Below are 56,691 nucleotides of genomic sequence, written 5' to 3' on the forward strand. Positions count from 1 at the left end.
TGATGGAAGAATTATCGTGCAGAACGCTGACTCGACTTAATCAGACCTTCCTTAATCCCTGGTGCAACTCTTCCGGGAACTACTTAGCCGCCGTTGAGTGGGGTGCCAAGACCCTTGACAGCCTTCAAGGGGAACTCGCTCCAACTGGCCAAGTGCAACCCGCAGACGCCACCGAACATCCGCTCCCCGACCAAACTGCGGGAATCTGGTTCACCGACCCACCCTATTACTTCGCTGTGCCGTATGCAGATCTGTCTGATTTCTTCTTTGTGTGGCTGAAGCGAGTCCTGCCCGGCCACCCTCTGTTTGGCAGTACCCTCTACGAGTCCCACGGTGGACTCACACCCAAGGAGCAGGAGCTTTGCGAGATGGCTCGTTGGGACTCTGTTCGATATGGACACAAGGATCATCAATTCTACGAAGACGGTATGGCCGAGGCGTTCGCCGAGGGGCGTCGCATACTGCGCGAGGACGGCGTGGGCTCGGTGGTCTTCGCCCACAAGACTACGGAGGGATGGGAGGCGCTGCTTTCGGGAATGATCCGCGGCGGCTGGACAGTCACCGGATCGTGGCCCATCGCCACCGAAATGGGGTCGCGCCTGCGCGCCCGGGACTCCGCCGCCTTGGCCACGAGCGTTCACCTGATTTGCCGTCCTCGCCCGGATGATGCTCCCGTCGGCGACTGGGCTTCGGTCCTTCAGGAGCTTCCTGTACGCGTGGCCGCATGGATGAAACGGCTTCAGCAGGAAGGCATCCGTGGGGCCGATCTGGTGTTCGCTTGTGTTGGGCCAGCGCTCGAGGTGTTCAGCCGCTATCGCGCCGTCGAAACCGCCGAGGGGCGCGAGGTCGGCTTACCCGAGTACTTGGAGAGAGTCTGGCAGGTCGTGGGGCGCGCCGCGCTCGAGCAGGTGCTCGGCACGGCCGACGCGGGCACGCTCGAAGAGGATGCGCGGCTCACCGCCCTGTTTCTGTGGACTCATCAGAGCACAGAAGTTGCTGAAGGGGCACCGACCAAGGAGGATCCGGCGGCCGTCAAGGCGGCGAAAGGACTCAGCCTTCCCTACGACGTGGTTCGCCGGTTCTCGCAACCCATGGGCATCGAACTCGACCGATGGACGGGTCGCATCATCGGCCAAAAGAAGGGTGTCGTGCGCCTGCTGCCCGTGTCGGAGCGGGCCGATGAGTTGTTCGGCCGGGACGGCGCGGACGCGGCGGCTGACTGGTTGGAGAGGGATCCGCGGGCGGACCTGCAACCGGCTCTTTTCCCCGATTGGGAGACGACGCCGACACCGATCGTACGCCGGCGGCTCGGGGCAAGATCGATCCTTGATCCCGACGACACGCTGCAGGGACCCGACGCGACGACGCTCGACCGCGTCCATGCGAGTATGCTCCTCCAGGCAAGCGGTCACGCGAACGTGCTCAGGAAGCTGATCGCGGCCGAACAGGAGCGGGGACCCGATTTCCTGCGACTGGCCAACGCGCTTTCTGCTCTCTACCCCCGCTGGAGCCGGGAGAAGCGCCTTCTGGATGCCATGATATTGGCCGTCCCGCGTTGACATTCCGGAGACGGGTCGTCGAGCTTACTGGCAGGCCACCGGAAATGCTGTCGCCCGAACCGCAGCGCTGAAGCCGTCTGCCTGGGGTTGGGGTACGGACAAGCGCGAGCCATGAGGACAGTCGACATGGAACCTTGGTACAGAGTGGCGACGTTGCGCTGGGAGGTACGGGAAGGCCGCTCCTTCAGTCCGGACCAATTCGCCATCGCGCTCGAACAGGTGGTCGCCGGAACCGCGCCACCCGACTACAGCGACCCGGCGCAGTTCTTCGCGCGCACATGCTTCACGCGGGCGCTGAGGGAGCACGTTGGCATGGCGCTGCGCCGACTCTCGGGCAAGACGGAGAACACGGCACCGGTCCTCACCCTCATCACTCAGTTCGGAGGCGGGAAGACTCACACCCTGACCTCCCTCTATCACCTCGCCAGCACGGGCGAGGCGGCCTCCGAGTTCCAAGGCGTGGGGAGTCTCCTCGAAGGGGAGGGGCTTGCAGCCGTGCCTTCGGCGCGGGTCGGCGTGTTCGTCGGCAACGCGTGGGACCCGGCCGAGGGCCGGGAGACGCCATGGATCGACTTGGCTCGCCAGGTGGCGGGCGAGCCCGGCGTCGCGGCGCTCGGGACCGCAACACGGACCACGCCCCCCGGGACCGCGACGCTGGGCAAGGTGTTCGCCGCCGCAGAAGCGCCCGTTCTGCTCCTGTTCGACGAGGTTCTCAACTTCGTGAACCGCCACCGCAGCATGGCCGATAGCTTTCACGCATTCATCCAGAACCTCACCGTCGCCGTCACCGGGACCACCCGCGCGGCCGCAGTCATCAGCCTGCCGCGCAGCCAAGTCGAAATGACCGACTGGGACCAGCAATGGCAGGAAAAGATCCAGAAGGTCGTCGGCCGGGTCGCTCGCGACCTCATCGCGAACGACGAGGCGGAGATCAGCGAGGTCGTCCGGCGGCGGCTCTTCGAGGATCTCGGCGGAGCTCGGCTCCGCAGGAGGGTGGCCAACACCTATGCAAACTGGTGTTTCGAGCGCACTGCGCGACTCCCGCGCGAATGGCTGGCCGTGGACACGGCGACGACCGAGGCGAAGGCCCGGGAGTTCCTGCGCACCCGGTTCGAGGCCTGCTATCCATTTCACCCGGCGACGCTCTCGGTGTTTCAGCGGAAATGGCGAGCGCTGCCGCAGTTTCAGCAGACTCGGGGCGCGCTCGCGATGCTCGCCCAGTGGGTATCGTGGGCCGCTCGCGAACACTTTCGAAAAGCGCGCACGGAGCCGTTGATCACGCTGGGATCCGCGCCGGTTCATGTGCCGGAGTTCCGCGCAGTGGTGCTGGGCCAGTTGGGGGAGCCGCGCCTCGACGCGGCCATCGAGGCCGACTTGGCCGGACAACAGGCTCACGCTCGCGCGCTGGACGCGGACGCCAGGGGTGCCCTGCGCGACATCCATCGCCGCACCGGCACGGCCATCCTCTTCGAGTCGTCCGGCGGTCAGGTGGACAAGGTTGCGCACCTGCCCGAATTGCGGTTCGCGCTCGGCGAGCCCGAGATCGACACGACGACCGTCGACAACGCGGCGGCCGCCTTGGAGGCGGCCGGGTTCTTCGTCCGTAGCGTGGGGACGGACGGATACCGCATCCACCACCAAGCCACCCTGAGGAAGGTGGTCAGCGACCGCCGCGCCTCGCTGGACGAGGAGACCGAGGTCAAACCAGCCATCCGCAAGCTCGTCGAAGCGGAATTCGCGCGGGGAGCCACGCTGCCCCTCGTCCCTTTCCCCGCCACCACAATGGACATTCCGGACACGCCGCGCCTCTCGCTCGTGGTGTGCGATCCGGAGACGGAGTGGACGGTCGGCGGGATCGCGGCCGAGCGGATCGCCAAGTGGACCAGAAAGCGCGGCACGGATCGGCTCCATCCCGCTTCTCTCGTATGGTGCGTCAGAAAACCCGGACGGCAGCTGCTCGACAAGGTCGAGCTTTGGCTGGCATGGCAGCGAGTCGCCGACGAAGTGGCGCAGGGTGTCCTGGGCGCGGACTTCGACCGCACGGACCGTGCCGGGGTGAGTGCCCGGGTCAGGGATTCCGAGGGGGCCGCCAGAGACGAGGTCTGGGCGAGTTACCGCTTCGTCGTCCTGTCGGACAATAACGCGGAGACCGGCCTCAAGGTCATCGACCTGGGCGCGGGCCATTCCAGCGGGAGCCAGACTCTTTGCGGCCGCATAACGAGCGCCATGAAGGCCGAGGCGCTTCTCAACGAGTCGGTGGGGGCCGGCTACATCGACCGGCACTGGCCGCCCGCGTTCGCCGACTCCGGGGCTTGGCCGCTCAGAAGTCTGCGCCAGAGCTTCCTTGACGGTTCGCTGACGCGGCTGAGCGATCCCGAGAAGGTCCTTCGACGGCAGATCGCCGCCCTCGTGGCCGCCGGCGAGTTCGGTTTGGCGTCCAGTGCCCGGCCCGATGGAGGTTACGGACGGTTCTGGTATGCGGAGCCGATCCGGCAGGAGGAAGTCGCGTTCGATCCGGAGGTCTTTCTCCTGACCAAGAGGAAGTCCGATGCCCTGAGAACCCCTCCCGAACCGGAGCCGTCTTCTCCCGAGCCGCCGACGTCCAGCCAGGCGGGGGCTGAACCCGAGCCGGATCCGGAACCTCCGACCACCGGCGAGGAGTCGAGAGCGATCCTCCAGGTCCTCGGCACGATCCCCGCCGAAGTCTGGAATCGGCTCGGAGTCAGGATTCTGCCCAAGCTCCGGGCCTTGGACGACCTCCGTGTCGGCATTGAACTGTCGGCGACCGTCAACTCCAAGAGGGTCCAGAGTCTCGAGTCCGAACTGATTCAGGCCCTCCGGGATCTGGATCTGGGGGAGCGGGTTCGCATCGTCACGCGAGACGTCCGTTCTTTGCGCTCAACGTCCGCAGGCGATTCCTCAGGCTGATTGGCAATCCAAGGCTTGGCCTGTCTCCACGGCGGTGTCTTCACGCAGGCGCTGGTGTACTCGAAGCTCAGGGTTTCCTTCTCCTGAACGGGAGGGGTTCGCACGGGTGGGCGCACCGGGGACAGGGTTTTCGGTGGCCCTGATAGCCGCAGTGCGCACAGCACCAGGTGCGCCGGCGTCGAGGCGCCTCGGCCGCTCGCTTTGCCGCCTGTCGCAGGTTACCGTTGTGCTCCCCCATGCGACGCATTCTCTCACGACAGCCTGGAATTCTCCCTTCCTCAATCTTCGCAGGAGCCTTCCCGCAGGGAATCCTTGATTGAATCGGATACATCGTCCAGTTAAGTCCAGTATGGTTCATAAGTGTTTGTATTAGATTGACTTATCACTAGGTCAGACGTCCGAACTTGTCCCATACCGATCCGCTTCATCCCCTTGTATCCACCATATTGTGGTAGGTATAGTGGTATGTATGACACTTACAAAACGAACTCCGAAACGCAAGCCGCGCGGCCGGCATCCCCTCAACGCCCTGACGCCGGCCCTTGTCCGAAACGTGAACCAGGCCGGACGCTATTGCGACGGCCACGGACTCTATCTCGACGTCCGGCCCACGGGCAGCCGTGGCTGGATTCAGCGCATCACCATCCGGGGCCGCCGAACCGAACTCGGGCTCGGCGGATTCCCCCTCGTCTCGCTCAAGGAAGCCCGTGAGAAGGCCTTCGCGAACCGGAAGCTGGCCCGAGAGGGGGGCGACCCCCGGGCCGAGAAGCGGCGGGCCGAGTCGATGCCCACTTTCGCCGACGCCGCCCGGACGGTCTGGAAGCAGTTGCGGCCGGGCTGGCGCTCCCCCCTGCATGCGCAGCTCTGGCTGGGAAGCCTGGAGCGCCACGTCCTGCCTCATATCGGGAAGATGCCGATTGCGGAGGTGACGAGCGCCGACCTGATCGGCATCCTCGCTCCGATCTGGCACGAGAAGGCCTCCACCGCCCGCAAGCTGCGCCAGCGCATCCGCGCGGTCCTGGAGTGGGCCGTGGCGATGGATCTTCGGCCCGACAACCCCTGTGACCGGATCGGTCCGGTGCTCGGCTCGCAGGGAAACGCCGTGCGTCACATGCGGGCATTGCCTCACGGTGAAGTAGCGTCCGCACTCCGGACGGTGCGGGCGTCGAAGGCGCGGCCGTTGTTGAAGCTGATGTTCGAGTTCCTGGTCCTGACGGCGACACGCTCCGGCGAGGTCCGTGGGGCCGCGTGGAAGGAGATCGACCAGGAGGAAGGAGTGTGGACCATCCCGGCCGCACGGACGAAGGGGAATCGGGAGCATCGGGTCCCCTTGGCCCAACGAGCGTTGGAGATCCTGGAGGAGGCGCAGGCGCTCGGTGGCGGCCGCCCGCTCGTTTTTCCGAGGGTGGGTGGAAAGCCCATCGGGAATACGGCCATGTCGGAACTGCTGCGGGGGTTGAAGATCGCGGCGGTGCCGCACGGGTTCCGGTCGAGCTTTCGCGACTGGGTGGCGGAGGAGACGGATCATCCGCGCGAGGTGGCGGAGGCGGCGTTGGCGCACAAGGTCCGCAACCCGATCGAGGCGGCCTACCGGCGCACGGACCTGTTCGAGCGCCGGCGTCGCCTCATGGACGACTGGGCGAGCTATCTGGCCGGCGAGAGTCGGTAACCGGTATCTGATCGGCTCCGTTGATCCGCCGTGATCGTCCCACCGGCAGTTTTCGCGATCTGGCGTTCGAGCCGGCTTCCGGGAGGTCGATCTTGACCGCTGAAAAGTGGGGTTCGGTGTCGATCCGGGAGTGTAAGTGAGACAACGGGGGCGACTTACATCAGGGGAGTGATTTCACTTACACGCGCGAGTTCCCCGATCTCCTTGCCCCTCTTGCGGTTACGGCCCCATTTCCGGCCACCGGGTGGCCGCACGGGGAAAGTGGAGGTGGACGGGAGCGACCCCCCCCTTTTTCCTGCCCGGTGCGGGCGCGGGGGTGTGGCGCAACTTACACTTGCGCAACACCCCCTGGGGGGGTCGCTCCCTTCCAAAATATCCCTTGGCGGGAAGGCCAGAAATGACACCCGTGACGGGCCTGATGGGCCGCATGAAGTCTCCGGCATCCACGAGCAACGGCTGGAGGCCCTCAGGAAGCAGGCGGTGGAGAGGCTCCGCGCCCGCCGCGCTGACCGCTGTCCGGACTGCGGCTATCGGAACGTCCAGAGAGACTGTCCCCGCTGCGGTGAAGCCTGCGAGACTGCGACTCGGCCACCCTTATGAACTTCCGGCAAACCGATGCCGGATGACGGGAGTTCCTGGTCGGGCCGGGCGAGCAACATTGCGAGCGTGGCGGAGAGATCAACGAGAGCCTTTGGCGTTGGATGGAGTCGCGCCCTTGTACCTAGTGTGGACGTGACGCTGGTATCGTGGCCCGCCTCAGTGACCGTTGCCAGCACGCATTGCGGACGCCGCGCCATCGGGAACAGACCGAAAAAAAGAATTGAGCCCGGGCCTCACAAGGCACCGATACTTGCCCACAACCGAACCTCACCCGGAATAGGTGACCGAAGGTGATCTCGGCGAGAAGACTCCCGCCAAGCTGCTGAACTTTTGGAGAGGCTTGACTCTGTAGCGCGTAACCTTAGCCAAGCTCGCCCTGTGTCAGCTCAAGCCAACGTGTCACTGCCTCCGGCGTGGCCTCGACGCCAATCAGCCGGTCACGGATCGAGGTGACGGCTTCGTGTGCGGCAATCGGTTTGGGCGGCTGGCTCCAGAAGAGGACCTGCTCGACGAAGTCGGACCAACTCTCGAAAACGGTCAGGCCGACGCCAAGGTCATCGGCCCATTCTGTCAGCGTAGCCTGCTCCAACGACTCTTGGCGAATGCACACAATGACTAACGCCGCTTCCCGTGCGCCCATTTGGATGCATTTTCGGACAAAGATACGGACATCGGACGCCGTCACCGGCTTGTCCCGGACCTCGATCGCCTTCTCGATGTCGGTAGTATCGGAATCCATTAGCACGCAGACATCGCCCGGATGCTTCCGGCTGGGGTCGTTGACTCGACCGGTCTCTACCCGGTCGGGGCCAGCGAACAGATCCATCAGACCAGCGACTACGGCCTGGGCGCGTCGTCCACCCTCCGAATCTTGCTCGACGAATTCCCGGATTACTTCGGCCAACCGATCTGGAGTGATCTCGAACTCGCCCTCCTGCCACGTGTAATGAGGTTGGTAGCGGCGGCGCACAGCAACGAAGGCCCGGAGGGCGGCCCGCGCTTCCGCCTCGTCCTCGAGATCGTTCAGCTTCCGCACCAGCCGAACCGTGTATTCGAACGCTGCACGGGCGCGCGGATGTACCGGCGTACCGTCATCCAGTCGCGACATTCGAAAGTACGGTTGGTTGTTTAGCGGCTCGCGGCCAGTCACGCCGATGTGGAAGCCCAGCTCCGCAGCTAGCGGAACGAGAACGCTATGGCAGAGGCTGCGTGCGGAAAACGCGTTCGGATTCCCAGGCGCATGGGTCGGCTTGATGGCGAACAAGTCGGCGCGACGATCAACCGCCTTCGCGAGCATGGCTGTTCCCAGAAAGGCGATGTGCGTGTTGGACTTGGCCTCCGCGCAGAGTTGCGAGAGGTGCTCGACTCGATCCGTCCACGCCGAGACGGCGTGAGCCGCATCAGGCTGATCCGCTACGTCATGGCGCGAAGACTGCGGGACGCCCAGTTGGGAAGCTCCAGAGGGGAGGACCTGACGCGGTGGAGCGACCGAGTCACGCAGCGCCTGGGCGGCGAGTTCTCTGTCAATCCGCATCGTGGGTGTCCTCATCGGAGGCGCGCAGTTCGAGAAGATCGCCGGGCGCGCAGCCTAACGCGATGCAGAGTTTCTCGATCGTACTGAGGCGGGTGTTGTAGGTCCTGCGGGCGGCGATAGACTCGACCGTAGTCTTTGCGAGCCCGGTGCGAGCAGCAAGAAGCTCATAGGTCATGCGCTCGCCGGTCCGGCGCTGATGCTCCTCCATTGCCTTCCGAAGCCGTACCCGTAGCAAGAGACTCTCCGCAGCCCGTGGTTGTATTGACAATACAAGTATCTTTGGATAGCTTTCACTCGTTCGTAATATACTAGACCAACTCGCCAGAAAACACCGATAGGAGGCGGCCTCGTGGGACGGCGGCTAACAGCGATCAGCCTGTACACCGGTGCCGGCGGCCTTGATTTTGGTTTCGAGGCGGCCGGCTTCGACACGAGGGTGGCCGTGGAGATGGATCCAGCTTCCTGTCGCACGGTGCGGCTCAACAGACCGCAGTGGGGACTTCTCGAAGGAGACATCCACGGGATCGCATCGGCGGCGATTCTGGAAAAGGCCGATCTGGGGGCGGGAGAGGCAGATGTACTGATCGGTGGCCCCCCCTGCCAGCCCTTTTCGAAGTCGTCCTACTGGGTAAATGGAGACGCGGGCCGACTCGAAGATCCCCGTGCAGATACCCTTTCGGCGTACCTGCGGGTTCTGCGGGACACGCGACCGAAGGCGTTTCTCCTAGAGAACGTGTACGGCTTGGTCTACAAAGGGAAGGACGAAGGGCTACGGCATCTGATCGAAGGCTTCGAGCGCATCAACCGCGAGACTGGGACTAACTACGTAGTTAGTTGGAGAATGCTCAACGCGGCGCACTATGGCGTACCGCAACGCCGCGAGCGAGTCTTCTTGATTGGGAGTCGCGATGGGGTGGAGTTCCGTTTCCCGGAGCCCACTCACATGGAAGCGGGGGAGAATAGGCTATTCGACCACCGCGAGCCGTACCGGACCGCTTGGGATGCGATCGGGGACTTGATCGATCAGCCGGGCGAGCCTGCGCTTACGGTTGGCGGCAAGTGGGCGGACCTACTGCCCACCATTCCCGAGGGGAAGAACTATCTTTGGCACACGAATCGAGGCGGCGGATCACAACTGTTCGGTTGGCGAACCCGTTACTGGAGCTTCCTCCTCAAGCTCGCCAAGAGTCTGCCGTCTTGGACGATTCAGGCACACCCGGGCTCGTCCATCGGTCCATTCCATTGGCGCAACCGCAAGCTCTCAGTCGAGGAAATGTGCCGTCTCCAGACCTTCCCCGCCTTGGAGTTTGAGTGCAGCCGCACGGTCGCGCAAAGGATGTTGGGCAACGCTGTCCCTTCACTCCTCGCCGAAGTGCTAGCTAGGGAGATCCGGCGTCAGCTACTGGGAGACCAGAACGATCCCGGCCCCCTTCGGCTCATACCTCCGGTTCGGACGCCTGTACCCGACCCCGACCCGACTATGGAGTTGCCCCAGAAGTACCGCACGCTGATCGGATCGTATCCGGATCATCCTGGCTAGGGGGTTCGGAGGTAGGCCAATCCGGGACGGGTTGTTTGACAGCGCTGCCGACATCGAATCGAGCCCGGGCGGGCGATCCCCTGAGCAGCTCCGACCTGCCGGACTGATCCTACCGAAGTGTTGGTAGCACTGGCCGATCGGCCGCCGCAAGAAGATCAAGTGCCCCCGACCAGAATCAGCGGCTTGGACCCTCGGAGGTATGAAATTGACAAGCTCACGAAGGATCAGGAGAATGGTCAGTAATTTGGCGTCGGGTTGCTGACTCCTCAACGATTGCCATTCGTTGTCTTCCACAGGATCTTGTTCACGCATTAGGCTCTCATCCGACACAGGATGATTTCACGGTCCCCGCTGAAGCTTCACCCTAGTCGGGGTTGGCTTAAACTCATCGTTCGCTCTTAATGCGATTGACAGCAGGCGTGTCTTGACCGTTTCTTCGGCCCCCAATAAATCCGCGAGGTGGTCAAGCGCCAGACCATAGGCGCACCAGAGGCGGCCCCACCACACTGCGAATCTCAAGTAAACTCCCGGATTATCCTCTTCCTTATCCGAGAACCCTCCGTTGGAGAGCGGCATTAACAAACCGAGAGGGGTCGGGTGGTCGTACTCGGACAGCCCGTTCTTAGTCTCGACATCCCACCAGATGCGATCCGCGTCGAGTCGGAACTCGTCTGGTAGATCCCTCCAGATGGAATGCATCTGTCTGTAGGCTGCCTTGAGGTCAACCGCCATTAAGTGCAGACCCTCCGTGGCAACCGGGCACTTTGTGGCCGCCACTGTGTGGAGGCATACCTTCCGCAGCCGGAAGATCCAGTCGGGTTCGTCCGGATCGACCTTCCGTCCCGAGGGGTCGATTTCCATGTGGACCTGGACTAGTTCTCGGCATAGATCACGGTGCTCTTTGCACAGGCAGCGTTGTTCATTAGCAGGTTCAAGTGTTTCCATCCTGCTTTCCCGTCCTGGTGTCGCTGATAGCAACTTCGACCACCTTTGATGACTCGTGTATCTCCTTTAATTGAGTCTCCGACTGTTCTATCAACTGACTATTCTGTGCTCCCTCCACCGGGATAAAGGACGCAGCTGAGTTCATGACCGACACTTGTCTCGCCAAGTAGTCCATCATGCACAGGAACACAACCGCATCTTCCGTCCTATTGAAGGTCATGACGCCTCCCAGTCGTGACCTTCCCTTCAAATCCGCTTTCCTGCCGTGGGTGAAGTAGTCGCTCAAGTAACCATATGACTCCCGCCCGCCCATGAGAGAAGACACCTTGTCCGATTGTGTCAGACGTTTCCCTTTCCGCCTCATTGGTTCGGGGGCGCCAACGGACGCGGCTGCGGATGCCTCCGCCTGCAGTTCGATTTCACGCAACTCTTGGGAGGCAATTTGGCCCCTGGTTACCCGACTGAGCGTCTGGAAATGGTCTGAATTGATCCGGTCCGCGACGTTCTCGGCGAACCTACGACCACGGCGCGTTCGCAGGTCAGGTCTGGCGGTTCTGCTGTAAGCGTGGAATACGATTTGCCCCGCGCATTCGAGAACCGGTCTCATTTGAACCGCCAGCGAATGCAGATTCCCGGACTCTTTGGCCCGGAGGACTGCGGACGTGTGTATCCGGGCCTTGCGGAGTAACAGCGGGACCACGACCCGGTCCATCGCGGTCGGGTCGGCGGCTCGTGAACGGGCCTCGGACATACCTCCTGGGAAATTGAGATACCGTTCGAGGTCACGGGTTGTCACGATCGCCTTCCGAAGCCGTTCGGCCATGTCTATACGTGAACGGGAAATGCCGACACTCAAGGTCTCGTTCATGGCGTTGGACTAGGATCTTGTCTCTGAAACGAGGGAGAACCGGAATGGTGAGGATAGCAGATCCCGAAGACGGTGCCCAAGTCCTACGCAGAACACCATCAGACCCATTTGCAGTCCTCCGTTCGCCTTCGTGTCAGGCAATCTTCTTCCAGAAATGCGGAGTGTGCTGAAAGGGACGCGGGCCGATTCGACGGCTATGGCAGCGTCAGGGCCTCGCTGAGACCGGCCATCGAGTGGCGACCAGGGGCGGAAGATCGCGACGCTGGCGTGGAGATCGACGACGACATTCGCGACGCTCTCGTGGCGGGCGACACGCTTGCCGGGGAGCTCATTTTGACGGGTACAGAGCGCCCCACCGTGTCGATCCGGGAGTGTAAGGGAGACAACGGGGGCAACTTACATCATGGGAGTCTGCCAACTTACACACGCGATTTCCCCGATCTCTTTGTCGCTCATGCTGTTACGGCCATGTTTTCGGCTCCGCCGTGCCCGCACGGGGAAATCGGAGGTGGACGGTAGCGCCCCCCCTTTTTCCTGCCCGGTGCGGGCGCGGGGTTGTTGCGCCATTCACATTTGCGCCACACCCCCTGGGGGGGCGCTCCCGTCGAAATTATCCCTGACGGGAAGGCCGCTGCGAAGAATCCGGAAGACCTGTTAGGGCTCTGCAAGGCGTCCGTTCACGACACGTGGTGCGTGATCCAGGGATGACCACAGGCGACACGTGCCAATGGGGTCCGCTGGTGCAGGTGGATTTTCGGCGTCCTCTTGGACGAGGACCTGGCCCGAACCCCGGACGGCCTGAACTCGGAGCGTGAGGTGGAGGTCGGCGACGGGGTCCGCTCCAGGTCCTGAGCGGCGATGCGGCCGGTCCGGGTGGTGGTGGTCCGGCCGTCGAGAGCCGCCTCCACGTCGTGGCGGCACCGGAGCAGGCGCCGGACGAGGCGCGGGGCGCGGTTTCTCCGGCAACCCGGAACGGATGACGGACCGGGGGAACCGATCCCCCCAGACCCCCCAGTGGCGCGAGAACCCCGGGCGGTTCACCTTGCCGCCAGTGAACCGGGCGCTCCTGTTCGTCGCGCGTCCCATGAGAATGGGACCCTCGCGCGGTCTCGTCGGGCTTCCAGCCGGAAGTGAGACGTCGGCTCGTTCCGAAAGTCCTGGCCATACGGACCCGGTCGGCTCCGAATGGATGCCTCCGATTTCCGGGGCGCGCAGGCTCTTGAAACCTGGGAGTCGAGGCGAGAAACTCGTTCCTGGAGTCCACGGACCTCCAATAGTCAAAGACTACCGAACGTTAACGTTTTCAATGGATTACCGGGTTCTTCGCCGAATCGGTAAAGTGGTTGACTCCCCATGTCTGACGTGCTGAACAGGCAACAAACAGGCAGCCGAGTAGGCTCCTGAAAGCGACGCGCCCTTTTCCCCTTCCGTTGCCTGGCTCAGAGATACCGTGAATTCAGTCTGTCGATCATTCGTCAATAGGGCGTGGATGGCTTTGGAGAACCTACTTGAAGACTTGTCCGAGGCCAACACTCGCCAAAACGTGGCCCGAACGCCATCAGGCATACTAATGTGTCCTGATATACTTTTTTGATGGGCATTCTGATCAGACGGTTTTTGTTGCCAATTTCCCTAACCATCCTTCTGATCTCCTGCACGGACCACGAGGGAGTGGAACTCCAGGAGGAGCGCCGTGGCCCGGCTCAAACACTTTTTGAAAACGGAATGGAATTCCTAGCCAAGAAGCACTTCATCAAGGCGCGCCTTTCCTTCCAGACGCTCATCAGCACCCATCCAGAGAGCGAATACACTCCGGCCTCGTTCCTTTCCATCGCCGACTCCTATTACGAGGAAGGGGGCAAGGAGAACCTGCTGCAAGCGGGTGCTCAATACAAGGACTTCATCATATTCTATCCCACCCACGAAAGCGCCGACCACGCCCAGATGCGGATCGCCGCCATCAACTACCGGCTCGGGAAACCTTATGAGCGGGACCCCACCTACATCCGCAAGGCGGAGGTCGAACTGAAGAAGTTTCTGGACGAGTTCCCGGACAGCGAGTTGGCGCCGACAGCGGAAGAGTTTCTCAGGCAAATTCGTGAGAATCTCTCCAAGTGCCCAGGTCCGCAAGAAGGGACAAATACCCAATAAAGTTCTTTGGCAAGAAAGTGCCGAACTCCGAGCCCCCCTGTGCCCCAGACCTGTAGCCACGTTCACGGGGAAAGCAAGGGCTCTCGACTCCTACGGCGGGGTGACGGCCGCCTTGAAGCGGACGGTCGAATTGAAACCAACGGCAGAAGGTCGCTCCTTCCAGGTCGTGATCGACGGTGAACGCACTTAGCAATCGCGAGGGCCGATGGAGGCTCGTTTCGGCGGTGCGAAAAGGGGGTCTCGCGCCCGATCCGGGATGTGAATGGGAAAAAGGGGGTGGATTCACAAAAAGTGGTCCCGATGACTCACAAAACCGCTTTCCCCGATCTTTTTTCCTTTCAGGCAGTTACGGACCCATTTCCGGCCACAGGGTGGCCGCACGGGGAAAACGGAGGTGGACGGGAGCGACCCCCCCTTTTTGCTGCCCGGTGCGGGCGCGGGGGTGTTGCGCCATTCACATTTGCGCAACACCCCCTGGGGGGTCGCTCCCGTCGCAATTATCCTGGCGGAAGGCCATGAAAAGACACCCGTGACGGGCAAGATGGGTCGCATGAGCGCCCCTGATATCCACATGGAACGGCTGGAGACTCTCAGGAGACAGGCAGTCGGGAGGCTGCGCGCCCGCCGCGCTTAACTCTGTCCGGGCTGTGGCTATCGGAGCTTCCAGAGAGGTTTTCCCCGCTACGGTGAAACCTGCGAGACTGCGACTCGGCCACCCTCATGAAATCCGGGCGAACCGGTGCCGGATGCCGGGTGTTCCGAGTTGGGCCGGGCGAGAGATGTTGCCCCTGCTGCGAATGTTGCGGTCCGGCTGTGCACCAGATCCTGTCCCGCTGACGGATTCCCCCCTGAGGGTTTGTATCCCGCCGGATAGGTTCTGCCGGGAGTGGTTCCCGGCAGAAAATCACTCATGGTAGTGATCGAGGAAGGGGCGCCGGGTGATCCGGTTCCCCTTCCTCGTCTCCGACCGGTCCTCCCGGAAAAGTCCACTTCCGACTCCAGATTGACTTCTCACTTGCGGAGCCGGAACCGAACCTTGACATCCCGAACCGATGCCCAATATAAGACAACGGCTAGTACCTCAGGGGGAACTTCCAAGCTGTGATCAAACAGGACATTGTGTCACGCGTCTCCGAAAAGGTGGGATTGACCAAGGCGAGGTCCGAAGAGGCCGTCGAGACCGTGCTGGAGGTGTTGAAGCGCGCCCTGAAGCATGGGGAACGCATTGAGTTGCGGGGCTTCGGAGTCTTTCTGGTCAAGCCGCGGAAGAGTGGCATCGGCCGCAACCCCAGGACGGGAGCCGTGGTCCCCATTCCTCCCGGCAAGACCGTTCGCTTCAAACCCGGGAAAGAAATCCGCTCCGGCTGACCTCCCTGCCTCCGGACGAGTCCTCCGTCAGTGACGGATGCGGACAAACCTCCCCAGTGGGTGTCCATCCGAATCACCTGCCCGAATTCCTGCTCGCTTAAGTACGACGAGCGGGATCTGAAGCTGCGCAAAATGCTGGAAGGTGCCGGTATCGAACTCAAGGAATCGTTCGGGAACAGCTAAGAAATGAGGCTGGGCTCGACCGCTGAAAGAAGGCATTTCGTGGCGGTCGGGGGGCGCACATGAGACAACGGGGGGCATGTGCACCATGAGGGCTCTTCGACGTGCACGGCGACTTTTCTCTAACCTGCTGTCCCCGTTCGGGTTACGCATCGCCTCGCGGCTCGGCGGTGCCACAAGGGGAAAGTGGAGGTGGACGGGAGCGACCCCCCCTTTTTGCCTCCCGGATCGGCAATGCGGGGCAGGCTGATGTGCATGGCCGTGCCATCGCCTGGAGGGTCGCTCCCGTCTCATCTATCCCTGTCGGGAAGGCCACGAATGACACCCGTGACCGGCAAGATGGGACGCATGAACGTCCCCGACATCCACGAAGAACGGCTGGAGACCCTCAGGAGATGGACTCTGGACCGGCTCCGGAGGTGGAGCGCCTAAACCGGCTCCACCTTTGTACTCCCAAGCTTGACCAGTGAGCGGATTAGAGCTAGTAGGTACTTATGCTCTTGGTAGACCAAGTCGAGATACTGCGGAAGAATCTTGTGAAACTCCAGAAACAAGAATTTGCGTTGCCGCTGATGGGGAGTACGGTAGCCACGCGGCAGACCTACTACGTCAAGTACCTTGTACTCCCGGCCCGAGATATTGCGACGACTATCGCGAAAGCCGACCCCGGTGGCAACAAACTCCCCACACGTCTGCGTGGGTGGAGCGTGGAAGTGACCGACGAGTGGCGTAATCGTCAGAGAATACATTTGAAGAAGCTACTCGGTATGGTTATTCACACCTACTATTTGAGCATCGGAAATGGTGACCTGGATGTTTCCAATGATCTAGGGCGTAGGGTGATTGTTCCCTACAGCGATTTTCTCCATTCAGTCGAACGTCTCGTGTTGCCCCCTGAAGATATCTGGTTGGTAGTTTGTGGCTTGGCCGAAGAACAGATCAAGACTCGCAATTCAAGAACGGCTCTGCAGGCATCCACGCCCGGGGCAGGGGATCTATCGCATTGCCTGTACACAATCAAGAATTGGCCGACCCTCCAAGAGATTATCTGGAACACATTTTTCGCCGGTCAGAGCACGACTGTGGGACCTGATTGCCAGACGGCGAACGAATCACCCTTTATCCAACGCGGGTCTCTTGTGGGTAACACCGTGATGTGGCGTGTCGGCTGGCGAAGAAATGATACCTACTCCGCGTCATGGATAGATGTCTCAAGACTGATACGGCAAATCCAAGATTATTTTATGCACAGACCTCGTGTTTAGTTCGAGTCCAAGGGCAATCGCCCTACCTTCCAGTTCAAACCCACTTTCTCATTGGCGCCTCCTCTTCCTCAAATTTCCAGACTGAGACTTTGGTCGCGGGGTCCTGAGTTCGAAACGCTTGACGGCCGATCGGACGATCTCCTTGATGTCGTCGGCTTTGCGAAGGGTGGAGGGTTTAAGCTGGATCTGCGCGGTACTGTCGGGATGAACCCGGGGGTGCTCGGAGAACCGTATGGGCACCCAATCGCCCGTGTCTAGAGAGAGTCTGTCATGATGAGTCCGATCCCGGCTCGCTGCCCCGTGGAGGGAGCGGAGCGACCGGAATGGGGTCGCGATCAGACCCTGACATTTTCGATGCCCATTGACAGGCGCTTCGTCAGGTGTTCGTCCCCCATAGAGCGCGAGGCCGCAGGCCCGGCTCAGGAAGTCAACCCACACGGCTTGACCGAACGGTTACGTCCATTCACGTCCACGAAAGGCCGCGGACATCCGTTTCATATCGGTGGAAAGAATGGGGGGAAGACCGGATCCGGACAATACATAACTCGTTTATGGTGAGTGGTTTACGGAAATTAGAGAAACAGTCCGCAGGGATCAATGAGAAGGGAGCGACCCCCCCAGGGGGTGTGGCGCAGATGTAAGTTGCGCCACGCCCCCGCGCCCGCACCGGGCAGGAAAAAGGGGGGGTCGCTCCCTTCCACCTCCGCTTTCCCCGTGCGGGCGTGGTGAAACCGGGAATGTGGCCGTAACGGCATGAGCGCCAAAGAGATCGGGGAAATCGGAGGTGTAAGTCAAAAGGCTTCCGGGATGGAACTCGGGTCCATTGTCTCCCTTACACTCCCGGATCGGCACCGTACCCCACTTTTCAGCGGTCAAGATCAGCCTCCAGCGAACGCGTTGCCCGCCACGAGGAATAGCCGTCGCTGACCACGCCGAACGAGCGATCCTTCGCCCCTGGTGGCAACTCCATTGGCCGATTCAGCGTGGATGTTATGCTGCCAGAGGAGTCGAGTTGGCCCGCGTTCCGTATCCGCACCCTGCATCTCAAGAGGATGGATGTCTGACAAGAAGATCAACGGAGGTATGGATCGAGTGGCCTTGGCCGTCCGACAGGTCTAAGAGGAGGGTGTGGCCCTGCTCCGGGAAGCCCACGTTCTTCATGTTGCCACTGGTACAACAGGTGATCCCACTCGTCTCCGTTATCGATCCGGATCGCACCGGGAAGGTCAGTTGCCGGGTTGGGTTGGCGTCAGAAATTCTGCCAAGTCAATCTGGATCAGATTCACGGACAGCGTTCGTCCGGCGGCCAGTTTTATTCTTCCACCGCTCTGGGCTCCTTTAGCCAGTGATTTTCTGCTCAAGACGTTCTCCCCACCGCTGCAACGCTCGGCTCATTTCCGGTAGCTTTTCCCACCGGTTGTACACGGCTGTCATGTGCCGGAACGGCCACGAGTGGTTCAGAATCCGGGCGATTGTGACATCGTCGGTGCCGAGCTTGCTCAAATTGGTTGCACAGGTCCGCCGCAAGTCGTGGGGTCGAAAATGGAATCCTGTTTTTTTCTGAATGCGTTGGCTCATCTTTTGGAGCCAGCGGATGTGTCCACCTCTGGGGGACGCGAAGACAAATTCCGAGTCACCAGTCAAGGGGTGTAGGCCCTGGATGATGGCCAGAGCCTGAGACGATAAGGGCACCTTGTGTTCGCGCTTGTTCTTGGTTTCTGTGGCTGGAATGGTCCAGATGTTCTCGTCGTCCAAGTCCCGCCACCGCATCGCTTTCGTTTCCCCGGGTCTCTGCCCCATCAACAAGATGAGCCGATAGATGGAGGCGGTCGGTTCCATTCGGTTCTCCAGATCTTTCCAAAGCGCCCGGATTTCATGGTCGCTCAGAACACGGTCACGACTCCTTTCCCTGGCCGGCAACGCGACGTGGGTGCAGGGATTGGCAAATGTCTCCGGAACCAGCGCCTTCCTCAACGCGAAATTGAAGATCGTGGAGGTCAGTGCCTTGACCCGGTTGGCCATGACCGGAGCCTGACGATTGAATTGGATGTCGTCCAGAAGACGAATGACATCGGAGCGTGTGATGGTTCGAAACTTCCTTCGGCCCCAAACCGGCAGCAGGTAGGTGTTCAAGATGCGCGTGTCTTCCTTGATGCTGGCCGGTTTCTTGTTGGGTCGGGCGTGCCTCTCCAGATACAACTCGGCCAACTCCTCGAATGTACCGGCTTGGCGTTCTTGCCGGCGTTCTTCCGCCGGGTCTTCTCCTCGCTGGACCGCACCCAGCAATTTGAAGGCCTGGGACCTGGCCTGTGCCAGAGAAAGTGCCGGGTAGACACCAAGCTTCATCCGTCTTCGTCGGCCGTCGGTTCGATAGAGAAACGTGAAGGTTTTTCGCCCGCTCTTCATGACCCGCACTCCGAAAGAGCCGGGGAAGGACTGATCCCAGAATTCCTGGACGGTTTGTTCCGTCTTCAGGTTCTTCAGCAGCCTGTCGGTCAGTCTTGCGGTGGGCATTTCGCCGTCCTTTCTTTGGAACCCGTCTCATTTTGGTTCCATATGGGTTCCACCCCGCTCAGGATTTAGCGGGATGTCCTTAGACGGAATGATACAACGTTAGACTGAAAAGTTCAATGATATCAGTTATTTGATAGACTACCTGAGATCCGATTAGATCCTGTGGAACGATGAAAATAACTGTCTCTTAATCAGTAGGTTCGGGGTTCGATTCCCTGGCGGCTCACCACTTTTCCGGTTGCCGACTCTTGCGAACCCCGGCTGTGCATGAGCAGTCAATCTCGATAGCAGCGTCAAGGGCCGTCTCATGCCTGAGCCAGATACAACTCTGACACGGCGCGACCTGCTCCGATCCGCCGCCCCCGCCCTGTTGGCGCTTGCCTCCTCCCCTCGGCCCGAATTGGCGGGTGCCGGACGCAAACTGCCCCCGGTGAGAGCCATCACGCGCGGTCCCAGGCATCACTGGTTCGGGTACTACGACAAACTGGAGTTCGACCCCGCCGGACGCTTCGTGCTGGGGATGGAAGTCGATTTCGAACACCGCTCGCCCACGCCCGCCGACGTGATCCGGATCGGCATGGTCGACCTTCAGGACGGCGATCGGTGGATCGAGCTGGGAGAGAGCCGCGCCTGGTGCTGGCAGCAGGGCTGCATGCTCCAGTGGCGGCCCGGCTCCAGGACCGAAGTCCTCTGGAACGATCGCCAGCGGGACCGCTTCGTGTGCCGCATCCTGGATATCGAGACGCGCCAACTGCGAACCGTTCCTCATCCGGTCTATACGGTCAGCCCGGACGGGCGCTGGGCCGTGACACCCGACTTTCGCCGCGTCAGCGACATGCGGCCCGCCTATGGCTATCCCGGTCCGGAGGACCCCTACCGCAATGTCGGGGCGCCCGAGGACTCAGGTATCTTCCGTGTCGACCTGGACACCGGACGCCGGGAACTGCTGGTCTCGGTGGATCAAGTCGTCAGGATCCCGATGCCGGGCGTCGATCTGGCCAGGGCCAAGAGCTACTTCAACCACCTTTTGATCAGTCCCGACGGCGCCCGTTTCATATTTCTTCACCGCTGGGGATTCCCCAAGTTCGTCGGCGCCACGAGAATGTTCACCGCCGGCCGCGACGGCTCGGATCTCCGGATCGTCGACGCCTCCGGCCTGACGTCGCACTTCATCTGGAGGGACCCGGAGTCGATCCTTGCCTGGACCCGGCCCGAATCAAGGCCGTGGGGGTTCTATCTTTTCGAAGACGCGACGGGAGGCGCGGTCGAGACGGTGGGAGAGGGCGTCATGACCGGCAACGGGCACTGCACCTATCTGCCGGGAGGCGAGTGGATCCTGAACGACACCTATCCGGACGCGCAAAGGATGCAGCACGTGTATCTGTACCACGTGGCCACGCGCAGGCGGGTCCCGCTGGGCCGGTTCTATTCGCCGCCGGAGTACGTCCGCGAGGGACGAGTGGACACGCATCCGCGTTTCAGCCCCGACGGGAGCAAGATCGTCATCGACTCGCCTCATACCGGCGAGGGCCGGCAGATGCACCTGATCGACGTCGGAGAGATCGTCAACGGCTAGGCGGCCGGGTCTTCATTCGTCGCCCGCTTCAGCCTGGGCGAGCCGGTCGGCTTCCTCCTCCATCAACTCGGCCAGCTCGACCCAGTTGCGGCTGTAGAAGGCCGAGTGCTGCAGCTCCAGGTAGAGGTTCAGGATGCGGTCCAGCGCCTGGGCCTTCTTTTCCAGGAGTTCTCTTTCACGATCGGCGGCCATAGCGTCGGGGCTCCTTGCGGGTGCCCCTTCATTGTTTCACGATCGCCACGGCGTTTGCCGAGGGCTGTTAGAATGTGTGCCGCCTTGGCAGCCCGTCTTGAACGGGGCGTCGGCATTGGATCATGAACGTCCGCACGGAACTGGAAGAGATCAGCCCGGTCAAGAAGAAGTTGCGGGTCGAAGTGCCGGTGGAAACGGTGCTCGCCGAGTTCAACCGGGTGGCCACGACCTATCGGAGGCACTCCAGGATCGCCGGGTTCCGTCCCGGAAAGGCTCCGGTGGCGCTGGTCAAACGGCGGTATCGGAAGGACATCCGCCAGGAGGTCCTGCGAAAGTTGATCCCCGAGTCCTACGACCAGTCCATCCGGGAAAGGAAAATCCGGCCCCTCGGCCAGTTGCAACTGGAACAAGTGGAGCTGAACGAGGGGGAGCCTCTGGTGTACGAGGCTTTGGTGGAGACCCTGCCCGAATTCCGGATTCCGGATTACAGGGGGTTGGAAGTTCGTCTGGAGAAGAAGGCTCCGGACGAGGAATCGGTGCACCAGGAGTTGGAGCAGCTCCGGGACCGGCATGCGCCCCTGATTTCGGCGCCGGACCGGGACACGGTCCGCGATGGGGACTACGCCGTGGTGGATCTATTGGGCAGGTACGTTCCCGGCGAAGATGAGGCCATTCGGCAGGAGAACACGACCATTCGCGTGGGAGACGAGCGCACCCAGCGCGATTTCAATCAGGCCCTGCTGGGAATGGAAGCCGGTGAGGAGAAGACCTTCGTCGTGGACTACCCCCAAGACTATCCGGAGGAGAAGCTGGCCGGCCGCCGGGTCCGCTTCAACCTGCAACTCAACGACATCAAGGTCAAGGACCTGCCGGACCTGAACGACGAATTCGCCAAGGATCTGGGAGACTTCGACGATCTGGATCAACTCAAGGAGCAGATTCGGCAAGGACTCGCGAGCCAATGGCAACAGGCACGAAATTCCAGCATCCGGCGCCAACTGGTTCAGAGACTTTCCGAAGTCTGCCCCTTTCAGGTGCCGGATGTCCTGGTGGAAGACCGGATCGACAACAAGATTCGCGACGTGGCCTACAATTTGGCCCGGCAGGGAGTGGATCCCTCCAAGTCGAATCTGGACTGGAATCGCATCCGCGACGACCTTCGCCACGACGCCGAGCAGGAGGCCCGGGCGGCCTTGATCCTTTCGGAGATCGCGGCGAATGAGAATCTGGAGGTCGAGCCGGCAGAGTTCGAGGCGGAACTCAGGGAGACGGCGGATGCCCTGAACCAGCCGCTGGAGAAGATTCGGCAGAGGTTCCACGACCGGGAGTCGAAAGCGGATCTGGAGACTCGAATCCTCCGCCGCAAGGCACTGGAGCTGCTGGTTGAGCACTCGGCGGTCAGCGAAGCATGAGGAGCGCAGAGCGAACAATTGCGGTTTCCCCCGCGGGGCGGGTCCGGACGGACGTCCTGACCGCTTTTCTCACGAGGTGACGCGACGGCCCCGGACGCGGGCAGCGACGAGAGGAGATCCAGGATGCCTTTGATCCCCATGGTGGTCGAGCAGAGCAATCGCGGCGAGCGCGCCTACGACATCTATTCCCGTCTCTTGAAGGACAACATCATCTTCGTCGGCACGCCCATCGATGACAACGTGGCCAACCTGGTCACCGCCCAACTGCTCTTCCTGGAAGCCGAGGGACCCGACAAGGATATCTCCCTCTACATCAATTCCCCGGGAGGCTCGATTACTGCGGGTCTGGCCATTTACGACACCATGCAGTTCGTCAAGAACGATGTGACCACCATCTGCATCGGGCAGGCGGCGTCCATGGCGGCGTTGCTGCTGGCCGCCGGCGCCCCGGGCAAGCGGTTCGCTCTGCCGCACAGCCGGATCCTGATCCACCAGCCCACCATGTCGGGGCTGTCGGGTCAGGCGACCGACATCGACATCCATGCCCGGGAGATCCTGAGAATGCGGGATACCACCAACCGGATCCTGGCCAAGCACACCAAACAGACCCTGCGCCGGATCGCCAAGGACGTGGACCGGGACTTCATCATGGCGACTCCGGAAGCCAAGGAGTATGGTATTATCGACATGACCATCGAGAAGCACACTTGACGGACATCGGTCATCCCAGACAGCTTTGACAATCGTTCGCCGGGACCCACCCCTCCGGCCGGTGTTCCCGGGTGCTCGTGGTCAACAGGGGAGTTCAAGTGAAGAAGAATGTGGAAAACATTTTCCAGTGCTCGTTCTGTAACAAGAGCCAAAAACACGTCAAGAAGCTGATCGCAGGTCCGTCAGTCTTCATTTGCGACGAGTGTGTCGACATCTGCAACGAGATCATCGCCGATGAACTGACCGCAGAGGCGGCATCGATCAAGGAGAACCTGCCCAAGCCGGTGGAGATCAAGGAGTTCCTGGACCAGTACGTCGTAGGTCAGGAGATCCCCAAGAAGAAGTTGGCCGTGGCCGTCTACAATCATTACAAGCGGATCAAATTGGGCAGGCGGCGGCGCCAGAACGTGGAGCTTTCCAAGAGCAACGTGCTGCTCATCGGTCCCACCGGGACCGGCAAGACGCTCCTGGCGCAGACGCTGGCCCGCATGCTTTCGGTTCCCTTCGCCATTGTCGACGCCACCACGCTCACCGAGGCCGGCTACGTGGGGGAGGATGTGGAGAACATCCTTCTTCGCCTGCTGCAGGCCGCCGGGGGAGACCGGGAGCGTTGCATGCAGGGGATCATCTACATCGACGAGATCGACAAGATCTCCCGCAAGGATGAGAACCCCTCCATTACGCGGGACGTGTCGGGCGAGGGAGTCCAACAGGCCCTGCTCAAGATATTGGAAGGGACCGTGGCCAACGTTCCTCCTCAGGGAGGCCGCAAACACCCTCACCAGGAATTCGTTCAGGTGGACACCACGAACATTCTGTTTCTCTGCGGAGGCGCCTTCGTCGGTCTCGAGAAGTTGATTCGAAGCCGTCTGGGCCGGAGCGGCATGGGGTTCCGGTCCTCGCTCGGCGACAATCGGTGGAAGAAGGAAGGCGCTGCTGAAGTCCTGAACCAGAATCTGCCTGAGGACCTGATCAAATTCGGCCTGATTCCCGAGTTCGTGGGACGCCTCCCCATCGTCTGTACGCTGCACGATCTGGACCGCGACGCGTTGGTCGAGATCCTGACCCGGCCCAGCAACGCCCTGGTGAAGCAATATCAGAGAATGTTCGAGTTCGAGGGCGTCTCTCTGAGGTTCACCGAAGGCTCGCTGCGGGCCATTGCGGGCCTGGCATTGAAGAGCAAGATCGGAGCCCGCGGCTTGCGGTTGGTAGTAGAGGATCTTATGTTGGACCTCATGTACGAACTCCCCTCCAACAAGACGACGGAGGAGTTGGTGGTGACCAAGGAGATGGTGGAGAATCGCGAAATGGTGTTTCGGGTTCTCGAGAAGGCGGGATAGTGGATTGGAAAAGGATTTCTTTCGCCGGCCCTGCCGGTTCGGCCGGCCGCAAGCCGGCTGTTGAAACGAATCCTGCAGTGCTGCATCTTACAATGAGAAGCGGCCGTACCTTTTAGCTTGCGACACGATACGAATATGGCGGAAATCCAAGACAGGCGCACCGCGAGTTACCCCATGGTTCCCATTCGCGACGTCGTCGTCTTCCCGGCGATGATGGTCCCATTCGTGATCGGGCGGGATTCCTCGGTGAAGGCGTTGGAAGTGGCGTTGAAGGCGGACAAGAAGATCTACCTGGCCACCCAGAAGGACGCGTCCCAGGACAGTCCGTCCTCCGCGGACATCTACGAGGTCGGAACCGTTTCCAACATCGTCCAGAGCCTCAAGCTTCCCGACGGAAACATCAAAGTGCTGGTGGAAGGGGTCCAGCGCGCACGGACCGTTCGCGTGTCCGGCGCCTCGGGTTATTTTCGGGCCGAGGTCGAAGTGGAGCCGGTTCCGGTGGTCTCCCGCGCCAAGATGAGCCTGCTCACAAAGCGCCTGAACCTGCTGTTCGAGGAATTCGCCAAGCTGAATCCCAACGTCAGCTACGAGACCATCGTGCAGTCGACTCGGAAGACCACGCCCGAGCGGCTCGCGGACACGGTCGCCGCCAACCTTCCCATCGTGGTCGAGGACAAGCAGGTTCTGCTGGAGATCGTGGACCCGGCGGAACGGATGACGAAGATCTGCGAGTCCATCGAGATCGAGATCGAGAAGATCAAGATGGACCGGTCGGTACAGGGCCGCGTGCGCCGGCAGATGGAGAAGGCGCAGCGGGAGTACTACCTGAACGAGAAGGTCAAGGCCATTCAGGAGGAGTTGGGGCGCGGGGACAAGGACGAGCTGGAGGAACTGAAGAAGAAGATCGAAGAAGCCTCCATGCCCAAGGACGCCAAAGAGAAGGCGATGAACGAGATCCGGCGGCTTCAGCACATGCCGCCCATGAGCGCCGAGAGCACGGTCAGCCGGACCTATGTCGAGTGGCTCGTCGCCATGCCGTGGAAGAAGCGGAGCCGTGAGATCCGCGAGATCTCGCGGGCCGAGAAAGTGCTCGAAGCGGACCATTACGGTCTGGAAAAGGTCAAGCAGCGGATCCTGGAATATCTCGCCGTCCGGCAGCTCTCCCGCAAGAGATCCAACGGGTCGATACTCTGTTTCATCGGCCCGCCCGGCGTGGGAAAGACCTCCTTGGGCCGGTCCATCGCGCGGGCGACGGGAAGGAAATTCGTCCGCCTCTCGCTGGGCGGAGTCCGTGACGAAGCGGAGATTCGCGGGCACCGGCGAACCTACATCGGAGCTCTGCCCGGACAGATCATCCAGATGATGAAGAAGGCGGGCACCCGGAATCCCCTGTTGCTTCTGGACGAGATCGACAAGATGAGCATGGACTTCCGGGGCGACCCGTCAGCCGCCCTCATGGAGGTCCTGGACCCGGAGCACAACAACAGCTTCGTGGACCACTACCTGGATACGGAATACGATCTCTCCGACGTCCTCTTCATCTGCACCGGAAACGTTCGTCACAGCATTCCCAGACCGTTGCAGGATCGCATGGAGATCATCGAGATTTCCGGTTACACGGAATGGGAGAAGCTCAAGATCGGCCGCCAGTACCTGTTGCCCAAGCAGTTGGATCGGAACGGCCTGAAAAGGAGGCCGCTCCGGTTTGAAGATGACGCGATCCTGGAGCTGATTCGCTTCTACACTCGCGAATCCGGGGTTCGCAACCTGGAACGGGAGATCGGAAGCATCTGCCGCAAGGTGGCGCACAAGGTGGTTTTATCCCGGAAGAAGATCAAACTGGAGGATCAGGTCTTCGACATTTCTCCCGGCACGGTCCGGAATTACCTGGGTCCTCACAAATACCGCAACCAACTGGCGGCGGAATCGAATGAAGTCGGACTGGCCACAGGTCTCGCCTGGACCGAAGTGGGTGGCGAAGTGCTCCTGACCGAGGCCACCACCATGCAGGGCAAGGGCGATCTGCTCTTGACCGGAAAGCTGGGCGAGGTCATGCAGGAATCGGCGAAAGCGGCCCTTTCCTTTATTCGTTCCCGAAGTTCGGACTACAGCCTGCTCAAGGATTTTCACAAGATTCTGGACATGCATGTCCATGTGCCTGAAGGAGCCATCCCCAAGGACGGCCCTTCGGCCGGCATCACCATGGCCACCACCATCGTCTCCGCCCTGACGGGAATCGCGGTGCGCCGCGACGTGGCCATGACCGGGGAGATCACCCTGCGGGGCAAGGTGCTTCCCATCGGCGGCGTCAAGGAGAAGATTCTTGCGGCTCACCGGGCCGGGATCGAAACCGTCATTCTGGCCAAAGACAATAAGAAGGATCTGAAGGAGATCCCTGACACTGTTCTGGACAAGGTTAAGATTGTCCTCGTCGATACCATGGACGAGGTTCTTGACATCGCACTTGAAACGCCCATCAATCGAAAGAGCCGGCAGCAGCGGGACGAATACATGAACGAACCGCAGCCGCCTCAATTGGAGGGGGGAAACCAAGCCGGCGTCCACTGAGAGGACGTGCTTGTTCCAGCGAGTCCATCCGGAAGACTACCATCAGGTTTGAGATTTTCAGTCTCTGGGGAGTGATCACCCTCTGAGACTGCCGGCCATCCCGCCACAGACGGCTGGTGTGAAAGATTCCGTGGCGATCAATTTGGAAAGGCCATCGAAAAATGTCTGAAGCAAGTACGTCCACCTTTCGGGAGACCGGCAAGCCCCTCAATATTCAGGAATTGAAGGAGCTGACCATCAACGCTCTCAATCAGATCGCCAAGCGCCTGGCCATTTCCGGAGCCGCCGGGATGCGCAAGCAGGAGTTGATCTTCCAGATTCTGAAGGCCCAAACGGAGCGCAGCGGACTGATTTTCTCGGAAGGAGTTCTGGAGACGCTTCCCGACGGGTTCGGTTTCCTGCGGGCGCCCGAGTACAACTATCTGCCCGGTCCCGACGACATTTACGTCTCCCCGTCGCAGATCCGGCGCTTCGACCTCCGCACCGGCGATACCGTCTCCGGACAGGTCCGGCCGCCCAAGGAGGGAGAACGCTACTTCGCCCTGATCAAGGTGGAGGCCATCAATTTCGAGCACCCGGACGTGGCTCGCGACCGAACCTTCTTCGAGAATCTGACACCCATCTATCCTGACGAGCGCGTCAATCAGGAAACGAACCAAGGCAACCTGACGGGACGGGTCATGGACCTGCTCACACCCATCGGCAAGGGTCAGCGGGGTTTGATCGTTTCTCCGCCCCGGGCCGGCAAGACCATGATCCTGCAGAGCATCGCGCATTCCATCGCCCTCAACCACACGGAGATCATCCTGATCGTCCTCCTCATCGACGAGCGCCCGGAAGAAGTGACCGACATGCAGCGCTCGGTGCGAGGCGAGGTGATCAGCTCCACCTTCGACGAGCCGGCCTCCCGCCACATCCAGGTTGCCGAAATGGTTTTGGAGAAGGCCAAGAGGCTGGTGGAGCATGGCAAGGACGTGGTGATCCTGCTGGATTCCATCACCCGTCTGGCCCGGGCCTACAATTCCGTGGTCCCGCCCTCCGGCAAGGTCCTGTCGGGTGGCGTGGACTCCAACGCGCTGCAGCGGCCCAAGCGTTTCTTCGGGGCGGCCAGGAACATCGAGGAAGGCGGGAGCCTCACCATTATCGCCACTGCCCTGATCGATACCGGCAGCCGGATGGACGACGTCATCTTCGAGGAATTCAAGGGAACCGGAAACATGGAGCTGGGATTGGACCGGCGCCTGGTCGACAAGCGGATCTTCCCCTCCATAGACATCAACCGGTCCGGCACCCGCAAGGAAGAGCTCCTGCTGAAGCGCGAAGATCTGAATCGAGTCTGGATCTTGCGCAAGGTCCTCAATCCCCTCTCCGTCACCGAGTCCATGGAACTCCTGCTGGACAAGCTGAGCAAGACTCGCGACAACGCCACCTTCCTCCGCTCCATGTCGGGAGGGTAGGGGCTCCCCTGCGAAGCGGCAGCGGAAAACGGGGAGCGCCCAGCCAATTTCGAGTTGACTGCCGGGCGCCGACTCTGTATCTTCACTGTAGGCAATTTGGACATGGCGATTTTCAGTTTTCTCCGATACGGCTGGCGCTTCTAGCACAAATCGTTATCGGAGAACTGTCCATCGTCAAAGGGCCAAGATAGAGATCAGAAGAGAGGCCGTGGAGATAGTTCTCCACGGCCTCTCTTTTTTTGGACGAAGTCTCTGAACCATGCTTTACACCAAGGCCTTTTGGGCCGACCTTCTGAACCCCGTCACTGCCTTTCTCAACCTGGGGTCCTCTGCCCGGAGAGGGTTTCTCCTGGAGTCCGTCGAGGGAGGGGAGAACATCGGACGGTACTCCTTCCTGGGAGTGGACCCCTACCAGGTCTTCGAAGGGAAATTCGAGGGATTCCGCCGCCAGTTTCCTTCGCTGAGGGAGACGGCCGATCCGGACCTGCCTCCCTTCACCGGAGGCGCCATCGGGATCTTCGCCTACGAGATGGTCCGGGAGCTGGAGCGTCTGCCCAACCTGATCCGGCAGGGTGGGCACCTGGACCCGGCCACCACGGTGCTCATGGATTTCTACGCCACGGTCGTGGCTTTCGACCACGTCAAGCACCAGATCATCATCATGTCCCACGAGAGCCGGGACCGGGTCCGGGAGCTGGAGCACCGGCTTCGACGCACTCCGCCCGCAGTTTCACTCATCGATCCCGACCAGGCGCTCCCTGCGCTGACCTGCGCCCGCTCCAACTTCCGGAAAGAGGATTTCTGCGCGGCGGTGGAAACCTCCAAGGAGTACATTCGGGCCGGCGACATCTTCCAGGTGGTCCTGTCCCAGCGCTTCGAGGCGGACTATCCGGGAGACCCCTTCAACGTCTACCGGGCTCTTCGCTACGTCAATCCCTCGCCGTACCTGTTCTACCTCAGGATGGGAGACCTGCATCTGGCCGGTTCCTCTCCCGAGATGCTGGTCCGGGTGCAGGGACGGGACCTGGAATACCGTCCCATTGCCGGCACCCGGCGCCGGGGCCGGAACCCGGAGGAGGAGAAGTTCTTCGAAGAGGAGCTGCTGGGGGACGAGAAGGAACGGGCGGAGCACCTGATGCTGGTGGACCTGGGCCGGAACGATCTGGGACGGGTCAGCACCTACGGATCTGTCCATGTGTCCGACCTGATGTTCCTGGAGAAGTACTCCCACGTGATGCACATCACCAGTTCGCTCCGGGGCCGGCTGCGCCCCGAGCTGGACCGCTTCGACGCCCTGGCCGCCTGTTTTCCCGCGGGAACCGTGACCGGGGCTCCCAAGGTCAGGGCCATGGAGATCATCGAGGAGCTGGAGCCGTGCCGGCGAGGGGTCTACGCCGGAGCCGTCGGCTATCTGGACTTCGCGGGAAATCTGGACTCCTGCATCGGAATCAGAACCATCGCCATCAAGAACGGCAAGGCCTATCTTCAGGCAGGCGCCGGCATCGTCGCCGATTCGGTCCCGGAACTCGAGCACAAGGAGTGCCGCAACAAGGCGCGTGCCCTGTTTCGGGCTCTGGAATTGGCCTCGGCTCTGGAACCGCGAACCTCCGCCCACTCGACAGGTGTCCAATCATGAACGTCTTCATGATCGACAATTACGACAGCTTCACCTACAACCTGGTCCAGTACCTGGGAGAGTTGGGGTGCGACCTGGAGGTCTACCGCAACGACCGGATCACGACGGACGAGATTCTGGACCGGGCGCCCCAGCGGCTGGTGATCTCACCGGGTCCGGGAACGCCCGAAGACGCCGGAATCTCCATCGAGGCGATCCGCCGGTTGGCGGGCCGGGTGCCGGTTCTGGGAGTCTGCCTCGGACACCAGGCCATCGCATCGGCCTATGGAGGCCTGGTGATCCGGGCGCCGGAGCTGATGCACGGGAAAACCTCCACGATCCATCATCAGGGGGACAGCATCCTCTCCGGCATTCCCAATCCCTTCGAAGCCACCCGGTATCATTCCCTGGTGGTCAGCCCGGACCATCTTCCCGAATGCCTGGTCGTGAACGCCTGGACCGAGAACGGGCTCATCATGGGATTGAGGCATCGGGAACATGATATCTTCGGCGTTCAATTCCATCCCGAATCGGTGCTGACCGACCCGGGCAAGGCCATCCTGGAGAACTTCCTATGTTGCAAGAGCTGACCCGAGAGTTGGAGGCGTCCCGGGACCTCCCGCAGGAGTCGGCCGCCCAAGCCCTGGAGCTGATCCTGGCGGAAGGAACGCCGGACCGGGAGATCATGGCTTTCCTGAGCGCGTTGTATTCCAAGGGAGAGACCCCCGCGGAGATCGCCGGCTTCGCCCGGATCATGAGGCGGCACGCCGTGAGGCTGCAGTGCCGGCACGACAGATTCATCGACACGGCCGGAACCGGAGGAGGAGCCGACACCTTCAACGTCTCCACCGCCGCGGCGTTCGTCATCGCCGGGGCCGGGCTTGCAGTGGCCAAGCACGGCAACCGCGCCGCCACTTCCCGGAGCGGCAGCGCGGACGCCCTTCAGGCGCTGGGGGTTCAGGTCGCCCGCTCCGCCGAGGTTGCCCGGCAGAGCCTCGACGAGGTGGGGATCGCCTTTCTCTTCGCTCCCCTGTTCCATCCGTCCATGAAGAGAGTGGTGGAGGTCCGGCGGCAGTTGCCGCATCGCACCATCTTCAACCTGTTGGGTCCCCTCACGAATCCGGCGGGCGCCCCGTACCAGATCATCGGCGTCTGGGCGCCGGAACTGACTCGGAAACTGGGACAGGCCCTGGCCGCGCTGGGCTGCAGGCGGGCCTGGGTGGTCCACAGCCGCGACGGGTTGGACGAGCTCTCCACTGCGGCTCCGAGTTGGGTGACCGAGGTGGAGGGGAACCGGGACCGCAGCTTCGAATTCGACCCGGCGGAATACGGGTTCGCCCCTTGGGATCCTCGGGCCGTCGCCGGCGGCAGTCCGGAAGACAACGCCCGGCTGATCCGGAGAATCCTCGAAGGGGAGCGCCAGGGCCCGGCGCGGGACCTGGTGGTCTTGAACGCGGCGGCGGCCCTTCGCCTGGCGGGAGAGGCGGATTTCCGAGTCGCCTTGGATCGCGCGGGCGAATCCATCGACTCGGGAAGGGCGGTCCGGAAACTGGACCGGTTGGTCGAAGCCTATGCTGGATAGGATCCTGGCCCGGAAGAAACAGGATCTGGAGGAGGCTCAGGCCAGGGTTCCCCTGGCCGGGTTGCTGGAGGCCGATCCGGGTCCGGCCGCCCCTTCCTTCGAGGCGGCGCTGACCCGGCCTCAAGTCAACGTCATCGCCGAGATCAAGTACCAGAGTCCCAGCCGGGGGGCTTTCACCTGCCGGCGGCCTCCCCAAGAGATCGGACAGCTTTACCGGGACAACGGAGCGGCGGCCATCTCGGTCCTGACGGAAAGGCATTACTTCCACGGCGACCTGGAATTCATCCGCACCGTCCGGGATCAGGAGACGGGATTGCCCCTGTTGCGGAAGGACTTCATCTTCGACGCCTACCAACTGGCGGAAGCGCGGGCGCACGGCGCGTCGGCCTATCTGTTGATCGCCGCGTGCCTCTTGCCGGAACGGCTCAAGGAACTGATTCGGGACGGGCACGACTTCCGGCTCGACGCGCTGGTGGAGGTCCACGATGCGTTCGAGCTGGAGACGGCGGTGGAGAGCGGGGCCCGCATCATCGGGGTCAACAACCGGGACCTGAGGACCTTCAACGTGGACCTGAACACCTCCTTCCAACTGGCCCGGCTGCTGGAGGGGGAGACCGGGTTCGTGCTGGTGTCCGAGTCGGGAATCCGGGAACATGTCCAACTGCTCGAGCTGCGCGATGCCGGATTCCATGCCTTCCTGGTCGGCTCGCTGCTGATGGACTCCGACGACCCCGGGGCCGGACTGAGGGAATTGCTGCAAACCGGCGCGGCCCGGGAGCCGGAGGAAGAGCTGCGCGGGAGCCTCCGGAGATGATCATCAAGGTGTGTGGAATCACCCGCCGCCGCGACGCGTTGGATTCGGTCCGGTACGGGGCCAATGCCCTGGGTTTCAACTTCTACCCGCCGAGCCCGCGCTACCTGGAGCCGGACCAGGCTCAAGCCCTGGCCGATGAGCTTCCGCCGGAGGTTTTTCCGGTGGCCATCGCAGTGGCAAGGCACGGCGAGGACTCGTGGATGCGGCTTCCCTTCGACGTCATCCAGTTGCACGGGGTCGAGGACCCCTGCCAGGTTCCCGATACGGACAAGCGCGTCTGGATCGCCACCAGTCCCGCCGGCGCCCGGCGCTTCCCCGGGCACGAAGTCATCATCGACACTTCCTGGGGCACCGGAACGCTCGCCGACTGGAACGCGCTGGAATCGCTGAATCGTCCGTTTCTTCTCTCCGGCGGCCTGACGCCTCAGAATCTGGGTGAAGCCCTGGTTCGTCTCGAGCCACTGGGTGTGGACGTCTGTTCCGGCGTGGAGAGTGCTCCGGGAATCAAGGACCGGGACAAATTGAGGGCCTTTCTGAAGGTGGCTCGGGAGCACGCCGCCCAAATCGGAGACGACAAGCAATGAGTCTGCAAAACGCATCAGCTTTCAACGAACGGTGGCCGGATGAGGGAGGGCACTTCGGCGCCTACGGCGGGAAGTTCGTTCCCGAGACCCTCATGTCCCCCCTGGAGGAACTGGACCGGGCCTACGAGGAGGCCCTGGCCGATCCCGGGTTCGGCCGGGAGCTGGAACGGCTGGCCAGCCACTACGTGGGACGGCCCACGCCCCTGACCCTGGCTCCGCGCCTCTCCGAGCGGGTGGGAGCCCGCGTCTACCTGAAGCGGGAGGACCTCTGCCACACCGGGGCCCACAAGATCAACAATGCCCTGGGACAGGCACTGCTGGCCCGGCGCATGGGCAAGAGCCGCATCATCGCCGAAACCGGCGCCGGCCAGCATGGCGTGGCCACGGCCACGGTCTGCGCCCTGATGGGGATGGAATGCGAGATCTACATGGGCACCGAAGACATGCGCCGGCAGGCGCTCAACGTCTTTCGCATGGAGCTTCTGGGCGCCAAGGTCACGCCGGTGGATGCCGGGAGCCGGACCCTGAAGGATGCCATCAACGAGGCCATGCGCGACTGGGTCACCCAGGTGGAGCACACCCACTATCTCCTGGGATCGGTGTTGGGAGCCCATCCCTATCCGGCCATGGTCCGGGATTTCCAGTCGGTCATCGGACGCGAGGCGAGGCGCCAGGTTCTGGAGTTGGAAGGGAGGCTCCCCGACCTGCTGATTGCGTGCGTCGGCGGAGGCAGCAACTCCATCGGACTTTTCTACGAGTTTCTGGGCGAGCCGAATGTGCGGATGATCGGGGTCGAAGCCGGGGGCCGGAGCTACCGGCTGGGAGATCATGCGGCGCGTTTCCAGGGCGGATCCAAGGGGGTGCTTCATGGCACCTTCAGCTACGTCCTGCAAGACGACAACGGTCAGGTCTCCCACACCCACAGCGTCTCCGCGGGTCTCGACTACCCTTCGGTGGGACCGGAGCATGCCCTGCTGCGCGACTCGGGAAGAGTCGAGTACACGTCGGCGGATGACAACGAGGCCCTGGAAGCGTTTCACCTCCTGAGCCGGCTGGAAGGGATCATGCCGGCATTGGAATCGTCGCACGCTGTGGCGGAGTGCCTCCGGCACCAGGGCAGCGGTGAGCTGATCGTCGTCAATCTTTCCGGCCGTGGAGACAAGGATGTCGAGACTGTCCGAGATCTTCTCGAATAACCCGAAGTGCTTCGTCCCCTTCGTGACGGCGGGGCACCCGGATCTGGAAGCAACCGAGCGGATCGTTGTCGAACTGGTGGAGGCCGGTTCCCATATCGTGGAGATCGGAATCCCGTTCTCCGACCCCATCGCGGACGGGCCGGTGATCCAGACCTCCTCTTTCCGTGCTCTCAGGCACGGTTACGGCATTGCAGACTACATCGAGCTGGTTCGGAGGCTGCGGGCCAGGGTGGACGCCGGCCTGGTATTCATGACCTACATGAACCCGGTCTGGAGCTACGGCCCGGGACGGTTGGCGCGCGAAGCCGTCGAGGCCGGCCTGGACGGCATCATCATCTCGGACCTGACCCCCGAGGAGCACAACCGGTTCCGGAAGCTGGGCGACCCCGGGAACTGCGTCCGGGGACTCGACATCATCTTCCTGGCGGCGCCGACGTCGTCGGACGAGCGGCTCGAGAAGGTGAGCCGGGCCAGCGGGGGCTTCGTCTATCTCGTTGCCCGAACCGGCGTCACCGGAAAGAGGTCCGACGTCGAGTCGCAGGTGCCGGCGACCATCCGCCGGCTGCGCAAGTACTCCTCCCTTCCCATCGCCGTGGGATTCGGGATCACTTCGGCGCAGGACGTCCGGCGGGTCTGGCGGTACGCCGACGCCGCGGTGATCGGAACCGCCCTGGTCCGGTTCGTGGACGAGCACCGGCATACGGCCGACCTGCCCCGGCAAGTCGGCCGCTTCGCCCGGGATCACTTGATTCCGGGATAATTCTGGGGTATTGTGTCCGTCTACGTTCAAAGGACGGCTATGGCGAGTCTGCGGAGCTTCTATTACTTTTTTAGAAACGGCTGAGGTCGGCCTGCCATTGCAGGCGACCTTGAAGCCGTGGGCAACCCAGAAGCCCACGGTTTTTTTTTGCCCGGTGAATCCGAAAAGGGGCATCGAGAGTGACTGACATCGACCACTGGCGCAGCGAAATCGACCGGATCGATCTCCAATTGGTGGAGCTGCTCGACCGCCGCAGCCGGTGCGCGATCGAAATCGTCAAGCTCAAGCACAAGTCGAACTTGGGTGTCTATGACCCGGAACGCGAGAAAGAGGTCATTCGGCTGGTTCAGGAGGCCGCGCGCGGGCCCTTGTCCAAAGCCGCCATCAAGCGTCTGTTCGAAAGGATCATCGACGAATCCCGACGGGTGGAGCGGGAGCACCGCAACAGCGGTTAGGTCCGAGGTGAACCGAGAGAAAGGAATCCATCATGGTCATCGTCATGGAACACAACGCAACTTCGGAACAGGTGGAACACGTGATCGACAAGCTCGTCGCTAACGGTTTCGACGTGCATCGGTCGACAGGCGTGGACTATACGGTGCTGGGAGCCGTCGGAGCCAAGAACGTGAACACGCGGGACTACGAGGGCATGGACGGCGTCCGGGAGGTCCACCGCATCAGCGAGCCCTACAAGCTGGCCTCCAGGGCGTTCCACCCGAAGGGCAGCCGGGTCCGGATCGGGGACGTCGAGTTCGGCGGGGAAGAGGTGGTGATCATGGCCGGGCCGTGCACCATCGAAAGCGAGGCCCAGTGCGAAGAGGTCGCGGCCGGGGTCGCGGAAGCCGGGGCCCGGGTCATGCGGGGCGGCGCCTTCAAGCCCAGGACCTCCCCCTACTCCTTCCAGGGGCACGGAGAAAAGGGACTGCAGATCATCCGCAAGGCGGCGGACCGTCACGGCATGCTGGTGATCTCGGAAGTCATGGAATCGGCCCAGATTCCCCTGGCCCACGACTACATCGACATCATTCAGATCGGAACCCGGAACATGCAGAACTACAATCTGTTGCGGGACATCGGGAAGAGCGGCATTCCGGCGCTTCTGAAGCGCGGCATGAGCGCCACCATCACCGATCTGCTGCTGGCGGCCGAATACATCATGGCCGAGGGAAACCACAACGTCCTCCTCTGCGAGAGAGGGATCCGGACCTTCGAGAACCTGACCCGGAACACGCTGGATCTCTCCGCCGTTCCGGTGGTCAAGCAGATCAGCCATCTGCCCATCGTGGTGGACCCGAGCCATGCCGTGGCAATCCGGAACCGGGTGGGTCCGCTGTCCCGGGCCGCCGTGGCGGTCGGTGCGGACGGCCTCCTCATCGAGGTGCACCAGGATCCGGAAAACGCGCTTTGCGACGGAGCCCAGTCGTTGTTCGTGAGCCAGTTCGCCAACCTCATGGACGAAATGCGCCGCATCGCCCGGGCCGTGGGCAAGAATATCGCCGAACCGACGCTGGCTTGAGCCGCTGACGGCTTGGAGCCGTCAGATTTCGACCCGGTAGTTGGGCGCTTCCTTGGTCACCACCACGTCGTGGGCGTGGGACTCGCGCAGTCCCAGGTGGGTCACCCGGACGAATCGGGTTCGGGTCTGGAGTTCCTGGACGTTGCCGACGCCGCAGTAGCCCATCCCCGATTGCAGGCCGCCCAACAGGACCGGAATCAGGTCCTCCGCGCGTCCCTTGTAGGGGACCCGCCCTTCGATGCCCTCGGGAACCACCTTCTGACCGGGGGAACCCGGATCCTGACCGTAACGGTCGCTGGTTCCCTCAGTCAGGGCTCCCAGGGATCCCATGCCGCGGTAGGTCTTGTAGCTCCTGTTCTGATAGAACACCAACTCCCCCGGGGACTCGTCGGTGCCGGCGAAGAGGTTCCCGATCATCACCGCGTCCGCTCCGGCGGCCAAGGCCTTGGTGATGTCGCCCGAATACTTGATTCCGCCATCGGCGATCACCGGCAGGCCCACCTCCCGGGCGGTCCGGGCGGCCTCCACGATGGCCGTGAACTGAGGCATCCCGGCGCCGGTGACGACCCGGGTCGTGCAGATGCTTCCGGGTCCCATGCCCACCTTCACCGCGTCCGCTCCGGCGTCGGCTAGGAAACGGACGGCGTCTCCGGTGGCCACGTTGCCCGCGGTGACGTCGGCGCGGGAAAGCCGTTTCTTCAATTCCGACACGGCGGCGCCCACTCGCCGGGTGTGGGCGTGGGCCGTGTCCACCACCACCACGTCCACCCCCGCCAGCTCCAACTCCCGGGCCCGCTCCACGTAGTCTCCCGTGGCGCCCACGGCGGCGCCGACTCTCAAGCGCCCCCGCGAGTCCTTGGCCGCGTTGGGGTAGGTGATCATCTTCAGGATGTCCTTGACCGTGATCAGCCCCTTGAGCCGGTTCTGGTCATCCACCACCAGGAGCTTCTCGATCCGATGCTCGTGGAGCTTCCGCTTGGCCTCCTCCATGGAGATCCCTTCTCCGACCGTGACCAGGTTGTCGCGGGTCATCAGGTCCGAAACCGGCAGCTCCGGGTCGTTCTGGAATCTCAGGTCCCGATTCGTCAGGATTCCCACCAGCTTCCCCGTCGAATCGATGACCGGAACACCGGAGATCCTGTACCGGTCCATGCTCTCGACGACGTCCCGGATCCGATCGTCGGGACCCACGGTGACCGGGTCCACGATCATTCCCGACTCGGAGCGCTTGACCTTGTCCACCTCCCGGGCCTCGGCTTCGATGCTCAGGTTGCGGTGAATGATGCCGATCCCGCCGTGCCGTGCGATGGTGATGGCCATGCGGTGTTCCGTCACCGTGTCCATGGCCGCGGAGGAGATGGGGATGTTCAGCGGGATGTTTCGGGAGAAGACGGTCTGGAGATCCGATTCCCCCGGCAGGACACTGCTGTAGGAGGGAGACAGGAGAACGTCGTCGAAGGTGAGGGCTTCGGGTACCTCCATCGAAGAATGATATGAGATCGGTCCGCGGGCGGTCAACGCCGACGACCGGTGAGAAACGAGAGGAGCATCGAGGGTGAAGATCAGATCCGGACGCGGATCCGGTGGGTGCGGATCCTTCCCTGTCCCTCTTCGATGGCCCAGTGGGTCACGAGCACCTCGCCGTCCCCCAGGCCGAGCAGCGAGGCTTGGCCGAACTTCAGGTCCCGGCCCATGTCGGAGTAGACGGCGATCCTCATGGAGGGGGCGTTGCCCCAGACCTTGGCCGTTTCGACCGTCCGCCAGCGGTCGCGCGAGAAATCCACGACCCTCACGAACACGCCGATGTCCTCTCCTTCGCGATGGCAGTGAACCGTCAGCAGGAGGTCGCCGCCCCAGTGCATCAGGTTCGACGCCTGTCCCCGGATACCGGTGTCGATGGGGTTCGACCAGGACGCTCCGCCATCGTGCGACACCGTGACGTGATTGGTGGTGTTGGTGCCCTGGATATGGTCCATCATCCAGTTCAGGGAGACGATCCGGCCCTCCTGCATCTCGCACAGTCTCGGTTCCGAAGGCGCATAGCGTCCGGCCGGGTCCCGGAAGAAATCGGTTCGGTCATCCCAGGTTTCGCCTCCGTCGCCGCTGCGCAGCAGGGCTCCCACGCAGCCGCTGGGATTGCTCCCGTCCCACCTGGGGAAGAGCGATCCGGCGCCCAGAATCACTCCGTTGCGGAGTTGGATCGCCGGGCCGGACTGTTCGATCAGTTCCGGGCGCGACCGCGGGACGATCCTGGGATGCGACCAGGTGAGGCCGTCGTCTTCGGAGAAGGAAACCAGGTTGTCGCCTCCCCGGATCCCGTCCACGGCGGGGTCGGGGTTGGCGATGGTCTGATCCGGATCGGTGCGGTGGAAACGATAGCCCAGGGCCATCAGCCTGCCGTCGTCCAGGAGGGTCGGCTTCAGATAGTCGGAGTTGTGGCGATACGCCTCTTCCCTGCGGTGCAGCGGACCCTGGAGGCTCCACGTGCGCCCCTGGTCCCGGGAACGGGTCACGAACGTCGTCACGTCGGTCGCTTCGAAGGCCTCGCCCAGGACGAAGAGTCCCAGGAGCTCACCCGAGGCCAGTTTCACCAGGCCGGGAAAGTACCCGTGGCGGGATCGATTGAAGGGTTGTGGATTCTCGTAGACGACGTGGTGGTCAAGGATTTCGATGGTGGTCATGTTCGGCTCCGTTGGAGAACGTTTCCGAGCCGTCGATATTCTTCGGCTTTCGTTCGGACGCTCACCCCCGAAACTACCAGCCGCCGGACCCGAGCGCCATTTCCACGGACACCCCATTTTCGGGCGGGCAACCACCGGGCAGGCGCCAGTGTAGAATCCTGTTGATTCGGTTTCATTCCTTCGGGGACGGGAAAGCGAACGGAGGAGCGCGCCATGGACGTCGTCCGGTTAGGCATCGTGGGATCGGGGTATATGGGCCGGACCTATGCCCACTGTGTGAGGGACCACAATGAGGGGGTCGAGTTGGCGGGGGTCACTCAGGGAAGCCGGGCGCCCCGGCTGGCGGCGGATTTCGGCGTCGAGCATTTCCCCGGATACGAGGACATGCTTCGCAGCGAGCAGGTCGACGCCGTGCTCCTGGCCACGATCCACAAGCTGCACGCGGAGCAGACACTGGCCGCCGCCGGCTACGGCAAGCACGTCCTGGTGGAGAAGCCGATGATGACCAACGTGGCCGACTGCGACGCCATGATTGCCGCCTGCCGGGAGGCCGGAGTGACCCTCAGCGTCATTCACACGTTGCGTTATCGCGGCGTCTTCGCCCGCGCCCGAAAGCTGATCGAAGGGGGCCGCATCGGCGAAGTGCGGATGGTGCAGATGAACACGCTGTGGCCGCTGCGCGATCCCGGCAAGCCCTGGCTCCGGGACTTCGACAACGGAGGGGACATTCTGGACCGCTGTTCCCACAGCTTCGACATGCTTCGCTTCCTCATCGGCGACGAACCGGTCCGGCTCTTCGGCACGGTGAACGCCTATTCGGCCCCGAACTGGCAGGCCCGGAACGCCATGGCGCAGATCCGTTTCTCCCGTGGCGCCAGCGCCCAGGTCTGGATGAGCCATGAGCTGCCCGAGCCCGGATTCCCGCGCATGAAGGACTTCGTCCGGGTCTGGGGCGAGAAGGGAATGATCGAAGCCGAGCACTTCGGAAAGCTCCGGCTGGCGTCGGAAGGAGATTGGCGGGACATCTGGGAGATGCCGGAGATCGATTTTCTCGGCGATCCCTTCGAGCCCAAGCGCCTGGAGGCCTTCTTCGTGCAAACCCAGGATTTTGTCGACTCCTTGCGCTACGGCCGCCCGCCCGCAGTGTCGGGTGAAGACGGCCGCGCCGCCATCCAGATGATCGAGGCCACCCACCTTTCTCACCGGACCGGCGCCGCGGTGGAGTTGCCGTTGCCCCGCTCCGCCGAAGGGCACCATTTTGACGGCGCGACGGTGGAGCGGAAAAAGGTTCCGGGGTCGGCATTGGGGCCGGAGGACCCGGCGTAAAGCGGTTTTTTCAACATGATCCGATTCCTCAACTCCAGGGCTCCCGGAATCGTCAGGCGAGCGCTCCTGAGCGCCTCGGTTTCCGTTCTCCTCGGGAGCTGCGGGAGCCGCGAAACGCCGCCGTTTCCGGCGCGGCAGGCGCTGGAAACCTTCCGATTGCCGCCGGGGTTCGAGATCGAGCTGGTGGCGGCCGAGCCCCTGGTCGCGGATCCGGTGGCCGCCGCCTTCGACGGCCGCGGGCGCCTCTTCGTCCTGGAGATGGGCGACTATCCCATGCAATCGGAACCCCAGGGCCGGGTCGTGGTCCTGGAGGACTCCGGCGGCGGAAAGTTCGACCGCAGCCACGTCTTTGCCGAAAAGCTGCCCTTTCCCACCGGACTGATGCCGTGGAAGGAGGGGGTGCTGGTGGCCGCCGCTCCGGACATCCTCTATCTTCCCGACCGGGACGGCGACCTGCGGGCCGACGAGAGGCGAGTGATCCTCACCGGATTCAACCGCTACAATCCCCAGCTTCGAGTCAACGGACTCCTGTACGGCATCGACAACTGGATCTACGGAGCCTACCCCAAGGTGGGTCCCTCCCGGCGCAACCCCGAACAGTTCGGGCTGACGGGAGGACCCTTGCATTTTCCCGGCCATCCGGAAGCCGGGTCCGTCGACGTCTCGGCTCTGGGCACCGACTTCCGCTTCCGTCCGGACCGGTTGCAACTGGAGCCGGTGGCCGGGAACTCCCAATACGGCAACGCCTTCGACGCCGCCGGCAACCGCTTCGGCCTGTGGAACAACAACCACATCCGCCATCCCGTCATCGCACACCGCTACCTGTCGCGGAATCCCTACCTGCAGGTCTCCTCCTCCATGGAGTTCCCCTCCGATCACGAAAACCAGTCCACCGTCTATCCCGTTACGCGAACTCCCATCTACATCCACGAATCCCAGGTGGGCGTATTCACCTCCAGTTGCGGGAACTCCGTCTACACCGCCGGCCGGTTTCCCGAGAGGTTCAGGGGCGCGTATTTCGTCTGCGACCCGTTGCACAACCTGGTGCACTGCGACCTGCTCTCGCCTTCGGGGGCGACCTTCTCCGCCCGCCGGGCCTTCGAGGAGCGGGAGTTCCTGGCCTCCACCGATGCTTGGTTCAAGCCGGTGTTCACCACCGTCGGTCCCGACGGAGCGCTCTACGTGGTCGACTACTACCGGAAGTACGTCGAGCATCCGGACTACGTCCCGGAAGATCTGGAAGGGGAGTTCGACCTGCGGGCCGGCGCACGTCTGGGGCGCATCTACAGAGTGGTCCACAAGGACGGCGGCGCAGACGGGTCGCCCGGCCTTCAGGACGCCGGCACCGGCCGCCTGGTGGAGGCGCTGTCCCACGCCAACATGTGGTGGCGCATCACGGCCCAGCGTCTGCTGGTCGAGCGGCAGGAGCGGCCGGCCGTTCCCGCCCTTCGGGAGCTGGCGGTTTCCGCCGGCCGGCCGGAATCCCGAATTCATGCGCTCTGGACGCTGGACGGGTTGGGAGGTCTCGATTCGGATCTGATCTCGGAGGCGCTCGGCGACCCGGACGCGAGGGTTCGGGAACATGCGATCCGGCTCTCCGAGCAGTTCGATTCGCCGCGCCTGGTGAAGAGGCTGTTGGCCCTGGTCCGGGATCCCGACCATCGCGTCCAGTTTCAGCTTGCCTGCACCTTGGGATTGCTGCCCGAATCGCAGTCCTTCGGTCCTCTGAGCCGGCTCCTGAAGCGGCGCCCGGAAGACCGCTGGCTACAGATCGCCGTCCTGACTTCGGCGTCGGAAAACGCCGTCCGGTGGCTCCGGACCGTCACCGGCAACGGCGCCTTTCTCGCTTCGAAAACCCAGGGGAAGGAGGAGTTCCTGGAGAGGATCGCCTCGATCCTGGGCGCTCGCCAGGTCGGATCCGGGATTTCGGAAGTGCTCCGCCTGGCGGCGGGCGGTGCGAATGCCGGAGGCGAATGGTGGAAGCGTGCCCTGCTGTCCGGATTGGGCCGGGGTCTGAGCCAGGGCGCCGAAGCCCGGGTCCGCGTGAATCGAAGCGGCGAGCGCCTTCTGTTCCGGCTGATGCGCTCGCCGTCGCCGGCGGTGGCGGCGGCCGCCCTGGATCTCGCAGACCGCGTCATGCTCTCGGATTCTCCCCGGTTGCGCCGGTTCGTCGAGAAGGCTCTGGACAACGCGAGGGGCCGGACGGACGAGGCGGCCCGGGTGATCGCGGTCCGGATCCTGGGACTGGACCCGGCCGGAGCGGCGACTCGCGCGCTGGAGGAATTGATGACGCCGCGGGAGGCTCCCCAGGTCCAGGTCACGGCCGCCCGTTCCCTCCTCAGGGCGGGGAGCACGGAGGTCGTGCCGTTCCTGCTCCTCAATTGGGGAAGCTTCACCGAGCCGGTCCGCAGGGCGGCCTGGGACGGCCTCCTGGCGCGCAAGGAACTCGTGAACGCACTCCTGGACGGCATCCGCGAAATGGAAGCCGAGGCCTGGACCCTGGGCCGGACGCGGATCAATCAGCTCCTGGAATCGCCGGATGAGGAGGTTCGCCGGCAGGCCGAGGGGTTGTTCGGCGATCTGTCCCAGGGCCGCGAGGACCTGATCGAACGGTACCGGTCCGCCCTTTCGGCCGGAGGGAAGGTTGCCAGGGGGAAAGAGATCTTCCGCGAGACCTGCAGCCGGTGCCACGTTCTGGACGGCATGGGAAGCCAAGTCGGTCCCGATCTCATGGACGCGGTCCGGCGGCCCAAGAAGTTCTTCCTGGCCAAGATCCTGGATCCCAACCTCAATATTGCGCCGGGCTACGAAACCTATGTCATCGAGACTCGAAGCGGCGCCACGGTGACCGGGGTCATCGCCCGGGAGAGTCCCACCTCCATCACGCTGCGGCGCGAGGAAGGTGAGGAGGAGACGCTGCTCCGGAGCAATATCGCGGCGCTGCGGGTTTCCGGCGTCTCCACCATGCCCGAGGGACTGGAGGATGAAATTGATCCCGCCGCCATGGCCGACCTGCTGGAATATCTTCAGCGGTTGAGCACGCCGGGTCCGATGTGACAGATTCGTGAGGAGGAAGCGATGCCGGCCGTGGGGAACGGCGGGTTCATTGCAATGATTGGAGGTGTCCGATGCAATCGCTAGACCGTAGAAAATTCATGACCGGCTCACTGGGAGCCGCCTCCCTGGCCATGGCGTCCAGGGGCCCGGTTCGCGGGGCCAACGAACGTGTCGTGGTGGGAATCATGGGCTTGGGTGGACGCGGGACGCGGCTGGCCGAGAACTTCGCCCAGCGCCCGGACGTGGAGGTCGCCTACCTTTGCGACGTCGACACCCGGCGATTCGGCCGGGCCCGCAAGGCGGTGGAAGCGGCCCAACGCTCCCGCCCCAAGTTGGTGCAGGACTTCCGGAAGATCCTGGACGACGGCAGCGTGGACGCCCTGGTCAACGCCACGCCGGACCACTGGCACGCCCTGGGGAGCATCCTCGCCTGCCAGGCGGGAAAGGACGTCTTCGTGGAGAAGCCCATGGTCCACTCCATCTGGGAGGGCCGGAAAATGGTGGAGGCGGAGAGCAAGTACGGCCGGGTCGTCCAGGTGGGGATGCAGTCGCGCAGCGCCCCCTACGTCCGCCGGGCCCGGGAATACATCCGCGCTGGCAACCTGGGAGACGTGCACCTGGTCCGGGTTTACAACATGATGCAGCATCCCAAACGGGAACCGGTGCCCGACGGCCCGGTGCCCGACGGCCTGGATTGGGATCTCTGGTGCGGTCCCGCGGCCAAGCGGCCGTACAATCCGGGCCTGTACTGGTTGAACTACTGGGAGTACAGTTGCGGTCCCATCGCCGGCGACCTGGTTCACCAACTGGATCTGGCCCGCTACCTGATCGGCGATCCACCCGCTCCCATGGCGGCCTCCCACCAGGGAGCCATCTACTCCTTGAAGGACGGGCGCGACACCCCCGATACCCAGATGGCCCTGTACGAATACGATGGGCTCACCATGACCATGCAGTCGACCCTCTGGACGCCCTACATGAAAAAGACGCCCGGGATCGTCCGCAACACCGACCGCTTCCCCGACTGGCCCTTCAGCAGCACCAAGGTGGAGATCCTGGGCACGGACGGGTACATGTATTTCGGCCGTCACGGCGGCGGCTGGCAGGCTTACGACGCCGACGGGGAACTGGTGCGGTCCGAATACGGGCGCCAGGGGAACCGGGAACACCAGGACGATTTCGTGGACTGCATCCGGACCCGGCGCAAGCCCGTTGCCGACGCCGAGACCGGCCATCAGTCCGCCCTGCTCTGCCACCTGGCCAACATCTCCTTCCGGGTGGGCAACCGGCGCCTGGTCCTGGACCCCGAGACCGAGTCCTTCACCGGTTTTCCGGAGGCCGACGCCTATCTCAAGCGCACCTACCGGAAGCCGTGGGTGATTCCGGAGAAAATCTAAGGGGGGGGGGCGGCGGTTTCCCAACCGCCGATCTCCCAACCGCCGATCTCCCAACCGCCGATCCCCCCCCCGAGGTCCGCGCCGATGCCAACCTCGAATGTCCCGAACGGCCGTCCCTTGCGTTTGTGGGCGCTGTCCGACCTGCACCTTTCCCATCCGGAAAACCGGCGAGCGCTGGGAAGTCTTCCGGCCTTTCCCGGCGACTGGCTGATCCTGGCGGGGGACGTGACCCACGGAGCGCGGCGGCTCGACTGGTGCTTTCGGCGTCTGACTCACAAGTTCCGGCAGATCGTCTGGGTTCCCGGAAACCACGAACTCTGGACCCTTCCAAACGCGCTTCCCCGGCTTGGCGGCGTCGCGCTCTACGACCGGATGGTCCGGATTGCCCGCCGCCACGGAGTTCTCACCCCGGAAGATCCTTACCCGGTGGTTGAACTTGGGGACGGTCCGGTTCTCATCGCGCCGCTGTTCCTGCTCTACGACTACAGCTTTCGGCCCCCGCACATCCGCCGCGACCAGGTGGTTCGGTGGGCCCGGGAAACCGGCTCCGCCTGCGCCGACGAAATGATGCTGCGTCCGGACCCGTATCCGGATCGGGAGTCGTGGTGCGCCGCCCGCTGCGAGGACGCCGCCTCCCGGCTTGCGGCGTATCCTGCGAATCTTCGCAAGGTCCTGATCAATCACTTTCCGCTTGAAGAAGAGCACGCCGTGCTGCCGCGGGTGCCCCGATTCACTCCCTGGTGCGGAACCCGCCGGACCCGGGGTTGGCACCGCCGTTTCAACGCCTGCGCCGTGGTGTACGGCCATCTCCACATCCGGGGCACACAGTGGCTTGACGGCGTGCCATTCCGGGAGGTGTCCCTGGGGTATCCGCGGCAGTGGAACCGGCGCCGGGGAATCGGCGCCTACCTGCGGGAGGTGACCCTGGCTCCCCGGAAAGCGGCCGTCCCATGACCGCCTCCGGCGCCTGGTGGACTCCGTGGCGCGAGGACCAAGGGTCCGTCATCCTTCACGTCGACCTCCAGCCCGATGCCGATCGCGAAGCACGGGCCTTCGCGGTGCTCGACGAAGGCGAGCAGGCGCGGTGGAACCGGTTCGTGGTCACGGGCGCCCGGCGCCAGTATGCGCTCTGCCGGGCGGCGCTCCGGATCAACCTCTGCCATCGGCTGGGGTGTTCCAACCGGGAACTGTCCTTCGGCTATCTCGAGCACGGCAAGCCGTTCGCGAAGGTGAACGGGGTGGCGTCGGAGTCCAACTTCAATGTGAGCCACAGCGGACGGCACGGATTGATCGGGTTCGCGAATCGGGAAGGACTCGGGGTGGATCTGGAGGTGCGCACACCCGGCAGGGATTTCGACGGGATCGGGGGCAGGGTCTACAGTCCCCGGGAACGACTCGCGCTGTCCGCGGCCGCCGGGCGCGGGAAGGCGGATCTTTTCTACCGGCTCTGGAGCCTGAAGGAGGCGCTGATCAAGGCCTTGGGAACCGGATTCTCGCTGAGTCCATCCCGTTTCGAGGTGCCGCGCACGATGATCGAGGGCGAGCGGTCGGCGGTGTTTCGCTTCCCGCACCTTCCGTCCGAACCGTTCTGGCTGGAGGATCTGGGCGAACCCCGTTTTGCCGCCGCCTGCGCCTACCGGCTGATGGGCTGAGAGATTCTCAGGTAGGCGAAGAAATCCCGGAGTTCCTGGTCGCTCAGTCCTTCCAGCAGCCGGGCGGGCATGAAGCTGCGTCCCATGGGTTCGATGGACTCGACCTGCCGGCGCTCGACTCGAATGTCCTCTCCCGACATTCCCCGCAAGACGACGACCTGCGTGTCCTGGTCGGTCAGGAAGCCGCTCAAGGTTCGTCCTTCCCGGGTGACCAGCGTCACGTACTCGAAGCCCTCGCGAATCTCCGCGTCGGGATCGACGATGCCGATGAGCAGCGCCCCCAGGTCGCCCCGCTGGTAAGCGGTCAAATCGGGTCCACTGTCGCCCCCCTTGTGAAACAGCTTGTGGCAGGAGCCGCACCGCCGCGAGTAGGCGGCCTCGCCGGCGTACGGATTCCCGGTCCCGTCCGCCAGAATCGACCGGAGTCCGGCGATCCGTCGCCGGAAGTCCTCCCGGCCCAGGTCCTCCCCGCCGCCCAGGTGTTCCCGGGCCAGGCCGGCGATCTCCCGGTCCCGATCCCGTCTCAGCCGCTCGGCGACGCCGTCCGGCACCAGCTCCGGCGCCAACCCGCCCCCGGAGACGGCCTGGATCAACTGCCGCGTCCAGACCGGCCGGCTCAGCATCAGGTCGAAGAAGGCCGGTCTGGCTTCCTCCGGGTATTGCGAGAACCGCGCCAGCGCCTGGTTGCCGATCTCAGGATCGTTGAAGGACGAGAGGGCCGCCAGCGCCGCCCGCTGGAGCGGCGGCTCGGGTGCGGTCGCGACCCGGATCAGCGGCTCGACACTGTCTTCGGACCTCACCTCGCCCAGCGTCCGGGCCACCGCCGTCCGTTCCTCGAGGGGGGCTTCAGGATTCAGGAGCAGCTCGACTGCGGCCCGGGACGCATCGGCGGCCCCCAACCGAACCCGCAGCTCCAGGGAGGAACGGCCGCTTGCCACCAGACCCCGGACCAGGCGGTCCGGCAAGCCGCCGATCCGCCGGCCGGCGTAGGCCAGCTCGAACCCTTTGAGCAACGAGTCTTCTTCCTCTCCATCTGCCGCCAGTTCCAGCAGCCGCGCGCAGTCTTCCAGGTCGCCGCTCTTCCCCTTCAGGGCCAGGGCCCGCATCACCCGTTCCAGAATGTGCCGTCTCACCATCGGCTGGCGGCGGAACTCCGAACTTTCGAACAGCTCCAGGACGGCTTCCCGCTGGGGATCCAGATTGGTTTCCAGGACCCACCACGTGAGCAGCGGCAGGTACGGGTCGTCGACGTCCTCGCCGTGCCGCAGCAGGGCCGTCACGAGGGGAAGGGCCTGATCCACGGGCAGCCGCCGGGCCGACGCGGCCATCTGGGACCGCACCTCGGCGTCCCTCTCGCCGGCTGCGCCCTCCAGGATGGCCTGGAAGAGCCGGCGGGGAACCCGCGTGGGTCCATCCTTCAATTCCCCCAGGCTGTCGGCGAGACCCACGGTGGTGCGCCGATTGGCGAAGCCCACGTCGTCGCAGATCAGGCGGACGGCCCAGTAGCGGACCATGGGGTGTCCGTGCCGCAGTGCGGCCAGGGCCGTCGCCTGATCCAAGCCGAAGGCCTGGTACAGGGCCCAGAGCGCGGAGAGCGACTGGAGGTCCGAGCCGCTTCCCACCAGTTGCCGCAACCGGACGGCCGAGCCGGGGTCCTTGCGCTCGCCCAGCAGCCGGACGGCGGTGTGCCGGTGCCAGCGGTTGGGGTGGCCCAGCAGCTCCAACAGTCGATCGGTGGACTTGGCCTGCAGGTTCAGGTCCCGCTCCAGCGGTTCCCGCTTGCCCCGGAGCCGGAAGATCCGCCCCGTGCCGGGATCGATCTGGCTCTGGTAGTGCTGACCATGGGCGATGTAGTGGTTGTAAAAGTCGGCGATCAGGATCGAGCCTTCGGGTGCATTGCCGATGAACACCGGGCGGAAGGCGAAGTCCCCGGAGGTCAGCACCTTGTCCAGATCGCTGGTCCTGAAGGTGGCGCCGTTGCGAATCCGCCGGCTGGCCACGACGAAGTTGTGAAGCGGGTCCACGCTGAAGAGCGAGTCCTGGTACTTGCCGGGAATGGCCGTGGCCTCCACCACGGCGCCGAAGTGGGTGAAACGGCGGATGTCCTGTTCGCTGACCATCTTGGGCAGGTCCCCGAAGCTGAAGGGATTGCGGGGCGGACCGAACTTGTTGGGGGTCGTGCCCTGCATCAGGTGCATGCCGCCCTGCAGGAAGTGCCAGCCTCGGGTCTGGCCGCCGTTGTGTCCGGTGAAGAGCCGGCCGTCGCCGTCCACCTCCAGCCCGAAGTTGTTGCCGCCGCCCTGGGAGAAGAGTTCGAAGCGCCGGGTCTCGGGGTGATAGCGCCAGACCATGCAACCCTGGTAGTAGACCGCGGGAGCGTCCGGCGCGTCGATTCCGGGACGGGTCACGTGGCAGGCCGTGGTGCTGCCCTGGGTTCCATAGAGCCACCCGTCCATTCCCCAGACCAGTCCGTTGGCGATGGCGTGGGTGTCCTCCAGGCCGAATCCCTGGAGATGGACCTCCGGCGGCCCGTCGGGGACGTCGTCGAAGTCCCGGTCGGGATAGAAGAGCAGGTACGGGGTGTGCATCACCCACACTCCGCCGCGGCCGCGCAGGGCCGCGTTGGCCATGTTCAAGCCGTCCCGGAAGACCTTGTGGCGGTCGTACCTGCCGTCGCCGGTGGTGTCCTCGTGAATGGAGATCACGTCGCGCCCGCGGTCGTGGAGCGGAGGCGCCGGGGGCACCTTGTCGTAGTGCGAGCGGTAGTAGCGGTCCCGGCTGATCATCTCGAGTCCCGCGGGAAACGGATACTGCCGGAACTGGGAGACCCAGAGGCGCCCGCGGGAATCGAAGCTGAAGTGGGTCGGCTGCGCCACCAGCGGTTCCGCCAGCATCAGGTCCACCACGAGATCGTCCGCCGCCTTCATCGTTCGAAACGATTCCAGCGGCGGAAGCTTTTGGCCGGGGACGAACCGGTCCGCCTCCGCCAGCACCCGGTTGGACTCGCGAAACCGGTCGAAGGCCGAGCCTTCGGGCCGCCGGTCGAGCACGCCGCCGAAGTCGGCGCCCGCATCGCCGGGTTGGAACTCCCAAGGACCCGCGAAGACGCATTCCAGAAAGTAGTTCATGAGGAAGGGAGCTTCGCCCAGAAAGCCGCCTTCGCCGCCGGGGGAGTAGACCCGGACCGCGAGCTGGTTCCAGGCCTCGGGCACCAGGCTGCCGGACGGGACCTTGTGCTGGTGATTGCCCTTCCGTCCGTCCTCGAATCCGGGGGGAAAGCTTCCGCCGCCGCCGATGCGTTTTCCGTTGACGTAGACCTCGTGCGCGCCGGCCAGGCCCCGGACGTTGAAGATCACCGATTCGCCCCACAGGTCCCGGTCGTGCTTGGCGAAGAACCGTTGGGGCGGTTTGAACCAGGTGCGGTACCAGCCGAAGCCCTTGAAGCCGTGCGTTCCCGGGACCGGCAACGTGACCCAGCCGGCGGAACCGGATTGAGCCAGGAAGGAAAACAGGACGGCGATCCATCCCACGGTGAATTTCGTCATGATGGCCAACCCCCCGGCTTCACCGCTCGAAACCGCCCTGGTCCAAATGGACGACCTGTCCGGTCCTGGCGGACTCTTCGGCCGCCAGGCAGGCGCGAACCGCCTCCAGAGACTCCTGGGGCGTGATCACCTCGATCGGGGTATCGTCGATGATGCTGCGGACGAAGTAGTTCAACTCTTCCCGCAGGGCTCCGGTGCAGGCCCCGTGAATATCCGGCCAATAGGTGGTGTCCGGACAGCGGACCCCCTCCCCGTCGACGATGGTCAGGTTGGGATGGGTGTCATGGACCTGAATCGATCCTTCGGTGCCGATGACCTCCATCCGCTCGTCGATCTGGAAAGGGGTCTTCTCCGGCAGGCACCAGACGTCTTCGATCACTCCGGTGGCTCCATTGTCGAACCGGTACATGGCGTGTCCCGCGTCGGGGTACCTGTGCCCGTGGACCGCCACCGTCTGGCCATAGGCGCTGACGATCCGGGCGCCGGTGAACCAGAGCATGAGGTCGGTGTCGTGAACGCCGTCTCCGATGATGGGGCCGATCTTGTCCAGCACCTGGGACCCGATCCAGGCCGGGAGGTTGCGCCGGGCGTAGAGCGCCACGATCCTTCCCAGCCGGCCTTCGTCCACCGCCTGCTTGGCCGCGGCGTAGCGGGGATTGAAGCGGCAGATGTGACCCACCATGAACTTGCCCGGCGAAGCCGCCGCCGCGTCCACGATGGCTTGGCAGTCTTCCACGGTGGATGCCATGGGCTTCTCCAGAAAGACGTGCTTTCCGGCCTCCAGCGCCGCCAGGGTGGGGTCCCGATGCTGGTCCCACATGGTGGTGATGCTGACGCTGTCCAGCCCCGGATCGGCCAGCATCTCGCGATAGTCGGTGTAGGTCCTCCGGACCTGGAAGCGTTCGGCGACCTGGGCCAGCCGTTCCGGGGTCCGGGTGCACAGGGCATGGATCTCGACGCCCGGGTTGCCGGTGAGCGCTTCCAGGTGCTTCTCTCCGAACCAGCCCAGCCCGATGACTCCGTATCTCGTCTTGTCCATGTTCCTGCTCCCGGAAGGATACGCCGGGTACCGCCTGGCGCCGGACGAAGCGGGGGGGGATCTTCGGATCTCCCCGGATATAGTGTTGTGGCAGAATAGGTTGGCGCGTCACGGCGAGTCAAGCCGGCCCCCCGGCGCGAAGGGAGCGACAGCGTGCGCATCGGTCTCATCTCGGCGGCCACCTATCGCTACGGGAAGGAACCCCGAAGGCCCGGCTCCCATCACGGGACCGCCTTCGCCTCCACCTTCAACGGGTTCGACGAATCGGAAGTCCGCAAGTACGACTGGACCTTCGTCCGGTCCCGGAAACGGATCAAGGGCGCCCGGGTGGTCAAGGTGTGGGACCAGGAGCGGGTCTGGGCCCGACGTCTGGCCGCCGCCTGCAACATTCCCACCGTCTGCCGGACGCCGGAAGCATGCGCCGCCGGCGTCGACCTGGCGATCCTCGTCGACGACGGGTCGGGCGAGCATTCCAGGTATGCGATCCATCCCTTGAGAACTGGAATCCCCACGTTCTGCGACAAACCGCTGGCCATGAGCGCCCGCGGCGCCAAAGCGGTGGCGGACGTGGCTCGCGAGACCGGGACTCCGTTCATGTCGGCCAGTTCTCTGAGGTTCGTTCCGGATATCCTGCGGCTGAGAGCGCAACTGCCGGAACTGGGCCCCGTCTATCTGGCCCAGGCCGTCTGCGCCAACGAACTGATCTACTACGGCATCCACGCCCTTTCCATGATCTATGCCGTGCTGGGAGGGGGCGCCGTTTCGGCCGTGAACGTGGGCCAGCCCGGCCTGAACGTGGTCCGGATCCGGTTCGCCGACCACCGCGACGTGGTGTTGATGGTGGGGGAGCGGCAGTGGATGCGTTCCGGGTATCAGATCAGCCTCTTCGGCAAGAAGGGTTGGCGCACGGTGAAGCCCGATCTGAGCGACCTCTACTGGCACCTGCTGAATGCGGTCCTGGAATACGTCCGGACCGGTGAGGAATCGGTGCCCATCGAGGAGGAAGTCGAAGTCATCGCGGCGCTGGAAGCGGGAAAGCGCTCACTGGGCCGACAGGAAGAGGTCACGCTGGAGAGCCTGTTCTCCTGATTGGGCGATGCGGCCCGTCCTCAATTCAGATCGTCGAACTCGGTGGCGCCCCCTTCAAACTGCATGTACTCGATCACGACCCCGTCCTCCTCGAAGAAGGCGACGCTGAGGCCGGGCATGGGGGTGAAGGGCTCCAGGAGCAGATCCTTGCCTTCGAGCGCCGTCTTGAGTTCTTCGACGCGATAGGCCACGTGAGCCTTTTCCCGCAAGGGGCCGGTGACGGGCGAGTCGGCCTCGTAACGGAGATACTCGACGCGGAACGGATGATCGGCCGGATCGGTCACCCAGACCTTGGTTTCTTCCACATAGGTTTCGTCAGGCTGGGGATCTTCGGTGGGAAGCCCGATGTGGTGGAACGCCCGGAACATCCGCCCATCCCGGTTCGAATCCTCTTGCTCAACGGCAACGGGCTCCGGCGTCCCGGGAGGCGCTTTGCAAGCGGCCAGGATCAGCAGGCAGACCGTGATGACGGGCAACTTCAGGGAACGTCGTGCCGACATGGAACTTGACGGTATTATCTCTCCAACTTGCAGAGGAGGGAAGCGGTTGGCCGGAAATCAACGTGCCGGCCAGCGCAGGTGCCGGTGGAGGAACTCGAAGGTGCCTTTGCCGTGGATCTCGTGGCCTCCGTCGAAGTACTCGATCCGGGTCCGGTCCCCGATTCCCAGATTCACATAGAGGCGGCGCACTTTGGCGTATTCAAAGGCCACCCACTCGTCCTCCCCCACGCCGTCTCGATGCCCCCGCTCCACCATGAAGGGCCGGGGTGCGATCAGGCCGGCGATCTCGGCGTAATTGAACTTCTCGCCGAAATCGAACTCGCTGTGCTCATGCTGCTTGGTCAACATGAAGCTGTAGGGGAGATCGATGCTCACATGTTTCCAGACCTCCTCATTGAAGTCGCCGGAACAGATGGAAAGCGCATAGTTCTCCAGCACCGCCGGGATCAGCATGGCCGACTTGCCGCCGTAGGAGAGCCCGTAGAAACCGATGCGATCGGCGTCGACGAAGGGGAGCGTGGCGAGCCACTCCAAGACCCGCTGGTGTTGGCGCACCATGGGGGCGAAGAAGGTCAGCTTGAGAGGATTCGCCTTCCGTTGCAATGCGCGGTACTTCTCCTCGCCGATGTAGAGGTTCTGAGGGGCGTAGACGACGAACCCCCGGTCCGCCAGCTTTGCGCCGAAGGCATGGTAGGGCGCCTCGTCTTTCGCCGGGTCGCAGACGTCCTGCGGTCTCCCGGCCCGGCCATGCTGGGCGACCACGACGGGGCGCCGTTCTCCCGGTTTCAGATCCCCGGGCACCAGGATCACGCCGTAGCTGAAGACGCCGGGCCAAGTGTCGAGCACCACCTCGTAACCCTTCCAGAGGTCCGTTTCGTAGATCTGGCGCGTCCGCGGATTGGGCTTGACGCTGGCCGGGGGAAGCCATCCGATGATTTCATGCCACAGGTGCGCCCGGTATTGGCGCGAGGTTCGAGCCCATCGGTCCAGGGACGAGGCGTCCGCCCCGGACCAGAACTGTCGGCGCCGAAAGGAACCGAGTCTCATCAGTTGCTGGCAATGCTCCACCAACTGCCGGTACTGGCGCTCCATCCGCGTCGCGGGGTCGAAATCGGCACGCCGATCCCGCAGTGGCTCCGTCCGGGTGATCTCACCGGGAAGGGTGAGTCCGCCGTCCAGGGCTGAGAGCAGTTCCTCAAGTGCTTCGGGGGAGAACGGGGGGCCCTTTCCGGAGCCGCTGACGACCAGCCGGAGGCGGTCCGGAAAGCCGAGCCGTTTGAAATGCTCGCGGGCCCGCCGGAACTCGGCCCGGACACCGTCCAGGGGCGGAGTCTCCAGCTTGCCGGACGACGCGTCCATGCGGCCGTTTCGAGGCGGCGGAGGGCCGGGAACCTCCGGACCGCGGGAGGCCTCCACCGTCAGTGCGCGGGGCGCGATCAGGCTCGCGATCTCGGCGTCCCCGAATTCCTGGAGCAGGCCCCAGACGTTGCGGTAGACGGGCTCCTGCCAGACGCGCTCCCGCGGTTGGAAGTAGCCGCTCACCAAAGTGGCCCGCGCCCTTGGATCCAATGCGGCGGCATAGAGGGCGACCAGGCCGCCCTCCCCGTGGCCGGCGATCCCCAGAGGAGTGTCGAAGCCCGCCGCGCCGGACACGTTGCGGGCGAAGTAGTCCAGGGCCGCCAGGACCTTCTGTACCTCGTAACCGAGCAGATGGCGCCCCATGAAGTAGGCCTGCCGGTAGATGAATTCCCGGTGCGTCTGGTTGCTCATCCGGACCCTGGGGTTTCCCGACCAGGTGTTCCTGCGGTCGATCAGCACCGGCACCAGGACCCGGCAACCCGCCTCCGCCAGAATCCGGGCGGCCTGAAGCCGGGGCGGGGTCTGCGGGTCCAGGCCCGCCAACATCTCGGGTGTCCAGTCGGCGTCGGGGATGACCACGACCTGGGCGCTGGCTTTCCCGGCAGGCTCCAACAGCAACCCTTCCGCGTCCACGCCGTCCAAGACCGGCCAGCGGACGGCGTACACTCGGAGTCGCCTGTTCTCGGCCACCAGGGACGGACTCGTGAGAGTCGCCACGAGCTCCAGGTCCCGCACCGGAAGTCTGTCGTCCACCGCGCCGATGCGGCGTCGAAATCGATTCCGGTTCCGCTCGATCGATTCCAGGTACGCCTGGGGGGAGGAGTAGTCCCGGCTCCAGAATCTCTCTCTTGACTTCGGCGACTCGGAAATCTGCCGCAACAGGAACCGGTCGACCGCCTCCACGAGTTGAAGGGACAGGTCCCCATCCATGCGCAGGGGACGGGTCCCGGGCAGTCGGCTGTCGCGTCCCGCTGCAAGGCTCACCGACAGAAACGCGGCGGCCAGAATCAGGCAAACCACCCGGATCACCCTCAGCCTCCCTTCCGAGTCCACCCTCTCATCTCCGGACCTTCACTCCGTCTTTTCCCTCACCGGCACCCGTTCCGTCAACCGCCACCGATTCCGGTCCACCTGGAGACCGCGGTGACCGGCGTAGCGGTCGTAGACCCGGTGCATCTCCTTGATATTGTCAAAGTAGCCGACGATGTAAGCGGCGCCGAAGGACTCTCCGGCCCGGACCGGCTTGCCGCCCAGTTCCTGGATCATGCAGACATAGCCCCGCTGGTGGCACCAGGCCTCGTACACGGTGTCCGGGTCCAGGGTCATGCCGGCGAGCCACGGTCCCTTCCGCCCCGTGTCCGGATCCCTCAACCGATAGGCTCGAATGAACCTGGGCGGGAGTTCGTTCCGGTCTGCACGATAGTTGAAGCGCCCGTCGGGGCCGAAATCGGTGAGGAACCGGTCCGCCGGAATCTTGCCGAAGTAGCTCAGATAGACCTCGCTGAAGACGTCACCCTCCCGGTGCTTGATGTGGCCGGGCATGTCGATGCGGAGCAACAAGGAGTCGCTGTCGTTGACCGTGTCGATCCGGTCGCTGGACACGAAATAGCGTTTGCCTGCCGGAAACACGATGGTCTGGGTCCACTTCGATCCCGGCTGCTTTCCCGGCGCCGCCACGGTGTACGTGAAGTCCATGGTGACCGCCACGAAGTCCGGCCCTTCGACCAGCCGGGGCGAGAGGCGCCGCGCCCGGGTGCAGATCTGGGGACCCTCCACGATCCGCTTGGGGCGCAATCCATGGATGAGAGGGTCATCCAGGTAGCGCAACTCCTCGGGGAGCCGGCGACCATGGGATTCGGCGCGGCCCGGCTCCAGCAGGAAGTCGGCGATATGGAGACCGTGTCCGGCGTCGCGAAAGCCTGTCTTCCGGTCCAGGAACGAGCCTCCGGCGACGCCGCTGACGTAGCCCTGCTTCCGGATCCGGGCCTCCAGGGCCGGTCCCGAGATGACGATTTCCTCTCCGCTCTCGGCGATGCTGAAGCCGCTGTCCGGGGACTCCGCCTCCGGAGCCAGGGCGCAACCGGCCAACCACCCCATGGCCAGCAGCACCGTACCCGGACGGCGTGGTTCTCGCCGCTTGCCGGCATCGCGTCCGGACATCACTCTCTTCATTCCACGACCCAGGTTTCCATCAAGACTACCTGTCGAGGCCGTCCGCTCCAAGCCGGGAGCCGGGTCCCTGGAAATGGGGACAGTCTGGATCTCACGGGGGTCCCTGGAAATGGGGACAGTCCCGATCTCGGGGGGAATGGGGACAGTCCGGAAATGGGGGAGACTCACGGGGGAATGGGGACAGTCTGGATCTGGGGGAAACTCAAACAGGGACAGTCTGGAGTTGGGAAATGGGGACAGTCTGGATCTCACGGAATGGGGACAGTCCCGATCTCGTGGAAATGGGGACAGTCCGGAAAAGTGGAAAGGGAAATGGGGACAGTCTGGATCTCGGGAAATTGGATCTCAGTGGAAATGGGGACAGTCCCGATCTCGGGGGGAATGGGGACAGTCTGGATCTGGGGGAAACTCAAACAGGGACAGTCTGGAG

At 63.5% G+C, this 56,691-nt stretch carries 42 protein-coding genes; 28 read left to right on the plus strand and 14 right to left on the minus strand.

Going from position 1 to position 56,691, the window contains the following annotated elements; translation table 11 throughout:
• The 3 genes from OXT71_04390 to OXT71_04400 all read left to right on the plus strand — a co-directional run.
• Positions 1-1,559 (plus strand): DUF1156 domain-containing protein (locus OXT71_04390; GenBank protein ID MDE2925619.1); only part of this gene is annotated, 1,559 nt, incomplete at its 5' end.
• 126 nt (positions 1,560-1,685) lie between these two features.
• Positions 1,686-4,487, plus strand: a complete 2,802-nt coding sequence (locus tag OXT71_04395; protein ID MDE2925620.1) for a DUF499 domain-containing protein — start codon at positions 1,686-1,688, stop codon at positions 4,485-4,487.
• Between the two features lie 469 nt (positions 4,488-4,956).
• Positions 4,957-6,156 (plus strand): integrase arm-type DNA-binding domain-containing protein, encoded by a 1,200-nt coding sequence (locus OXT71_04400; GenBank protein ID MDE2925621.1) that lies wholly within the window; start codon positions 4,957-4,959, stop codon positions 6,154-6,156.
• A 961-nt stretch (positions 6,157-7,117) separates the two neighbouring features.
• On the opposite strand, the gene OXT71_04405 is transcribed toward OXT71_04400, so the two are convergent.
• Both OXT71_04405 and OXT71_04410 read right to left on the minus strand, forming a co-directional pair.
• The gene (locus OXT71_04405) at positions 7,118-8,290 is read right to left on the minus strand and encodes a restriction endonuclease, SacI family (protein ID MDE2925622.1); all 1,173 of its coding nucleotides are present in this window, start codon (positions 8,288-8,290) and stop codon (positions 7,118-7,120) included.
• Positions 8,280-8,525: a helix-turn-helix transcriptional regulator gene (locus OXT71_04410; GenBank protein ID MDE2925623.1), complete on the minus strand. Its 246-nt coding sequence runs from the start codon at positions 8,523-8,525 to the stop codon at positions 8,280-8,282. Before OXT71_04410 ends, OXT71_04405 begins: the two co-directional genes overlap by 11 nt.
• A gap of 114 nt (positions 8,526-8,639) precedes the next feature.
• On the opposite strand from OXT71_04410, the gene OXT71_04415 reads away from it, so the two are divergent.
• Positions 8,640-9,830: a DNA cytosine methyltransferase gene (locus OXT71_04415; GenBank protein MDE2925624.1), complete on the plus strand. Its 1,191-nt coding sequence runs from the start codon at positions 8,640-8,642 to the stop codon at positions 9,828-9,830.
• A gap of 339 nt (positions 9,831-10,169) precedes the next feature.
• On the opposite strand, the gene OXT71_04420 is transcribed toward OXT71_04415, so the two are convergent.
• The 3 genes from OXT71_04420 to OXT71_04430 form a co-directional block, all read right to left on the minus strand.
• Entirely contained in the window at positions 10,170-10,691 is a 522-nt protein-coding gene (locus OXT71_04420; protein ID MDE2925625.1) for a hypothetical protein, read from the minus strand.
• A gap of 70 nt (positions 10,692-10,761) precedes the next feature.
• The gene (locus tag OXT71_04425) at positions 10,762-11,643 is read right to left on the minus strand and encodes a hypothetical protein (GenBank protein MDE2925626.1); all 882 of its coding nucleotides are present in this window, start codon (positions 11,641-11,643) and stop codon (positions 10,762-10,764) included.
• Positions 11,644-12,320: 677 nt separating this feature from the next.
• Entirely contained in the window at positions 12,321-12,551 is a 231-nt protein-coding gene (locus tag OXT71_04430) for a hypothetical protein (protein MDE2925627.1), read from the minus strand.
• Positions 12,552-13,236: 685 nt separating this feature from the next.
• Here OXT71_04430 and bamD point away from each other — a divergent pair.
• From bamD to OXT71_04445, 3 genes are all read left to right on the plus strand, one after another.
• A complete protein-coding gene (gene bamD, locus OXT71_04435) occupies positions 13,237-13,794 on the plus strand; it encodes an outer membrane protein assembly factor BamD (protein MDE2925628.1) in 558 nt (185 codons plus the stop codon).
• A gap of 1,101 nt (positions 13,795-14,895) precedes the next feature.
• Positions 14,896-15,162, plus strand: coding sequence for an integration host factor subunit beta (locus tag OXT71_04440; protein ID MDE2925629.1), 267 nt, complete (start codon positions 14,896-14,898; stop codon positions 15,160-15,162).
• 716 nt (positions 15,163-15,878) lie between these two features.
• Positions 15,879-16,607 (plus strand): hypothetical protein, encoded by a 729-nt coding sequence (locus OXT71_04445; protein ID MDE2925630.1) that lies wholly within the window; start codon positions 15,879-15,881, stop codon positions 16,605-16,607.
• A gap of 1,338 nt (positions 16,608-17,945) precedes the next feature.
• On the opposite strand, the gene OXT71_04450 is transcribed toward OXT71_04445, so the two are convergent.
• Complete coding sequence (locus OXT71_04450) at positions 17,946-19,121, minus strand: tyrosine-type recombinase/integrase (GenBank protein ID MDE2925631.1); 1,176 nt, start codon at positions 19,119-19,121, stop codon at positions 17,946-17,948.
• Positions 19,122-19,428: 307 nt separating this feature from the next.
• Between OXT71_04450 and OXT71_04455 the strand changes: the two genes are divergently transcribed.
• Positions 19,429-20,697, plus strand: coding sequence for a hypothetical protein (locus OXT71_04455; GenBank protein MDE2925632.1), 1,269 nt, complete (start codon positions 19,429-19,431; stop codon positions 20,695-20,697).
• A 12-nt stretch (positions 20,698-20,709) separates the two neighbouring features.
• Here the strand turns inward: OXT71_04455 and OXT71_04460 are convergent, their stop codons facing one another.
• On the minus strand, positions 20,710-20,889 hold the full coding sequence (locus OXT71_04460; protein ID MDE2925633.1) for a hypothetical protein: 180 nt from the start codon (positions 20,887-20,889) through the stop codon (positions 20,710-20,712).
• A 122-nt stretch (positions 20,890-21,011) separates the two neighbouring features.
• On the opposite strand from OXT71_04460, the gene tig reads away from it, so the two are divergent.
• From tig to aroF, 14 genes are all read left to right on the plus strand, one after another.
• Positions 21,012-22,301 (plus strand): trigger factor, encoded by a 1,290-nt coding sequence (tig, locus tag OXT71_04465; GenBank protein MDE2925634.1) that lies wholly within the window; start codon positions 21,012-21,014, stop codon positions 22,299-22,301.
• Positions 22,302-22,424: 123 nt separating this feature from the next.
• The gene (locus OXT71_04470) at positions 22,425-23,012 is read left to right on the plus strand and encodes an ATP-dependent Clp protease proteolytic subunit (protein ID MDE2925635.1); all 588 of its coding nucleotides are present in this window, start codon (positions 22,425-22,427) and stop codon (positions 23,010-23,012) included.
• 98 nt (positions 23,013-23,110) lie between these two features.
• Positions 23,111-24,352, plus strand: coding sequence for an ATP-dependent Clp protease ATP-binding subunit ClpX (clpX, locus tag OXT71_04475; protein ID MDE2925636.1), 1,242 nt, complete (start codon positions 23,111-23,113; stop codon positions 24,350-24,352).
• 135 nt (positions 24,353-24,487) lie between these two features.
• The gene (gene lon, locus OXT71_04480) at positions 24,488-26,920 is read left to right on the plus strand and encodes an endopeptidase La (GenBank protein ID MDE2925637.1); all 2,433 of its coding nucleotides are present in this window, start codon (positions 24,488-24,490) and stop codon (positions 26,918-26,920) included.
• A gap of 161 nt (positions 26,921-27,081) precedes the next feature.
• The gene (gene rho, locus OXT71_04485; protein ID MDE2925638.1) at positions 27,082-28,377 is read left to right on the plus strand and encodes a transcription termination factor Rho; all 1,296 of its coding nucleotides are present in this window, start codon (positions 27,082-27,084) and stop codon (positions 28,375-28,377) included.
• A 259-nt stretch (positions 28,378-28,636) separates the two neighbouring features.
• On the plus strand, positions 28,637-30,013 hold the full coding sequence (locus OXT71_04490) for an anthranilate synthase component I family protein (GenBank protein MDE2925639.1): 1,377 nt from the start codon (positions 28,637-28,639) through the stop codon (positions 30,011-30,013).
• Entirely contained in the window at positions 30,010-30,582 is a 573-nt protein-coding gene (locus OXT71_04495; protein MDE2925640.1) for an aminodeoxychorismate/anthranilate synthase component II, read from the plus strand. The genes OXT71_04490 and OXT71_04495 overlap by 4 nt, the downstream gene beginning before the upstream one ends.
• Entirely contained in the window at positions 30,567-31,574 is a 1,008-nt protein-coding gene (gene trpD, locus OXT71_04500; protein MDE2925641.1) for an anthranilate phosphoribosyltransferase, read from the plus strand. The genes OXT71_04495 and trpD overlap by 16 nt, the downstream gene beginning before the upstream one ends.
• Positions 31,564-32,388 carry an indole-3-glycerol phosphate synthase TrpC gene (gene trpC, locus OXT71_04505; GenBank protein ID MDE2925642.1) on the plus strand — a complete coding sequence of 275 codons (825 nt, stop codon included), beginning with the start codon at positions 31,564-31,566 and terminating at the stop codon, positions 32,386-32,388. The genes trpD and trpC overlap by 11 nt, the downstream gene beginning before the upstream one ends.
• The gene (locus OXT71_04510; GenBank protein ID MDE2925643.1) at positions 32,385-32,972 is read left to right on the plus strand and encodes a phosphoribosylanthranilate isomerase; all 588 of its coding nucleotides are present in this window, start codon (positions 32,385-32,387) and stop codon (positions 32,970-32,972) included. Before trpC ends, OXT71_04510 begins: the two co-directional genes overlap by 4 nt.
• Positions 32,969-34,168: a tryptophan synthase subunit beta gene (trpB, locus tag OXT71_04515; protein ID MDE2925644.1), complete on the plus strand. Its 1,200-nt coding sequence runs from the start codon at positions 32,969-32,971 to the stop codon at positions 34,166-34,168. The genes OXT71_04510 and trpB overlap by 4 nt, the downstream gene beginning before the upstream one ends.
• Positions 34,137-34,928 carry a tryptophan synthase subunit alpha gene (gene trpA / locus OXT71_04520; GenBank protein MDE2925645.1) on the plus strand — a complete coding sequence of 264 codons (792 nt, stop codon included), beginning with the start codon at positions 34,137-34,139 and terminating at the stop codon, positions 34,926-34,928. Before trpB ends, trpA begins: the two co-directional genes overlap by 32 nt.
• A 179-nt stretch (positions 34,929-35,107) precedes the next feature.
• On the plus strand, positions 35,108-35,383 hold the full coding sequence (locus OXT71_04525; protein MDE2925646.1) for a chorismate mutase: 276 nt from the start codon (positions 35,108-35,110) through the stop codon (positions 35,381-35,383).
• Positions 35,384-35,415: 32 nt separating this feature from the next.
• On the plus strand, positions 35,416-36,444 hold the full coding sequence (aroF, locus tag OXT71_04530) for a 3-deoxy-7-phosphoheptulonate synthase (GenBank protein MDE2925647.1): 1,029 nt from the start codon (positions 35,416-35,418) through the stop codon (positions 36,442-36,444).
• A 21-nt stretch (positions 36,445-36,465) separates the two neighbouring features.
• On the opposite strand, the gene guaB is transcribed toward aroF, so the two are convergent.
• On the minus strand, positions 36,466-37,926 hold the full coding sequence (guaB, locus tag OXT71_04535) for an IMP dehydrogenase (protein MDE2925648.1): 1,461 nt from the start codon (positions 37,924-37,926) through the stop codon (positions 36,466-36,468).
• Positions 37,927-38,006: 80 nt separating this feature from the next.
• Positions 38,007-39,125 carry a sialidase family protein gene (locus OXT71_04540; GenBank protein MDE2925649.1) on the minus strand — a complete coding sequence of 373 codons (1,119 nt, stop codon included), beginning with the start codon at positions 39,123-39,125 and terminating at the stop codon, positions 38,007-38,009.
• Positions 39,126-39,338: 213 nt separating this feature from the next.
• Between OXT71_04540 and OXT71_04545 the strand changes: the two genes are divergently transcribed.
• From OXT71_04545 to OXT71_04565, 5 genes are all read left to right on the plus strand, one after another.
• A complete protein-coding gene (locus tag OXT71_04545) occupies positions 39,339-40,451 on the plus strand; it encodes a Gfo/Idh/MocA family oxidoreductase (protein ID MDE2925650.1) in 1,113 nt (370 codons plus the stop codon).
• Between the two features lie 15 nt (positions 40,452-40,466).
• Positions 40,467-43,508: a HEAT repeat domain-containing protein gene (locus OXT71_04550; GenBank protein MDE2925651.1), complete on the plus strand. Its 3,042-nt coding sequence runs from the start codon at positions 40,467-40,469 to the stop codon at positions 43,506-43,508.
• Positions 43,509-43,579: 71 nt separating this feature from the next.
• Entirely contained in the window at positions 43,580-44,905 is a 1,326-nt protein-coding gene (locus OXT71_04555; GenBank protein MDE2925652.1) for a Gfo/Idh/MocA family oxidoreductase, read from the plus strand.
• Between the two features lie 117 nt (positions 44,906-45,022).
• Positions 45,023-45,859 (plus strand): metallophosphoesterase, encoded by an 837-nt coding sequence (locus OXT71_04560; protein ID MDE2925653.1) that lies wholly within the window; start codon positions 45,023-45,025, stop codon positions 45,857-45,859.
• On the plus strand, positions 45,856-46,557 hold the full coding sequence (locus tag OXT71_04565; GenBank protein MDE2925654.1) for a 4'-phosphopantetheinyl transferase superfamily protein: 702 nt from the start codon (positions 45,856-45,858) through the stop codon (positions 46,555-46,557). Before OXT71_04560 ends, OXT71_04565 begins: the two co-directional genes overlap by 4 nt.
• On the opposite strand, the gene OXT71_04570 is transcribed toward OXT71_04565, so the two are convergent.
• Both OXT71_04570 and OXT71_04575 read right to left on the minus strand, forming a co-directional pair.
• The gene (locus OXT71_04570) at positions 46,539-50,102 is read right to left on the minus strand and encodes a dehydrogenase (protein MDE2925655.1); all 3,564 of its coding nucleotides are present in this window, start codon (positions 50,100-50,102) and stop codon (positions 46,539-46,541) included. The two genes, OXT71_04565 and OXT71_04570, sit on opposite strands and share 19 nt — an antisense overlap.
• 19 nt (positions 50,103-50,121) lie before the next feature.
• A complete protein-coding gene (locus OXT71_04575) occupies positions 50,122-51,141 on the minus strand; it encodes a Gfo/Idh/MocA family oxidoreductase (protein ID MDE2925656.1) in 1,020 nt (339 codons plus the stop codon).
• A gap of 153 nt (positions 51,142-51,294) precedes the next feature.
• Between OXT71_04575 and OXT71_04580 the strand changes: the two genes are divergently transcribed.
• Positions 51,295-52,230 carry a Gfo/Idh/MocA family oxidoreductase gene (locus OXT71_04580; GenBank protein ID MDE2925657.1) on the plus strand — a complete coding sequence of 312 codons (936 nt, stop codon included), beginning with the start codon at positions 51,295-51,297 and terminating at the stop codon, positions 52,228-52,230.
• 20 nt (positions 52,231-52,250) lie between these two features.
• On the opposite strand, the gene OXT71_04585 is transcribed toward OXT71_04580, so the two are convergent.
• The 3 genes from OXT71_04585 to OXT71_04595 are packed head-to-tail and all read right to left on the minus strand — an operon-like array spanning position 52,251 to position 56,261.
• Positions 52,251-52,730: a hypothetical protein gene (locus OXT71_04585; protein MDE2925658.1), complete on the minus strand. Its 480-nt coding sequence runs from the start codon at positions 52,728-52,730 to the stop codon at positions 52,251-52,253.
• 57 nt (positions 52,731-52,787) lie between these two features.
• Positions 52,788-55,118 carry a hypothetical protein gene (locus OXT71_04590; protein MDE2925659.1) on the minus strand — a complete coding sequence of 777 codons (2,331 nt, stop codon included), beginning with the start codon at positions 55,116-55,118 and terminating at the stop codon, positions 52,788-52,790.
• A gap of 42 nt (positions 55,119-55,160) precedes the next feature.
• Entirely contained in the window at positions 55,161-56,261 is a 1,101-nt protein-coding gene (locus tag OXT71_04595) for a hypothetical protein (protein ID MDE2925660.1), read from the minus strand.
• Positions 56,262-56,691 lie beyond the last annotated feature (430 nt).

The sequence above is a fragment of the Acidobacteriota bacterium genome (assembly GCA_028874215.1).
Lineage (GTDB): Bacteria > Acidobacteriota > UBA6911 > RPQK01 > JAJDTT01 > JAJDTT01.

What these genes read in the sequence shown, in the direction of transcription:
- OXT71_04395 (MDE2925620.1), top strand. Translation starts at nt 1,686, where the DNA reads ATGGAACCTTGGTACAGAGTGGCGACGTTGCGCTGGGAGGTACGGGAA.
- OXT71_04400 (MDE2925621.1), top strand. Translation starts at nt 4,957, where the DNA reads ATGACACTTACAAAACGAACTCCGAAACGCAAGCCGCGCGGCCGGCAT.
- OXT71_04405 (MDE2925622.1), bottom strand. Translation starts at nt 8,290, where the DNA reads ATGCGGATTGACAGAGAACTCGCCGCCCAGGCGCTGCGTGACTCGGTC.
- OXT71_04420 (MDE2925625.1), bottom strand. Translation starts at nt 10,691, where the DNA reads ATGGAAATCGACCCCTCGGGACGGAAGGTCGATCCGGACGAACCCGAC.
- OXT71_04425 (MDE2925626.1), bottom strand. Translation starts at nt 11,643, where the DNA reads ATGAACGAGACCTTGAGTGTCGGCATTTCCCGTTCACGTATAGACATG.
- bamD (MDE2925628.1), top strand. Translation starts at nt 13,237, where the DNA reads ATGGGCATTCTGATCAGACGGTTTTTGTTGCCAATTTCCCTAACCATC.
- OXT71_04450 (MDE2925631.1), bottom strand. Translation starts at nt 19,121, where the DNA reads ATGCCCACCGCAAGACTGACCGACAGGCTGCTGAAGAACCTGAAGACG.
- OXT71_04455 (MDE2925632.1), top strand. Translation starts at nt 19,429, where the DNA reads ATGCCTGAGCCAGATACAACTCTGACACGGCGCGACCTGCTCCGATCC.
- OXT71_04460 (MDE2925633.1), bottom strand. Translation starts at nt 20,889, where the DNA reads ATGGCCGCCGATCGTGAAAGAGAACTCCTGGAAAAGAAGGCCCAGGCG.
- tig (MDE2925634.1), top strand. Translation starts at nt 21,012, where the DNA reads ATGAACGTCCGCACGGAACTGGAAGAGATCAGCCCGGTCAAGAAGAAG.
- OXT71_04470 (MDE2925635.1), top strand. Translation starts at nt 22,425, where the DNA reads ATGCCTTTGATCCCCATGGTGGTCGAGCAGAGCAATCGCGGCGAGCGC.
- lon (MDE2925637.1), top strand. Translation starts at nt 24,488, where the DNA reads ATGGCGGAAATCCAAGACAGGCGCACCGCGAGTTACCCCATGGTTCCC.
- rho (MDE2925638.1), top strand. Translation starts at nt 27,082, where the DNA reads ATGTCTGAAGCAAGTACGTCCACCTTTCGGGAGACCGGCAAGCCCCTC.
- OXT71_04490 (MDE2925639.1), top strand. Translation starts at nt 28,637, where the DNA reads ATGCTTTACACCAAGGCCTTTTGGGCCGACCTTCTGAACCCCGTCACT.
- OXT71_04495 (MDE2925640.1), top strand. Translation starts at nt 30,010, where the DNA reads ATGAACGTCTTCATGATCGACAATTACGACAGCTTCACCTACAACCTG.
- trpD (MDE2925641.1), top strand. Translation starts at nt 30,567, where the DNA reads ATGTTGCAAGAGCTGACCCGAGAGTTGGAGGCGTCCCGGGACCTCCCG.
- trpC (MDE2925642.1), top strand. Translation starts at nt 31,564, where the DNA reads ATGCTGGATAGGATCCTGGCCCGGAAGAAACAGGATCTGGAGGAGGCT.
- OXT71_04510 (MDE2925643.1), top strand. Translation starts at nt 32,385, where the DNA reads ATGATCATCAAGGTGTGTGGAATCACCCGCCGCCGCGACGCGTTGGAT.
- trpB (MDE2925644.1), top strand. Translation starts at nt 32,969, where the DNA reads ATGAGTCTGCAAAACGCATCAGCTTTCAACGAACGGTGGCCGGATGAG.
- trpA (MDE2925645.1), top strand. Translation starts at nt 34,137, where the DNA reads ATGTCGAGACTGTCCGAGATCTTCTCGAATAACCCGAAGTGCTTCGTC.
- aroF (MDE2925647.1), top strand. Translation starts at nt 35,416, where the DNA reads ATGGTCATCGTCATGGAACACAACGCAACTTCGGAACAGGTGGAACAC.
- guaB (MDE2925648.1), bottom strand. Translation starts at nt 37,926, where the DNA reads ATGGAGGTACCCGAAGCCCTCACCTTCGACGACGTTCTCCTGTCTCCC.
- OXT71_04540 (MDE2925649.1), bottom strand. Translation starts at nt 39,125, where the DNA reads ATGACCACCATCGAAATCCTTGACCACCACGTCGTCTACGAGAATCCA.
- OXT71_04545 (MDE2925650.1), top strand. Translation starts at nt 39,339, where the DNA reads ATGGACGTCGTCCGGTTAGGCATCGTGGGATCGGGGTATATGGGCCGG.
- OXT71_04550 (MDE2925651.1), top strand. Translation starts at nt 40,467, where the DNA reads ATGATCCGATTCCTCAACTCCAGGGCTCCCGGAATCGTCAGGCGAGCG.
- OXT71_04555 (MDE2925652.1), top strand. Translation starts at nt 43,580, where the DNA reads ATGCAATCGCTAGACCGTAGAAAATTCATGACCGGCTCACTGGGAGCC.
- OXT71_04565 (MDE2925654.1), top strand. Translation starts at nt 45,856, where the DNA reads ATGACCGCCTCCGGCGCCTGGTGGACTCCGTGGCGCGAGGACCAAGGG.
- OXT71_04570 (MDE2925655.1), bottom strand. Translation starts at nt 50,102, where the DNA reads ATGACGAAATTCACCGTGGGATGGATCGCCGTCCTGTTTTCCTTCCTG.
- OXT71_04575 (MDE2925656.1), bottom strand. Translation starts at nt 51,141, where the DNA reads ATGGACAAGACGAGATACGGAGTCATCGGGCTGGGCTGGTTCGGAGAG.
- OXT71_04585 (MDE2925658.1), bottom strand. Translation starts at nt 52,730, where the DNA reads ATGTCGGCACGACGTTCCCTGAAGTTGCCCGTCATCACGGTCTGCCTG.
- OXT71_04595 (MDE2925660.1), bottom strand. Translation starts at nt 56,261, where the DNA reads ATGAAGAGAGTGATGTCCGGACGCGATGCCGGCAAGCGGCGAGAACCA.